At 69.3% G+C, this 56944-nt stretch carries 49 protein-coding genes and 2 pseudogenes (2 of these 51 only partly in view); 32 read left to right on the top strand and 19 right to left on the bottom strand.

The genetic code is table 11. The features are described 5' to 3' along the window. From ACZ6ZQ_RS15705 to ACZ6ZQ_RS15695, 3 genes are all read right to left on the bottom strand, one after another. Positions 1–539 carry the 5' portion of a SpoIIE family protein phosphatase gene (locus ACZ6ZQ_RS15705; RefSeq protein WP_469769086.1) on the bottom strand. Its footprint begins 1357 nt before the window's first position, so only the first 539 of its 1896 coding nucleotides appear in the window; its start codon is at positions 537–539; the stop codon falls past the left edge of the window. A gap of 596 nt (positions 540–1135) precedes the next feature. Further along, positions 1136–1801 carry a cytidylyl-2-hydroxypropylphosphonate hydrolase gene (gene fomD / locus ACZ6ZQ_RS15700; protein ID WP_469769085.1) on the bottom strand — a complete coding sequence of 222 codons (666 nt, stop codon included), beginning with the start codon at positions 1799–1801 and terminating at the stop codon, positions 1136–1138. A 120-nt stretch (positions 1802–1921) separates the two neighbouring features. Then, a complete protein-coding gene (locus ACZ6ZQ_RS15695) occupies positions 1922–3328 on the bottom strand; it encodes a class II fumarate hydratase (RefSeq protein WP_469769084.1) in 1407 nt (468 codons plus the stop codon). A 103-nt stretch (positions 3329–3431) separates the two neighbouring features. Here ACZ6ZQ_RS15695 and ACZ6ZQ_RS15690 point away from each other — a divergent pair, with 103 nt between their 5' ends. Further along, positions 3432–4979 carry a ricin-type beta-trefoil lectin domain protein gene (locus tag ACZ6ZQ_RS15690; protein ID WP_469769083.1) on the top strand — a complete coding sequence of 516 codons (1548 nt, stop codon included), beginning with the start codon at positions 3432–3434 and terminating at the stop codon, positions 4977–4979. 143 nt (positions 4980–5122) lie between these two features. On the opposite strand, the gene ACZ6ZQ_RS15685 is transcribed toward ACZ6ZQ_RS15690, so the two are convergent. After that, on the bottom strand, positions 5123–6838 hold the full coding sequence (locus ACZ6ZQ_RS15685; protein WP_469769082.1) for a fumarate hydratase: 1716 nt from the start codon (positions 6836–6838) through the stop codon (positions 5123–5125). A gap of 228 nt (positions 6839–7066) precedes the next feature. Here ACZ6ZQ_RS15685 and ACZ6ZQ_RS15680 point away from each other — a divergent pair, with 228 nt between their 5' ends. Next, positions 7067–7777 (top strand): DUF1707 SHOCT-like domain-containing protein, encoded by a 711-nt coding sequence (locus ACZ6ZQ_RS15680; protein ID WP_469769081.1) that lies wholly within the window; start codon positions 7067–7069, stop codon positions 7775–7777. Between the two features lie 138 nt (positions 7778–7915). Further along, entirely contained in the window at positions 7916–8269 is a 354-nt protein-coding gene (locus tag ACZ6ZQ_RS15675; RefSeq protein WP_469769080.1) for a WhiB family transcriptional regulator, read from the top strand. Positions 8270–8414: 145 nt separating this feature from the next. On the opposite strand, the gene glpX is transcribed toward ACZ6ZQ_RS15675, so the two are convergent. Beyond that, entirely contained in the window at positions 8415–9446 is a 1032-nt protein-coding gene (gene glpX, locus ACZ6ZQ_RS15670; protein ID WP_469769079.1) for a class II fructose-bisphosphatase, read from the bottom strand. 133 nt (positions 9447–9579) lie between these two features. On the opposite strand from glpX, the gene ACZ6ZQ_RS15665 reads away from it, so the two are divergent. Beyond that, a complete protein-coding gene (locus ACZ6ZQ_RS15665; RefSeq protein ID WP_469769222.1) occupies positions 9580–10128 on the top strand; it encodes a DUF4245 domain-containing protein in 549 nt (182 codons plus the stop codon). 175 nt (positions 10129–10303) lie between these two features. On the opposite strand, the gene ACZ6ZQ_RS15660 is transcribed toward ACZ6ZQ_RS15665, so the two are convergent. The 3 genes from ACZ6ZQ_RS15660 to xseA form a co-directional block, all read right to left on the bottom strand. Further along, on the bottom strand, positions 10304–10894 hold the full coding sequence (locus ACZ6ZQ_RS15660) for a malonic semialdehyde reductase (RefSeq protein ID WP_469769078.1): 591 nt from the start codon (positions 10892–10894) through the stop codon (positions 10304–10306). Positions 10895–11068: 174 nt separating this feature from the next. Beyond that, positions 11069–11353 (bottom strand): exodeoxyribonuclease VII small subunit, encoded by a 285-nt coding sequence (locus ACZ6ZQ_RS15655; protein ID WP_469769077.1) that lies wholly within the window; start codon positions 11351–11353, stop codon positions 11069–11071. 56 nt (positions 11354–11409) lie between these two features. Beyond that, positions 11410–12681, bottom strand: coding sequence for an exodeoxyribonuclease VII large subunit (gene xseA / locus ACZ6ZQ_RS15650; RefSeq protein WP_469769076.1), 1272 nt, complete (start codon positions 12679–12681; stop codon positions 11410–11412). 156 nt (positions 12682–12837) lie between these two features. Between xseA and ACZ6ZQ_RS15645 the strand changes: the two genes are divergently transcribed. Both ACZ6ZQ_RS15645 and ppgK read left to right on the top strand, forming a co-directional pair. Beyond that, the gene (locus ACZ6ZQ_RS15645) at positions 12838–13818 is read left to right on the top strand and encodes a 4-hydroxy-3-methylbut-2-enyl diphosphate reductase (RefSeq protein ID WP_469769075.1); all 981 of its coding nucleotides are present in this window, start codon (positions 12838–12840) and stop codon (positions 13816–13818) included. A 62-nt stretch (positions 13819–13880) separates the two neighbouring features. Continuing rightward, positions 13881–14618, top strand: a complete 738-nt coding sequence (gene ppgK, locus ACZ6ZQ_RS15640) for a polyphosphate--glucose phosphotransferase (RefSeq protein ID WP_469769074.1) — start codon at positions 13881–13883, stop codon at positions 14616–14618. Positions 14619–14794: 176 nt separating this feature from the next. Here ppgK and ACZ6ZQ_RS15635 read toward each other — a convergent pair whose 3' ends face one another. After that, complete coding sequence (locus tag ACZ6ZQ_RS15635; protein ID WP_469769073.1) at positions 14795–15415, bottom strand: DUF6542 domain-containing protein; 621 nt, start codon at positions 15413–15415, stop codon at positions 14795–14797. A 225-nt stretch (positions 15416–15640) separates the two neighbouring features. Here ACZ6ZQ_RS15635 and ychF point away from each other — a divergent pair, with 225 nt between their 5' ends. Together ychF and ACZ6ZQ_RS15625 are read left to right on the top strand one after the other, a co-directional pair. Beyond that, entirely contained in the window at positions 15641–16729 is a 1089-nt protein-coding gene (gene ychF, locus ACZ6ZQ_RS15630; RefSeq protein WP_469769072.1) for a redox-regulated ATPase YchF, read from the top strand. A gap of 434 nt (positions 16730–17163) precedes the next feature. After that, on the top strand, positions 17164–17505 hold the full coding sequence (locus ACZ6ZQ_RS15625; RefSeq protein ID WP_469769071.1) for a hypothetical protein: 342 nt from the start codon (positions 17164–17166) through the stop codon (positions 17503–17505). A 12-nt stretch (positions 17506–17517) separates the two neighbouring features. Here ACZ6ZQ_RS15625 and ACZ6ZQ_RS15620 read toward each other — a convergent pair whose 3' ends face one another. Next, positions 17518–17949, bottom strand: coding sequence for a hypothetical protein (locus tag ACZ6ZQ_RS15620; RefSeq protein WP_469769070.1), 432 nt, complete (start codon positions 17947–17949; stop codon positions 17518–17520). Positions 17950–18144: 195 nt separating this feature from the next. Here ACZ6ZQ_RS15620 and ACZ6ZQ_RS15615 point away from each other — a divergent pair. The 3 genes and pseudogenes from ACZ6ZQ_RS15615 to ACZ6ZQ_RS15605 all read left to right on the top strand — a co-directional run. Continuing rightward, positions 18145–18577: pseudogene (locus ACZ6ZQ_RS15615) on the top strand (sugar nucleotide-binding protein); the annotation flags it as partial. Positions 18578–18634: 57 nt separating this feature from the next. Further along, positions 18635–20053 carry an ATP-binding protein gene (locus tag ACZ6ZQ_RS15610; RefSeq protein WP_469769069.1) on the top strand — a complete coding sequence of 473 codons (1419 nt, stop codon included), beginning with the start codon at positions 18635–18637 and terminating at the stop codon, positions 20051–20053. A gap of 166 nt (positions 20054–20219) precedes the next feature. Then, a complete protein-coding gene (locus ACZ6ZQ_RS15605) occupies positions 20220–20840 on the top strand; it encodes a hypothetical protein (RefSeq protein ID WP_469769068.1) in 621 nt (206 codons plus the stop codon). Between the two features lie 63 nt (positions 20841–20903). Here the strand turns inward: ACZ6ZQ_RS15605 and ACZ6ZQ_RS15600 are convergent, their stop codons facing one another. Further along, positions 20904–22019, bottom strand: a complete 1116-nt coding sequence (locus ACZ6ZQ_RS15600; RefSeq protein WP_469769067.1) for a threonine synthase — start codon at positions 22017–22019, stop codon at positions 20904–20906. Between the two features lie 204 nt (positions 22020–22223). Here ACZ6ZQ_RS15600 and ACZ6ZQ_RS15595 point away from each other — a divergent pair, with 204 nt between their 5' ends. Then, positions 22224–23798: a S8 family peptidase gene (locus ACZ6ZQ_RS15595; protein WP_469769066.1), complete on the top strand. Its 1575-nt coding sequence runs from the start codon at positions 22224–22226 to the stop codon at positions 23796–23798. A gap of 153 nt (positions 23799–23951) precedes the next feature. Here ACZ6ZQ_RS15595 and ACZ6ZQ_RS15590 read toward each other — a convergent pair whose 3' ends face one another. Then, complete coding sequence (locus ACZ6ZQ_RS15590) at positions 23952–25160, bottom strand: serpin family protein (RefSeq protein ID WP_469769065.1); 1209 nt, start codon at positions 25158–25160, stop codon at positions 23952–23954. Between the two features lie 435 nt (positions 25161–25595). On the opposite strand from ACZ6ZQ_RS15590, the gene ACZ6ZQ_RS15585 reads away from it, so the two are divergent. The 6 genes from ACZ6ZQ_RS15585 (at position 25596) to ACZ6ZQ_RS15560 (ending at position 31096) form a co-directional block, all read left to right on the top strand. Then, a complete protein-coding gene (locus ACZ6ZQ_RS15585) occupies positions 25596–26348 on the top strand; it encodes a GntR family transcriptional regulator (RefSeq protein WP_469769064.1) in 753 nt (250 codons plus the stop codon). Between the two features lie 425 nt (positions 26349–26773). Beyond that, complete coding sequence (locus ACZ6ZQ_RS15580) at positions 26774–26950, top strand: hypothetical protein (protein ID WP_469769063.1); 177 nt, start codon at positions 26774–26776, stop codon at positions 26948–26950. A 197-nt stretch (positions 26951–27147) separates the two neighbouring features. Further along, the gene (locus ACZ6ZQ_RS15575; RefSeq protein ID WP_453664120.1) at positions 27148–27330 is read left to right on the top strand and encodes an SPOR domain-containing protein; all 183 of its coding nucleotides are present in this window, start codon (positions 27148–27150) and stop codon (positions 27328–27330) included. A 50-nt stretch (positions 27331–27380) separates the two neighbouring features. Next, positions 27381–27827 carry a (deoxy)nucleoside triphosphate pyrophosphohydrolase gene (locus tag ACZ6ZQ_RS15570; protein WP_469769062.1) on the top strand — a complete coding sequence of 149 codons (447 nt, stop codon included), beginning with the start codon at positions 27381–27383 and terminating at the stop codon, positions 27825–27827. A gap of 116 nt (positions 27828–27943) precedes the next feature. Then, positions 27944–28372 (top strand): ATP-binding protein, encoded by a 429-nt coding sequence (locus ACZ6ZQ_RS15565; protein ID WP_469769221.1) that lies wholly within the window; start codon positions 27944–27946, stop codon positions 28370–28372. A 147-nt stretch (positions 28373–28519) separates the two neighbouring features. Further along, the gene (locus tag ACZ6ZQ_RS15560) at positions 28520–31096 is read left to right on the top strand and encodes a SpoIIE family protein phosphatase (protein ID WP_469769061.1); all 2577 of its coding nucleotides are present in this window, start codon (positions 28520–28522) and stop codon (positions 31094–31096) included. A 215-nt stretch (positions 31097–31311) separates the two neighbouring features. Here ACZ6ZQ_RS15560 and ACZ6ZQ_RS15555 read toward each other — a convergent pair. Further along, positions 31312–31740, bottom strand: a pseudogene (locus ACZ6ZQ_RS15555) (PspA/IM30 family protein); the annotation flags it as partial. Between the two features lie 6 nt (positions 31741–31746). Between ACZ6ZQ_RS15555 and ACZ6ZQ_RS15550 the strand changes: the two are divergent. Both ACZ6ZQ_RS15550 and ACZ6ZQ_RS15545 read left to right on the top strand, forming a co-directional pair. Then, complete coding sequence (locus ACZ6ZQ_RS15550) at positions 31747–32418, top strand: SMI1/KNR4 family protein (protein WP_469769231.1); 672 nt, start codon at positions 31747–31749, stop codon at positions 32416–32418. Positions 32419–32466: 48 nt separating this feature from the next. Next, positions 32467–33597, top strand: coding sequence for a glycoside hydrolase family 18 protein (locus ACZ6ZQ_RS15545; protein WP_469769060.1), 1131 nt, complete (start codon positions 32467–32469; stop codon positions 33595–33597). Between the two features lie 146 nt (positions 33598–33743). Here the strand turns inward: ACZ6ZQ_RS15545 and ACZ6ZQ_RS15540 are convergent, their stop codons facing one another. From ACZ6ZQ_RS15540 to ACZ6ZQ_RS15525, 4 genes are read right to left on the bottom strand one after another with little or no spacing between them, the layout of a single operon-like run. Beyond that, the gene (locus tag ACZ6ZQ_RS15540) at positions 33744–34520 is read right to left on the bottom strand and encodes a succinate dehydrogenase/fumarate reductase iron-sulfur subunit (protein WP_469769059.1); all 777 of its coding nucleotides are present in this window, start codon (positions 34518–34520) and stop codon (positions 33744–33746) included. Continuing rightward, positions 34517–36469, bottom strand: a complete 1953-nt coding sequence (locus ACZ6ZQ_RS15535; RefSeq protein ID WP_469769058.1) for a fumarate reductase/succinate dehydrogenase flavoprotein subunit — start codon at positions 36467–36469, stop codon at positions 34517–34519. The genes ACZ6ZQ_RS15540 and ACZ6ZQ_RS15535 overlap by 4 nt, the downstream gene beginning before the upstream one ends. 15 nt (positions 36470–36484) lie before the next feature. Continuing rightward, on the bottom strand, positions 36485–37303 hold the full coding sequence (locus ACZ6ZQ_RS15530; protein ID WP_469769057.1) for a hypothetical protein: 819 nt from the start codon (positions 37301–37303) through the stop codon (positions 36485–36487). Between the two features lie 8 nt (positions 37304–37311). Continuing rightward, the gene (locus tag ACZ6ZQ_RS15525) at positions 37312–37542 is read right to left on the bottom strand and encodes a hypothetical protein (RefSeq protein ID WP_469769056.1); all 231 of its coding nucleotides are present in this window, start codon (positions 37540–37542) and stop codon (positions 37312–37314) included. A 301-nt stretch (positions 37543–37843) separates the two neighbouring features. Here ACZ6ZQ_RS15525 and ACZ6ZQ_RS15520 point away from each other — a divergent pair, with 301 nt between their 5' ends. From ACZ6ZQ_RS15520 to ACZ6ZQ_RS15465, 12 genes are all read left to right on the top strand, one after another. Then, the gene (locus tag ACZ6ZQ_RS15520) at positions 37844–40480 is read left to right on the top strand and encodes an ABC transporter family substrate-binding protein (RefSeq protein ID WP_469769055.1); all 2637 of its coding nucleotides are present in this window, start codon (positions 37844–37846) and stop codon (positions 40478–40480) included. A gap of 267 nt (positions 40481–40747) precedes the next feature. Then, complete coding sequence (gene typA, locus ACZ6ZQ_RS15515; protein ID WP_469769054.1) at positions 40748–42655, top strand: translational GTPase TypA; 1908 nt, start codon at positions 40748–40750, stop codon at positions 42653–42655. A gap of 886 nt (positions 42656–43541) precedes the next feature. Further along, complete coding sequence (locus tag ACZ6ZQ_RS15510) at positions 43542–44579, top strand: ABC transporter permease (protein WP_469769053.1); 1038 nt, start codon at positions 43542–43544, stop codon at positions 44577–44579. A gap of 98 nt (positions 44580–44677) precedes the next feature. After that, complete coding sequence (locus ACZ6ZQ_RS15505; protein ID WP_469769052.1) at positions 44678–46474, top strand: ABC transporter substrate-binding protein; 1797 nt, start codon at positions 44678–44680, stop codon at positions 46472–46474. A gap of 105 nt (positions 46475–46579) precedes the next feature. Further along, positions 46580–47557 carry an ABC transporter permease gene (locus tag ACZ6ZQ_RS15500; protein WP_469769051.1) on the top strand — a complete coding sequence of 326 codons (978 nt, stop codon included), beginning with the start codon at positions 46580–46582 and terminating at the stop codon, positions 47555–47557. 10 nt (positions 47558–47567) lie between these two features. Continuing rightward, positions 47568–48629: an ABC transporter ATP-binding protein gene (locus ACZ6ZQ_RS15495; protein ID WP_469769050.1), complete on the top strand. Its 1062-nt coding sequence runs from the start codon at positions 47568–47570 to the stop codon at positions 48627–48629. Between the two features lie 14 nt (positions 48630–48643). Further along, entirely contained in the window at positions 48644–49759 is a 1116-nt protein-coding gene (locus ACZ6ZQ_RS15490) for an ABC transporter ATP-binding protein (RefSeq protein ID WP_469769049.1), read from the top strand. A gap of 276 nt (positions 49760–50035) precedes the next feature. After that, complete coding sequence (locus tag ACZ6ZQ_RS15485) at positions 50036–51658, top strand: peptide ABC transporter substrate-binding protein (protein ID WP_469769048.1); 1623 nt, start codon at positions 50036–50038, stop codon at positions 51656–51658. A gap of 37 nt (positions 51659–51695) precedes the next feature. Continuing rightward, the gene (locus ACZ6ZQ_RS15480; protein WP_469769047.1) at positions 51696–52619 is read left to right on the top strand and encodes an ABC transporter permease; all 924 of its coding nucleotides are present in this window, start codon (positions 51696–51698) and stop codon (positions 52617–52619) included. Then, positions 52612–53601 carry an ABC transporter permease gene (locus tag ACZ6ZQ_RS15475; RefSeq protein WP_469769046.1) on the top strand — a complete coding sequence of 330 codons (990 nt, stop codon included), beginning with the start codon at positions 52612–52614 and terminating at the stop codon, positions 53599–53601. Before ACZ6ZQ_RS15480 ends, ACZ6ZQ_RS15475 begins: the two co-directional genes overlap by 8 nt. Positions 53602–53613: 12 nt before the next feature. Then, complete coding sequence (locus ACZ6ZQ_RS15470; protein ID WP_469769045.1) at positions 53614–54612, top strand: ABC transporter ATP-binding protein; 999 nt, start codon at positions 53614–53616, stop codon at positions 54610–54612. Next, positions 54605–55645 (top strand): ABC transporter ATP-binding protein, encoded by a 1041-nt coding sequence (locus tag ACZ6ZQ_RS15465; RefSeq protein WP_469769044.1) that lies wholly within the window; start codon positions 54605–54607, stop codon positions 55643–55645. The genes ACZ6ZQ_RS15470 and ACZ6ZQ_RS15465 overlap by 8 nt, the downstream gene beginning before the upstream one ends. 90 nt (positions 55646–55735) lie before the next feature. Here the strand turns inward: ACZ6ZQ_RS15465 and ACZ6ZQ_RS15460 are convergent, their stop codons facing one another. Both ACZ6ZQ_RS15460 and ACZ6ZQ_RS15455 read right to left on the bottom strand, forming a co-directional pair. Then, on the bottom strand, positions 55736–56371 hold the full coding sequence (locus tag ACZ6ZQ_RS15460) for a GNAT family N-acetyltransferase (RefSeq protein WP_469769043.1): 636 nt from the start codon (positions 56369–56371) through the stop codon (positions 55736–55738). Beyond that, positions 56361–56944, bottom strand: the 3' portion of a protein-coding gene (locus ACZ6ZQ_RS15455) for a penicillin acylase family protein (protein ID WP_469769042.1). The gene runs 1483 nt beyond the window's last position; the window shows 584 of its 2067 coding nt (coding positions 1484–2067); the start codon falls outside the window, past its right edge; it ends in the stop codon at positions 56361–56363. The genes ACZ6ZQ_RS15460 and ACZ6ZQ_RS15455 overlap by 11 nt, the downstream gene beginning before the upstream one ends.

Raw genomic sequence — 56944 nt, 5'->3', positions numbered from 1 at the left:
ACGCCACGGAGCACCTCGGCGAGCGCGCCGCCGGCCACGACCTCGCACAGCTCGGTCGCGGGCGTCAGATCGGCCGGGGTGGTGAGCACCGGCACCTGGGCGGCGCCGCCCAGGAGCGAGCCCTCCGTGTCCTCGTCGGTTAAACGCAGCCGGTCGGTGCGGCGCAGCCGCAGCACGAACGGAGCGACCGGCCGCTCGTCGCCGACCGGCAGCGGATCGCGCAGATAGACGAGGATCGCGTCGGAGAACGTCGGCACGGTTGCCCGGCACAGCCCGAGCACGATCTCGTCCAGGTCTATGCCGCGGGCGATCCTGCGGGTCGCGGCCCCGACGAAGCGCAGCCGGTCACCCTCGCGTCGCGCGACCCCGACGGGGTCCTGCGGCGGTGGGCCCGCGGGCGGGGGCGGCTGCGCCGGGACAGCGCCGGCCGTGGCCGGCACAGGGGCATGGGCGGCGGCCTCCTGTCGCGGCCGCGTGCGCTCCTGCGGCCGGGCAGCGACAGGCTGCCGGCCTTCGTGGGAGGTGGGATGCTCCGTCACGCGTGGGATTCCGTCCGTCCGGGCCGGTGGTGCGAGGCTGGGGCCTGTCTTCCGGATCTTGCCTGGCTCGTGCGCCCTGGCACGCGCTTCTCCAGAACTTCTCCCCCAGAGCTTCGCCTGGAGAGTCCCCCAGCGGGGGCCTCCAGCTGCGTTGTCGTCAGTCGCCATGGCCCCGCCACGACTCCCTCCTCCGCCTCGCGATCGCACGCACCGGACCCTGCTCGCCCCGCGGCGGTAGCCGCTGATGTCACTGCCGGCCTGATCCGGAAGACAGGCCCTGGCGCCTCGGGTGCCGCTGTGCGCGTCCGGGGGCGGTGACGATCGCGGTCGCACCGCGGATCCCCGGGCCGCCGGGCGGACCCGCCCGGTGTCCGGGGCGGCAACGCCCCTGGGTGGTCGATATAGCCCATACCCATTCCGAGCGAGGCGTTGACAGGATGAGGGAGATCCGGGCACACATCCGGCACGGTTCCGTCCCCCTCGTGATGACTTACGGTCAGTTCCTGTGCTGTGCTCAATCGTTGATGCGACGCAGCCTTGCGGAGGACGATCCTACGTTTGAACCCCGGGGGCGCATCAAGGGTCTCACGGCGTCGTCATGCGGACGTGCGCGCCGGGGTGCGATTCCAGTCAGCGGGCAGCTCCGGGACCGACCAGCGGGGATCGGGCCGCCAGTCCTCCCAGCCGTCCGAGTACGGAGGCCCCCACGCCTTGATCGACTCGACCGCGTCACGCCCGGCGGCCCGCACCTGCCGCGCCTGCCCGGCGCCCATCAGCCCGGCCGCCTGGGCCTGGGCGAACTCGTCCTCGTCCAGCCAGCGCCAGCTGCGGTCGGGCCGGACCGCGATGTCCAGAAAGTGATCCTCGGAATCGACGCCGCCCGCCCAACGGAGGTGCGGCTCCTCCAGGTTGACGTACCAGTTCCTGAACTGCCAGCCCTGCTCCCAGAACAGCCACACCGACCATGCCTCCCCGGGCCGCGCCAGCTTCAGCACCCCCGTTCCGGACCACCGCGAACGCACGGTGGTCCGCGGCGCGGTGTAGCGGGTCGCGAGCGGCTCATGGTGGACGGGCGTCCCGTCGGCGAGCACCGGCTTCACACACTCGGTCCCCGGCGCCATCCACACGGCCAGCAGCTCGGCGCTGTCCCGCACAACGGTCACAGGCCGGCAGATGTGCACCTCGCCGGACCCGTTGCCGCGATACCGCCAGAGAATGTGCTCCCCCGGCGCCCAGCGCTGAACCCCTGTCGATCCCGTCATGCACAGATCTTAGAGTCGCCGCCCACAGCTCGCTGCGGCGCAGGTCACGGGGCCGGCGGGTCGGCCGGGCGGGTCGGGTCGGCTGGGGCACCGGCCCCGTGACGCGGGGGAGCGGGAACCTCAGGGCCGCGTCATCCGCAGGACGTCCAGCGCCTCGTCGAGCTGCTCCAGGGTCAGCTCGCCCCGCTCCACGTACCCGCCTTCCAGCACCACCTCACGGATCGTCTTGCGCTCCGCCAGCGATCGCTTCGCCACCTTCGCCGCCTCCTCGTACCCGATGTACTTGTTGAGCGGCGTGACGACCGACGGCGACGACTCGGCGTACTCACGGGCACGTTCCGCATTGGCCGTGATGCCGTCGACCGTCCGGTCCGCGAGCAGCCGCACGGCGTTCGTGAGGAGCCGCACCGACTCCAGCAGGTTCTTGGCGATCACCGGCAGCATGACGTTCAGCTCGAAGTTCCCGGCGGCGCCCGCGACGGCGACCGTCGTGTCGTTGCCGGTCACCTGCGCGGCGACCATCAGCACCGCCTCCGGGATCACCGGATTGACCTTGCCCGGCATGATCGACGATCCGGGCTGCAGGTCCGGGAGGCTGATCTCGGCGAGACCCGTGCGCGGGCCGCTCGCCATCCAGCGCAGATCGTTGGAGATCTTGGTGAGCGAGACGGCGATGGTACGGAGCTGACCGCTGGTCTCCACCAGCGCGTCCCGCGCGCCCTGCGCCTCGAAGTGGTTGCGGGCCTCGGTCAGGGGCAGCCCGGTCACCCGCGCGACCTCCGCGATGACCGCCGCGGAGAAGCCCGGCGGAGTGTTGATCCCGGTGCCCACCGCCGTGCCGCCGAGCGGGAGTTCGGCGAGTCTCGGGAGGGAGGCGTTCAGCCGCTCGATCCCGTACCGGATCTGCGCCGCGTAACCCCCGAACTCCTGGCCGAGAGTGACCGGTGTCGCATCCATCAGATGTGTACGACCCGACTTGACGATGCCCGCGAACTCCCGCGCCTTCCGCTCCAGCGACGCCGCCAGGTGCTCCAGCGCCGGGATCAGATCCCCCGTCACGGCCGCGGTCGCCGCGATGTGGATCGACGACGGGAAGACGTCGTTGGACGACTGCGAGGCATTGACGTGGTCGTTGGGGTGGACCGCACGGCCGAGCCGCTCTCCGGCCAGGGTCGCCAGGACCTCGTTCGTATTCATGTTGGACGACGTCCCGGAACCCGTCTGGAAGACATCGACCGGAAAGTGCTCGTCCCAGCGGCCGTCGGCGACCTCCTCCGCCGCGTCCTGGATGGCCTGCGCGATGTCCTTGTCGACCACCCCGAGCTCGGCGTTGACCTTGGCGGCGGCGGCCTTGATCCGGGCCAGGGCCTCGATATGGGCGCGTTCCAGCCGTTGTCCGGAAACCGGGAAATTCTCCACGGCCCGCTGGGTCTGGGCCCGCCACTTGGCGTGCGCGGGGACCCGCACCTCACCCATTGAGTCGTGTTCGACCCGGTACTCGCCTGCGTTGTCACTCGTGTCCGACATCTCCAAACCTCCCGAAAAGTTGAGCACTTGTCTTGTTCCGTCTATTCCCAAGTGCGCTACCGGCCAGTAAAAACCGGCGGTAACACCTAACCGGGGAGGCGCAATGAGGCGCTCTGGGTACAGACGCTCCAGGCACGGACTTCGCTCTGCGGTCGCAGCCGCCGCGGCCCTCGCGGCGGCTCTCGGCACCATGGCAGCCACGACCCCCGCGCGGGCGCACGACACGGCCCGCCCGACGGCATACGCATCGTCGGTACCCCTTCCGCCGGAGCTGGAGAAGATCCGGGCCGCCGAGGCGATCGCCCTCTACGGCGACCCCGCCGAACGCCCGCTCGGCGAGCGCAGGACCGGCTTGATCTCGCTGGGTGACAGCGAGATCTCGGGCGAGGGTGTCGGCACGTACGAACCCGGCACCGACGGCCCGGACAACTGGTGTCACCGCTCACCCGACGCCGCCGTCCACCGCACGGGCATCGCCGCCGACGTCACGTACAACGTCTCCTGCTCGGGCGGTTACAGCGGCAACATCGTCATCGGCGGCTCGAAGCAGTACGCCGACGAGCTGGTCCAGAGCGACAGTCTCGCCATCAAGGCCCGCAACACCCGGATCAAGATGGTGCTGCTGGTCGCCGGCGCCAACGACGATCTGCAGTTCGGGCCCGTGATGACCGACTGCGTCGTCCGCTGGTTCACCTTCCAGGGTCCCTGCGAGTCCACGTACGCGGCGGGCTGGCAGGCCCGGGTCGACGGACTGGTCCCCAAGGTCGAGCGGACCGTACGCGATCTGCGGACGGTGATGCGTGACGCCGGGTACGCAGACGGGGACTACAAGCTGGTCGTGATGGGCTACCCGAGCCCGATCGGGCCCGACTTCCACGACAACCCGAACTTTCCCGGCAAGCTGATCTGCGGCGGTACGGGCTACGACTCCGACACCGTCTGGGGCCGCAACACCGCCGTCCCCGCCTTCGAACGCGGCATGCGGCAGGTCGCCCGCTCCACCGGCGCGGTGTACCTCGACAACTCACGGCTCTTCCACGGCCATGAGGTCTGCATGGAGGACACCTGGGCACGCGGGCTGTACGTCGAGCTGTCCAACCCGTTCCCGCCCGACTCCAATTCGGTCCGCCAGTCCTTCCACCCGAACGCCCGGGGACACGCGGCCTTCGCCTCCTGTCTGACCCAGCTGTACGACTCCGGGCTGAACGAGGCCAGTTGCGCCGACCCGGCGTCCACGGGCAAGCCGGTGCTGTACCCGTTCGCCTGGGACGACGTCTACAAGCCGCTGAGGAACGAGGCCACGGGCAGCTGCGTCGATGCCGAGGCGGGCGTGTCGCGCAACGGCACCGGGGTGCTGGGCTGGGACTGCCACGGCGGCCGCAACCAGGGCTGGTGGTACGACAGCGCCCGTAGGTCCGTCCACAGCCAGCTCAGCCAGGACCGCTGCCTCGACGTCCCCCGAGCGGAGTACAAGGCGGGCGCGGCGCTCGTCCTGTGGAACTGCCACGGTGGTGCGAACCAGCAGTTCGTCCGCCAGGACGGGACGGTGCGGCCGGCGGCCGCGTCGAACCTGTGCCTGACGCTGGCCGCGGCGAAGGACCCGGTGCGGCTCCAGCCGTGCGACGGGTCGGCGAAGCAGCGCTTCGCGTAGCGGGGCTCCGTACCGGACCCCGCGCTCTCGGTAGCCGGACGGGCTGGAAACCCAGCCGTCCGGCGATCGAGGACGCCCGAGGGCAGGCGCCGGGCAGCGCCTGCCGGACCCGCCGGGGCAGACCGGCCTTCGAAGACGCGGCCTCAGGCCAGACCGGGGCCTCGCACCGGGATGCTGGTGAACGTCGGCGCGGGCGCCGGGTTCTGGAAGAAGTCGTTGCCCTTGTCGTCCACGACGATGAACGCCGGGAAGTCCTCGACCTCGATCTTCCAGACCGCTTCCATGCCGAGCTCCTCGTACTCGACGACCTCGACCTTCTTGATGCAGTCCTGCGCGAGCCGCGCCGCCGGGCCGCCGATCGAGCCGAGGTAGAAGCCGCCGTGCGCGTCGCACGCGTCCGTGACCTGCTTGCTCCGGTTGCCCTTGGCCAGCATGACCTTGGAGCCGCCCGCCGCCTGGAACTGCTCGACGTACGAGTCCATGCGGCCGGCCGTGGTCGGGCCGAAGGACCCGGAGGCGTAACCCTCCGGGGTCTTCGCCGGGCCGGCGTAGTAGACCGGGTGGTCCTTCAGGTACTGCGGCATCTCCTCGCCCGCGTCCAGCCGCTCCTTGATCTTGGCGTGCGCGATGTCGCGCGCCACGACCAGCGGGCCGGTGAGCGAGAGCCGGGTCTTGACCGGGTACTTGGTCAGCTCGGCGAGGATCTCGTCCATCGGCTGGTTGAGGTCGATCCTGACGACACTGGGCCGATCAGCGGCTTCGCCGCGGGCCTCCGGCTCCAGGTGCTCGTCGGTGGTCTCCGGCAGGAAGCGCGCCGGGTCCGTCTCCAGCTGCTCCAGGAAGACACCCTCGGCCGTGATCTTCGCGACGGCCTGGCGGTCGGCCGAGCAGGACACGGCGATCGCGACGGGCAGCGAGGCGCCGTGCCGCGGCAGGCGCACCACGCGCACGTCGTGGCAGAAGTACTTGCCGCCGAACTGCGCGCCGATGCCGATCTTCTGCGTCAGCTCGAAGACCTTCTTCTCCAGCTCCTCGTCACGGAAGCCGTGCCCCAGCTCCGAGCCCTCGGACGGCAGCTCGTCCAGGTAGTGCGCGGAGGCGTACTTCGCGGTCTTCAGCGCGAACTCGGCCGACGTACCGCCGACGACGATCGCGAGGTGGTACGGCGGGCACGCCGCCGTGCCCAGCGAGCGGATCTTCTCCTCCAGGAACTTCATCATGGAGGCCTCGTTCAGGACCGCCTTGGTCTCCTGGTAGAGGAAGGACTTGTTGGCGGAGCCGCCGCCCTTCGCCATGAAGAGGAACTTGTACGCGCCGCCGTCGGTCGCGTACAGCTCGATCTGCGCGGGCAGGTTCGAGCCGGTGTTCTTCTCGTCCCACATGGTCAGCGGGGCCATCTGCGAGTAGCGCAGGTTCAGCCGGGTGTACGCGTCGAAGATGCCGCGTGAGAGGGCTTCCTCGTCGCCGCCCTCGGTGAGCACGTTCTGCCCGCGCTTGCCCATGACGATCGCCGTGCCGGTGTCCTGGCACATCGGCAGCACGCCCGCGGCCGCGATGTTCGCGTTCTTCAGCAGGTCCAGGGCGACGAACTTGTCGTTCGCCGACGCCTCGGGATCGTCGATGATCTTGCGCAGCTGGGCGAGGTGCGCCGGGCGGAGGTAGTGCTGGATGTCGTGGATCGCCTCTTCGGCGAGCTTGCGCAGCGCCTCCGGCTCGACCTTGAGGAACGTACGGCCGTCGGCCTCGAAGGTGGAGACACCCTCGGCGGTCACCAGGCGGTAGGGCGTGGTGTCCTCTCCCAGCGGGAGCAGATCGGAGTACGCGAACCCTGGGCTGGACGGGCGGGAGACAGGGGGCATTACGGCCATTCCTCACTCGGCAGACTGCGGCGCGGCCTCCATTGGCAGCGCGTCCACAAGCGTAGGGCGCCCCCAGCCGTACGGGCTTGTGAGGTAAGGCTCAGTTGCCGGGCCGTGTTGTCCGCACCGGCACAACCGGCCGGCCTCACGGCGCCGTCATGGCTACCACGACCTGACCCGCCGGACAGGCCCTAGTCGCGATCTATCGCGTTTCGCTACGCTGAGCACGTGGACCTCGACAAGCATGATTCAGCGGCCTCCGGCCGCGGAAACCTTCAGAAGCCGGTCGCTCACGCCGGGCCCGCGGACCGTGCCGCCGACCCGTCCGGCTCCATCCGTGCCTCCGACGCCGACCGGGACCGGATCGCGGACATCCTCCGGGAGGCCCTGGCCGAGGGCCGGATCGACGCCGAGGAGCACTCCGACCGGATCGACTCGGTCTACCGCGCCAAGACGGTCGGCGAACTGGAGCCGCTGGTACGGGACCTGCCCACCTCCCGCCCCCGCCCGCAGCCCGCGTCCTACACCTACGGACCCGAGGACACGTCCGCGCCCACCGACAACCTCGTCGCGGTGTTCTCCAGCTCCACCCGCAAGGGCCGCTGGCGCGTGGGACCCAGGACCAATGCCTTCTCCCTCTTCGGCAGCATCGAGATCGATCTGACCGAGGCGATGTTCGGGCAGCGGCTCACCGTCATCAACGCGACGTCGATCTTCGGCAACGTCGAGGTCCGCGTTCCTGAGAACATCTCACTGCGCGGCAGCGGCACCGGGGTCTTCGGCAACTTCGAGGTGCTCACACTGGAGGCCGCCGACCCCGAGGCTCCGGTCGTCGTGGTCAACGGCTATTCCGTTTTCGGCAACGTGGAGGCCAGGCCGAAGCGGGGCAAGCGCGTCGCCGACCTCCACGACCGCATGCGCAAGCACCTGGGTCACTGATCCCGCGCGGTTCCTGGCGCCCGCCGTCCGTGGTTCCGCCTCTCGGAACTCAGTGCCACTCAGTGCATAGGCGCGCGCACAGCGGGTAGGGCTTGCTGCATCGTCTCTCGCTCGCGAAGCCGTCGTCAGGAGTAGATCGTGCTGCAACTGCCGCATCAGCCCCTGCAGGTAGCCGCCGTTCCGACCCAGCGAACCACCGCTCGGGAAGATCAGGACGGGCCCTGGCACACGGAGGCAGTATGCCGCCGGGATGAGGCCGGACTGTTCTTCGCACCATCCAAGGAACCGACCGCCGCACGGCTCTCCCGCGAAGATGCGGCCAAGCGCGTCTGCGCCCGCTGTCCGGTCATGGTGGAGTGCCGGGAGCACGCCCTGCTCCAGCCCGAGCCGTACGGCGTGTGGGGCGGCCTCACGGCGGCGGAGCGCCGCGTCGTGCTGGCCCGTCGCAGGCGGCGTGAGATGGAGCTCAAGAAGTCGGCATCGGCGGCCTGACGCACCCGTTGACGTACGCGGTTCCCCGCGTACGTACGGGAAGGGGCGCTCCCACCGACATGGGGGCGCCCCTTTCTGTGTTCCTGGAGGCTCGGTTCGCCTGCGTTCTCGGAGGCGTGGCTCGCCTGCGGCGAGTGCGGCCGGCCTACTTCGCGCGGTCGAAGTCGATGGCGCTGTAGGCGCGCAGCTTCGACAGGCGGTGGGTCGAGTCGATCTGGCGGATCGTGCCCGACTTGGAACGCATCACCAGCGACTGCGTGGTCGCCGTCTCGGCGCGGTACCGCACGCCGCGCAGCAGCTCGCCGTCCGTGATGCCGGTCGCGACGAAGAACACGTTGTCGCCGCTGACCAGGTCGTCCATGAACAGCACCCGGTCCAGGTCGTGGCCCGCGTCGAGTGCGCGCTGCCGCTCCGCGTCGTCCTTCGGCCAGAGCTTGCCCTGGATCGTGCCGCCGAGGCACTTGATCGCGCACGCGGTGATGATGCCCTCCGGCGTACCGCCGATGCCCATCAGCATGTCGACGCCGGTGCCCTCGCGCACGGCCATGATCGCGCCCGCGACATCGCCGTCCGAGATGAACTTGATGCGCGCGCCGGTCTCGCGGATCTCCTTGACGATTCCCTCGTGGCGGGGCCGGTCCAGGATGACGACGGTGACGTCCTCGGGCGAGGAGTTCTTCGCCTTGGCAACCCGGCGGATGTTCACCGAGACCGGGGCGTTGATGTCGACGAAGTCGGCGGCCTCGGGTCCGGTGACCAGCTTGTCCATGTAGAAGACCGCGGACGGGTCGAACATGGTGCCGCGGTCGGCGGCCGCGAGGACCGCGATCGCGTTGGGCATGCCCTTGGCGGTGAGCGTCGTGCCGTCGATCGGGTCCACGGCGATGTCGCACTCCGCGCCGGTCCCGTCGCCGATGCGCTCCCCGTTGAAGAGCATGGGGGCTTCGTCCTTCTCGCCTTCGCCGATCACGACGACACCGTTCATCGACACGGTGCTGACGAGGGTCCGCATGGCCTTGACCGCGGCACCGTCCGCGCCGTTCTTGTCGCCGCGTCCGACCCACCGGCCGGCGGCCATGGCGGCGGCCTCGGTGACCCGGACGAGCTCCAGGGCGAGGTTGCGGTCGGGGGCCTCGGGCGAGACCTCGAGCTGGGACGGCAAGTTGTGCTCGGTCATCGGAGCGCACCTTCCTGTACGACGACGGCCGGAAAAAGAGGGTGCTGTGACTCTATCGGTACGTCGACAAATTGAGCAGAGGGGCCCACGTTTGAGCAAACAACCTTGATGCGACCATAGTGCGGTGGCAGGTATGCGAGGCAAGCAGACAGTGCGCGGAATGATCCAGTCGATGGCGGTCATCTGCGTCTTCGCAGGTGTGATCTACATCTTCGTTCCGCACGACGACTCGATGGACCCGAACCGGGCCGTCGACTACCGCGTCGAGCTGGTGACGGCACGCCGGGCGGCACCCTATCCGGTGGCCGCCCCGACGGGACTCCCCGCGGGCTGGAAGCCTACGTCGGTCACCTTCAAGGGCCAGGAGGACCACGCCTGGCACCTGGGCTTCCTCGACCCGGACGGCCAGTACGTCGCGGTCGAGCAGTCGACGGCTCCGGCCGGAAAGTACATCCCGAAGGTCACCCAGCAGGCCACCAGGACCGACCGCACGCAGAAGGTGGGCGGCGAGACCTGGGAGCGCTGGGAGGGCCCGAAGTACGACGCGCTGGTGCGCACGGACGAGGGCTCGACGACCGTGGTGACCGGCACGGCGTCGTACGAGCGGCTCGCGCAGATGGCGGCGGCGCTGGAGTCGAAGTCGGAGTCCACCGCCCCGACGCCGGGCCCGGCCGCGTCCTGATGCCTCCCGGCTCGTCCTGATGTCTCTCGGCTCGTCCTGACCGGCACGACAAGGCCGCCGCACCCGTTCGGGGTGCGGCGGCCTTTGTGCTGCCGGGTGTGCGGTCGGGGGCGACCCCGGGCCCCCGGCGGGGGGCTCGTCGAGGTCAGACGGTAATGACGTCGTCGCAAGCCGGTCAGACGGTGGTGATGACCTCGTCGTACGCCAGACGCGGCGAACGCGGGAACCACGCGTCCTCGCCCGGCTTGCCGATGTTGACGACCATCAGCGGTGTGTGGTCGTCGTCCAGGAACTCCTTCTGCACGCCGACGAAGTCGAGACCGGTCATCGGGCCCGCGGCCAGACCGGCGGCACGGACACCCACGATGAAGTACGCGGCCTGCAGCGCGGCGTTCAGCGCGGCGGACTGCTCACGGGCCGGGCGCTCGGCGAAGAACATGTCCTTGGCCTGCGGGAAGTGCGGGAACAGCGTCGGGAGCTCCTCGTGGAACTCGTTGTCGGCGGCGAGGATCGCGACCAGCGGCGCGGTGGCGGTCTTGGGCTGGTTGCCCTCGGCCATGTGCTTCACCAGGCGCTCGCGGGCCTCGGCCGAGCGGACGAGGACGACGCGCAGCGGCGACTGGTTGAAGGCGGTCGGGCCGTACTTGACCAGGTCGTAGATGGCCTGCACCTGCTCATCGGTCACCGGCTCGTCGGTGAAGGTGTTGGCGGTACGGGCCTCACGGAAAAGGAGGTCCTGGGCTGCGGGGTCAAGAACGAGGGACATGCTGCGTACCTTCCGGATGAGCAAAGAGGTTCAAGCTGCGGCTTCACCGTACGACCGGAGTAGATGAAGGTTCAACTAAATCCGGTGCCTCGTGAGCTAAGTCACGCAACTTTCAAATACTCAAGCTTCAACTAAATGGCGTTCCCGTTTATGCCGCCGCCCCGCCAAGGCGCCTCACCGGGCCGAGTCGTCCCCGTTCCCGTTCCCGTCCTCGTCCTCCTCGGCGCCGCGGGGGCCCGCGCCCTCACCCGCGTCCCGCTCCGCCAGCGCCTCGTCCAGCCTGGCGCGCGCGCCGTCCAGCCAGCGGCGGCACACCTTTGCCAGCGCCTCGCCGCGCTCCCACAGCGCGAGGGACTCCTCCAGCGTCGTGCCGCCCGCCTCCAGGCGGCGTACGACCTCGATCAGCTCGTCCCGTGCCTGCTCATAGCCGAGCGCGCCATCGTCCGTCTTCGCTGTCATGTGATCCACCCTATGTGCGCCTACTGTCAGTGATGCCGGCCGTCAGTGATGCCGGGTCAATCGCCTGCGCCGTCGGCGTCTCCGAGCTCGGTGTCTGCGCCGTTGTCGCCCGCAATGCCGTCGCCCGCTACCCGGACCGTGAACTCGCCTTCCGCGACCCTCGCCCGCAACTCCTCGTCCGCCCCGACCTCGCCGGGCGACCGCACCACCGCGCCGTCCGCGCGCTGCAGCACCGCGTACCCCCGCTCCAGCGTCGCCGCGGGCGACAGGGCGACGACCCGTGCGCGGGTGTGGGACAGCTCGGAGTCCGCGCGGTCCAGCAGATGCCCCAGGACCCGCCGGCTCCGGGCGACCAGGGCGTCCGTCTCGTGTTCGCGCTCCTCCACCATCCGCTGCGGATGCTCCATGACCCGCCGGTGCAGGGCGTGCGCAAGCCCCCGCTCCTCGCGGTCGAGCAGCCCCCGTACGGTCCGCAGCGACCGGTCGCGCAGCGCCTGCACCCGGTCCAGCTCCTCACCGACGTCCGGGACGACCTTCTTCGCCGCGTCGGTCGGGGTCGAGGCGCGCAGATCGGCGACCAGGTCGAGCAGCGGCGAGTCCGGCTCGTGTCCGATCGCGGACACCACGGGCGTACGGCAGTCGGCGACGGCGCGCACCAGCTGCTCGTCCGAGAACGGCAGCAGGTCCTCCACACTGCCACCGCCGCGCGCGACGATGATCACGTCCACGTCCGGATGCTCGTCCAGCTCCTTGACCGCCTGAACGACCTGCGACACGGCGCGGACGCCCTGCACGGCCACATTGCGCACGTCGAAGCGGACGGCCGGCCACCGGCGCCGCGCGTTCTCCAGCACATCCCGCTCGGCCGCCGAGGCCCGGCCGCAGACCAGGCCGATCAGCTGCGGAAGGAACGGCAGTGGCTTCTTGCGGTCGAGGGCGAAGAGCCCCTCGGCGCCCAGGGTCCGCTTCAGCTGCTCCAGCCGTGCGAGCAGCTCACCGATGCCGACCGGCCTTATCTCGGCGGCGCGCAGCGAGAGCTGGCCGCGCGGGGCGTACCACTCGGGCTTGGCGTGGACGACGACCCGGGCGCCCTCGGACACGACGTCGGCGACCGCGTCGAACACCTGGCGGTAGCAGGTGACGCTCACCGAGATGTCGTACGACGGATCGCGCAGCGTCAGGAACACCACGCCCGCGCCCGGCCTGCGCGACAGCTGGGTGATCTGTCCCTCCACCCACACCGCGCCGAGCCGGTCGATCCATCCCCCGATGAGCCGCGACACCTCGCCGACGGGCAGGGGAGCTTCGGCAGATGTAGTGAGACCCATGCCCGCGAGCGTATCGGCACCCTCCGACACGACCAGGTGCGCAGGACCAGGTCCACCTGGCCAGGCCCACAGGACCAGGTGTGCGAGATCAGGTCCACCTGGGCAGAGCCCCGTGGGCGATCGTTGGCCTGTTCGGCGCGCCCTTACGATGGGGGCATGACTGCAACGAACGCCCGCCGCGTCCTGCTCGCCGCTCCCCGTGGCTACTGCGCGGGCGTGGACCGTGCCGTGATCGCCGTGGAGAAGGCCCTCGAGCAGTACGGCGCCCCGATCTACGTGCGCCACGAGATCGTCCACAACAAGTACGTCGTACAGACCCTGGAGAAGAAGGGCGCGATCTTCGTCGAGACGACGGCGGAGGTCCCCGAGGGGTCCATCGTCATGTTCTCCGCGCACGGCGTCGCGCCGGTCGTCCACGACGAGGCCGCCGAGCGGAAGCTGGCGACCATCGACGCGACCTGCCCCCTGGTGACCAAGGTCCACAAGGAGGCCGTCCGGTACGCGAACGAGGACTTCGACATCCTCCTCATCGGCCACGAGGGCCACGAGGAGGTCATCGGCACCACCGGCGAGGCCCCGGACCACATCACGCTGGTCGACGGCCCGGGCGATGTGGACGAGGTCGAGGTCCGCGACCCGTCGAAGGTCGTCTGGCTCTCCCAGACCACGCTCTCCGTCGACGAGACGATGGAGACCGTCGACCGGCTCAAGACCAAGTTCCCGCTCCTGGTCTCCCCGCCGAGCGACGACATCTGCTACGCCACGCAGAACCGCCAGATCGCGGTCAAGCAGATGGGCGCCGAGGCGGACCTGGTCATCGTCGTCGGTTCGCAGAACTCCTCGAACTCCAAGCGGCTGGTCGAGGTCGCGCTGGGCGCCGGAGCCCGTGCCTCGTACCTGGTGGACTTCGCCGGCGAGATCGACGAGGCCTGGCTCGAGGGTGTGACGACGGTCGGCGTGACGTCGGGCGCTTCCGTCCCCGAGGTGCTCGTCGAGGAAGTCCTGGAGTGGCTGTCGCAGCGCGGCTTCGAGGATGTGGAGATCGTCAAGGCGGCCGAGGAGTCGATCACGTTCTCGCTGCCCAAGGAGCTCCGCCGGGACCTGCGCGGCGAGGCGGCGGCACTCGTCGAAGACTGAATGGCGGGGCTTTGAGGCCGCTCAGGGAGTAACCGTCAGCGGTTCCTCGTAACGTTGTGTCCATGAACGTCTTCGGAGTGGACATCGGCGGGTCCGGGATCAAGGGCGCTCCCGTGGACCTGGACCGCGGCGACCTCGCAGAGCCCCGCCACAAAGTACTGACACCGCACCCGGCCATGCCCGACGGCGTGGCCGACGGCGTTGCCGAGGTGGTCGGGCATTTCGGTTGGTCGGGCCCGGTCGGGATCACCTTCCCCGGCGTGGTCACAGGATCGGTGATCCGTACGGCCGCGAATGTCGACAAGAGCTGGATCGACACCGACGGCGGCAAGCTGCTGGGCGACCGGCTGGGCATGCCGGTCACCGTGCTGAACGACGCGGACGCGGCGGGCGTGGCCGAGATGACCTTCGGTGCCGGCCGCGGGCGCAAGGGCACGGTGATGCTGCTGACCTTCGGTACGGGCATCGGCAGCGCGCTCTTCGTCGACGGCCGCCTCGTGCCGAACACGGAGCTGGGCCATCTGGAGCTGCACGGCCACGAAGCGGAGAAGCACGCGTCGACCAAGGTCAAGGACGACGAGGAGCTGAGCTGGGAGCGCTGGGCGCACCGGGTCCAGAAGTATCTCGAGCATGTCGAGATGCTGTTCTCGCCGGAGCTCTTCATCATCGGGGGCGGGGTGAGCCGCAAGGCGGACAAGTTCATTCCGCTGATCAAGCACATCCGCGCGGAGATCGTCCCCGCGGAGCTCCAGAACAACGCGGGGATCGTCGGCGCGGCGATGGCGGCGGCGAACCACTGAGCGCGCCGCCCGGTGCCGCCGCGCGAGGCCGTCAGGCGTGGCGGGGCGGTGTCTGGGCGTGGCAGGGCGGTGCCTGGGCGTGGCGGGGCGGTGTCTGGGCGTGGCGGGGCGGTGTCTGGGCATGGAGCGGCGGTGTCTGGGCCTGGGGAGGCCCCGCAGGCCGGCGCGGCGGGGCGTCAGGCGCGGCGCGGCGGCGTGGAGGGCCGGCGTGGGCGGCGGCGGGTCATCAGCCGGATCTTCCGCACGATCGTGATGACGCCCGCGATGAGCGTGCCGCCGTACAGCCAGCCCGCGTTCACGGCCAGCGCGGTGATCACCGCCATCACCTGGCCGCCGACGCCACCGGTCCCGCCGGAGATCGGCACGATCCCGACGGCGAACGCGATGGGCACGCCGATCGGCGCGGTGACCAGGTCGGCGCCCCGCACCCACAGCGCCGTCAGGGCGCTGACCGGCAGGAACAGCACGCAGTACACGACGGCGGAGCCGCCGATCAGCAGCGAGTCGAGCGAGCCGATCAGCAGCATCACGGCTGCTGCGAAGAGCCCGCTGCCGAGTCCCGTCAGTCGCGGATTCGGCAGTCTGCGCAGGGCGAGCACCACCGGCGGCACCGGGCGGATCGGCCGCAGTGCGGGCCGTTTGCCCGGCTGCGCGGGTGCGCCAGGGGCCCCGGGGCGCCCTGGCCGGGCCGTGACCCGGTACACCGCGGCACCCTCGATGAGCGCGCCTTGCCCGGACAGAGGGGCCTGCGGCCGCGGCCGCTGCCTCGACGGCGTACCAGTCTTTTGTTGCTCCACCTGTCCAACGTAGGTCGCAAAGTGCGATCAGTACGTCACAGGACACGCCCTTTGGGTGACCTTGATGTCGAGTTCGACGTATCGGACGCGTGACGTGCCCCGGCGGCGCGCCCGTAAACTGGGGGATCGGCCCACCCTCCGGGCCCGCGGGCCAAGGCCATCAGCCAGTCAGTCGCTGGCTCGCAGTCCTCGCCTCAGCAGTCCTCACTCCAGGAAGTCGCCAACGTGTCGCTCACGATCGGAATCGTCGGTCTGCCGAATGTCGGCAAGTCGACCCTGTTCAACGCCCTGACCAAGAACGACGTGCTGGCGGCCAACTACCCGTTCGCCACCATCGAGCCCAACGTCGGCGTCGTCGGCGTCCCCGACGCCCGGCTCACCAAGCTCGCCGAGATCTTCGGCTCCCAGCGGATCCTGCCCGCGACGGTCGACTTCGTCGACATCGCCGGCATCGTCCGCGGCGCGAGCGAGGGCGAGGGCCTCGGTAACAAGTTCCTGGCGAACATTCGCGAGTCCGACGCGATCTGCCAGGTCATCCGTGCGTTCAAGGACGAGAACGTCGTCCACGTCGACGGCAAGGTCTCGCCGAAGAACGACATCGAGACGATCAACACCGAGCTGATCCTCGCGGACCTCCAGACCATCGAGAAGGTCCTGCCGCGCCTGGCCAAGGAAGCCCGCATCAAGAAGGACACGGCCCCCAAGGTCGCGGCCGTCGAGGCCGCCCAGGCCATCCTGGAGGAGGGCAACACCCTCTTCGCCGCGGGCATCGTCCAGGGCAGCGAGAAGGCCGAGCTCCTCCACGACCTCCACCTGCTCACCACCAAGCCCTTCCTCTACGTCTTCAACGTCGACGAGGACGAGCTGATCGACGAGGACTTCAAGAACGAGCAGCGCGCCCTGGTCGCCCCGGCCGAGGCGATCTTCCTCAACGCCAAGCTCGAGGCCGACCTCGCCGAGCTCGACGAGGAGGACGCCATGGAACTCCTCCAGTCCGTCGGTGCCGACGAGCCGGGCCTGGCCACCCTCGCCCGCGTCGGCTTCGACACGCTCGGCCTGCAGACCTACCTCACGGCGGGCCCGAAGGAGTCCCGCGCCTGGACGATCAAGAAGGGCGCGACGGCCCCCGAGGCGGCCGGTGTGATCCACACCGACTTCCAGAAGGGCTTCATCAAGGCCGAGGTCATCCACTTCGCCGACCTGGTCGCAACGGGCTCGGTCGCGGACGCGCGCTCGGCGGGCAAGGCGCGTATGGAGGGCAAGGACTATGTGATGCAGGACGGGGACGTCGTCGAGTTCCGCTTCAACGTGTAGCCGCTGACGTATCACCACGTCGCTGATCTGGCAAACATGCAGGTCAGGGAGGGTCCGACTCTTCGGAGTCGGGCCCTTTGTTTTCCCGTGCTGGGATCGTGCTGGGATGCTATGGGGACGCCGGTGCTGGGTCGCGCACTGTCCAGTGCCTGGCAGCAGGGAGTGCACGGACCAGCACCCTTCCCTTGGCGATGCTTGGCGGAGGACGCGATCAGCCTGTCACCCGGGAGGGCTGGAACAGGTTGTAGTTCAACTCCAGGACGCACTCGGCGAGAGCACCCAAGCCGCCGGGTCCGGTCTCTGACCCTGCCGCAGGCGTCGGAGTTTGCGCGCCACAGCTTTCGCAGCGGCGGCGCGCCTCGACCGGTGCCCCAGTGGACGTACCGCAACGGGCATGTGGGCAACCGCGATTGCTGTCCCTGGCCTTTGTTACGGTGCCTTGTGATCGACGATCACAGGGGGGCGGATGGGGGCGGTCAATCGGTCGAAGGCTGAGCTTCGTCGCCCAGCAGACCGCCGCCGGACGCACGAAGAAGGAGATCATCCGCCTGCTCAAGCGGGCGATCGCCCGGGAGATCTTCCGCTACCTCACCGCTCCGGTCACCGTCCCGGACGTCTTCGACCTCCGGCCCGCGCGCCAGGCCAAGAACATCACCCTCACCACTGTCGCCGAGCACTTCGGCGTCTGGCCGGCGGTGATCTCCTGCATCGAACGCGGCACACGCCGCGACGACGACCTCGCCAGCGCCTACCGGAACTGGCTCAGTGCCGCTTGACCATGCACGAGGTCATGGAACGTTTGGCACGGCAGGCCACGGATGGCCATCAGGGGAAGCGTCCGACGGCCGGCCGGCGCGAACGAAGTCGCCGTACTCATCCTGGACAACGTTCTCGTTGACCCACCGACCCCGCACGGCCCCAGTGCCCTGCTCGGCAATGATCAGCGCGGTCAGCGGGTCCACGGCCATGCCCAGGTGCCGGCCAAACTCGCCAGCCTCGTCATCGGGATCGAACGGCGGGAACTCGCCCAAGTCCAGGAAGCTCTCACTGCCGACGTCCTCGACCGTGTGGAGATAGACGTCAAAGGACGTCTTCGTCGGACGAACCTCGACATAGCGCGCCCCTGGGCGCTCTGCCGAGCCGCACGGCCCAAGGAACTGCGCGACCGAACGGCCCCGCTTCAAGGCCCCGAGGATGAACGACTCTGCCAAGTACCGCACCCGGCCACAATACGGCGCTCATCCCGCAGACCTGCCTTGACGGTCAATAGGAGCATCAATCCCGGCTGGGCGTACGGGTGGCCCGCCATCTCCCGCACGATGCTCGTGCCGCCTTGCGTAGGGCCGAACCGCCCGTCTTTACACCGGACTCTCCACCCTCCAGGCCGGGGCAGCGTGCCTTGACGTGTTGCGGGCATGACGGTGCTGATCATCGGTGGCAGCGGGTTCTTGGGGACGGAGCTGCTGCGCGAGTCGCGCGCGAAGGACTGGGACACGGCTGCGACGTTCCACTCCCGCCCTGACGACCCCGCAGCCGCCGTGGACATCCGCGATCCCGTACGCGTAGAGGCGGTGCTGACCGTGGTGGCACGCATGCGGTGATCAACGTGACCAGCGGCGGGGCGGACTGGAAGGTCACCGCGGACGGCTCCATCCACATCGCCATGGCCACCGCGAAGCTCGGGATCCGTCTGGTGCACGTCTCCAGCGACGCCGTCTTCTCCGGCAGCCGGGTCCACTACGACGAGACCTGCGCCCAGACCCGATCACGCCGTACGGGGCCGCGAAGGCCGCCGTCGAGACGGCCGTGCGGCTCCTGTGTCCGGATGCGGTCTTGATGAAGGGCTCGCACTAACGTCAATGTTGCTAACATCGGCGTTAGTATCACGGGTGGAGGTCGGTGGGCATGGTGGACTTTGTAGGCCGTCGGCAGGAACTGGCGACGTTGGAGCGAGAGCTGCGGAAGGTCGCGGCAGGGGTTGGCGGGGAGCGGCCCGGCCGGTGCGTGATGTTGCGCGGGCGGCGCCGAGTGGGCAAGTCGCGACTGGTCGAGCGGTTTGCGGAGCACTCCGGAGCCCCGTTCTTGTTCTACGCGGCGACTGGTGCCTCCCCCAGGGATGATCTGGCGCGGCTGGCTCGGGACGCCCAAGCATCGACGCTGCCGTTGGCGGGGCTGGTGGCCGCCGCGCGGCCGGAGAGTTGGGACGCCGCGTTCGACGTGCTGGCTGCGGCGCTGCCCGCTGACCGGGCGAGCGTGCTGGTCATCGATGAGGTGCCGTACCTGATGGATACCGATGGCGCCTTTGAGGGGATGCTGCAGCGGGCCTGGGATCGGGTGCTGGAAACCAAGCCAGTGCTGCTGGTCCTCATCGGCTCCGATCTGTCGATGATGGAGGCACTGAATAGCTACGGGCGACCCTTCCATCAGCGCGGCCGGGAGATGGTGCTGGGACCACTCAACCCCGCCGAGGTGGGACAGATGCTTGGGCTGGATCCGGCGGAAGCTTTCGACGCTGCGCTGGTTACTGGCGGGCTGCCGCTGATCTGCGCTGAGTGGCCGCGCGGCGCAGGGTTGTGGGACTTCCTCGGCGAGGCGTTGAGTGATCCGGTCTCGGCCCTGCTTGTGTCGGCCGAGCGCTCGCTGGCTGCCGAATTCCCCCCGCAGGCCCAGGCGCGTACGGTGCTGGCGGCTATCGGTAGTGGCGAGCGGACCTTCACCAACATCGCCCGTGCAGCCGGCGGGATCGGGGCCACGCCGCTGCAGCGAGCTCTTGAGCTGCTTACGGACAAACGGATCGTCGCTGGGGAGCTGCCTGTATCGCTGCGTCCGTCGAAGGATCGCCGCTACCGGGTGACAGATCCCTACCTGCGGTTTTGGCTGCACTTGCTCGGCCCGTCCATGGAAGAGATCGAGCGGGGGCGGGGCGATCTGACCTTGGCGCGCATCCGGGAGAACTGGACCAGCTGGCGCGGCCGGGCGATCGAGCCGCTCATCCGCGAGGCGCTTGCCCGGATACTGCCCGACGGCCACCTGCCCGCAGCCCCCGCGGTGGGCGGCTACTGGACCCGCACCAACGACGTCGAAATCGACATCGTCGGGGCGGACCGCGCCCCCATTGCCAAGGAGCTGCTCTTCGTAGGCTCCATCAAGTGGCTAGAGCAGTCGCCCTTCGACCGGCACGACCTGGCCGCCCTCCATCGACACCGGGCCGCCCTCACCGACGAACCTGTTCCCGTCGTGGCGGTCTCGCGCAGCGGAGTCGACTGTCCGGGGCTCGACGCCGCCTACGGCCCCGGCCACTTGCTGACAGCCTGGCCGCTGTGAGTGGCGAGTGGCAGGCGAGGCAAGGGATTTGGGGCGCGATCAGGCTGAAAGGGCGTCGCGGAGAAGTCCTTCGAACCTCGATCTCTTGCTAACGCTCTTGTGTAGTGTTGGCGGTCCCGAGCCTTCTCGTACTTTGTCGCGAATCCCGTGCTGGGGTGGTGCTGGGATGACTAATCGGCGCATGGACGTCGTCGGGATACTCGAAAGCGCCTCGCTCCTGGTGCCCGAGGACGCCGCTACCGAGAACGACATCACTGTCGGGGATGTCTGGGACCACCTCGCGCACGACGAGTGGGAGGTGGCGATCGACCTGCTGCAGGAGCTCGGGGAGGTACGTACGCTGCCGCCGGGTTTCTGGGACGAGCTGGAGCGTGCCGCCGGGCAGCTGGGGCTGGAGCGGAGCCGGGCGTGGTGCCGGTGGCGCGGCTACGAGACGCGCGTGGGGGTCATCCGTGCCGATCTGGCGCTCCTGCCGTTCGGCGAGACCTTCCGGCGCACGCCGATCCCCGGCGCCGGGGTGTTGCGTCCGATGTGGAACATCGGCAACGTCGGGGACAGCGGAGAACCCGCGTTGAACATTGCCGCCCTGTGGGTCGAGTTCGCCCCCGAACTCCCACCGGGCGGCCGCGTTTCGGTGCGCCTCCTGCCCCTGATTCCCGCGCAGTGGCGGCACCTTGCCCCTGGCGACCGCATCACCATGCACGAATGCGCCGAGGTCGACGGCATCGCGACGATCCTGGAGGCGCACCGTCCGGCGGCGCAGGGAGAGGTCACTGTCCCGCACTGATTCCGTGTGCTCATCGAGCATGGGCAGCCGCACGGCCGGCCGCGGCGAACGTGGGCCTGCGGTCTACGGCGGAGCGGTTGCCGGCCCCGTCTTGAGTCCCGCCCCGCACAGCGGCAGAACGGCGGTCCGTCCCTCCAGCCCGTACGCCCCGACCGCCGCCCAGCACGCCACCCCCGTGGACTCGACGTACAGTCCGCGCCCGGCGAGATCGAGCTGTGCGGCCCGCATCTGATCCTCCGTCACCGTCAGGAACGTGCCGCCGGTGGCACGCACCGCGGTCAGGATCTGCCGCGCGCGCGGCGGATGCGGGATGGCGATGCCCTCCGCGAGGGTGGGGGTCGTGAACGTCGGTGCCAGCACATCGTCGGCGCCCGCCCGGAACGCGAAGGCGAGCGGCGCGACCGCCGCAGCCTGCACCGCGATCAGCGCCGGACGTTCGTCGATGAGCCCGTGCCCGTACAGCTCGTCGATCGCGAGCGCCGCTCCGAGCAGCAGAGTTCCGTTACCGACGGGGACGACGAGCGTCTGGGGCAGCCGGCCGCCGAGGTCCTCCCAGATCTCGTACACGTACGTCTTCGTGCCGTGCAGGAAGTACGGGTTGAAGACGTGCGAGGCGTAGAAGACCCCGTCCTCGTCGGCGGCAGCGCGGGCGGCCCGCGCCGTGGCCTCGCGGTCGCCGGGCACGAGCTCGAGGTGGGCGCCGTGCGCCCCGATCTGCTCCACCTTCTTCGGGGAGGTCGCGGCGGGAACGTATACGGTGCAGTCCAGCCCGGCGCGGGCGCAGTACGCCGCGATCGCCGTGCCCGCGTTCCCGCTGCTGTCGGCGATCACACGCCGCGGCTTCAGCTGCCGCGCCAGCGCGGCGAGCATCACCGCGCCGCGGTCCTTGAACGACAGGGTCGGCATCAGGAAGTCCAGCTTGGCGGTGACGGTGTCCGTCAGCGGGACGAGCGGTGTGCGGCCCTCGCCGAGGGACACCGCGGCGCGGGCGTCCGATGCGGGCAGCGGCAGGGCCTCCTCGTAACGCCAGAGCGAATTGACGCGTTCGGGAAGGGAGTTGCGTGGCACCGCAGCCGTGGTGAAGTCCAGATCCCAGGGGCCCTGGCACTGCGGACAGTGCCAGGTGAGCTCCTCAACGGCCTCACGAACGTCACACATCGGACAGTGATATTCCGTCATGTGATCCAGGATGGCAGTTGTGTGGCACACGTGTTACGCGGCCTTCAAGACTCTTGTGGGATTCCTATGGATCCGTCAATCTTTCGGACGGCAGCAGCACGGCAACTTCGCAGACATCCCGGCGGACACCGGGAGCAAAGGGATTGTCATGCCCCTGTCGATCACCCCCACAGCAACGCACCACCAATGAGGAGGATCCCTCACATGTCCGTGATGCGTAATTCGCGGCGAAGACTGTCCGCGGCCAGCGCCATAGCCGTCGCCGCCCTCGCGCTCGGCGCCGCGTCAGCCCTTCCGGCCACCGCGGCGGAGACCGCGCCGGAAGGCGTCATCCAGAACGCGGGCGCGCCCGGCGTCATCGCCGGCAGCTACATCGTCACTCTCGACGAGTCGGCCGCCGACGCCGGCTCCAAGGCGGGCAAGGAACTCGCCGCGGAGTACGGAGCGAAGATCAAGAAGACGTACAACGCCGCGCTCAACGGATACTCCGTCGAGCTCTCCGAGGCGCAGGCCAAGAAGTTCGCGGCGGACCCGGCCGTCGAGTCCGTCGTGCAGAACCGTGTCTTCACGATCTCCGGCACCCAGCCGTCCCCGCCGTCCTGGGGCCTGGACCGCATCGACCAGAAGGCGCTGCCGCTCAACCAGAGCTACACCTACCCCGACTCGGCGGGTACGGGTGTCACCGCGTACATCATCGACACCGGTGTGCGGATCACCCACAGTGACTTCGGTGGCCGGGCCTCGTACGGCTACGACGCCATCGACAACGACAACACGGCGCAGGACGGCCACGGCCACGGCACCCACGTCGCGGCCACCGTCGCCGGATCCTCCTACGGTGTCGCCAAGAAGGCCAAGGTCGTCGGCGTCCGCGTGCTCGACAACTCCGGCTCCGGGACCACCGACCAGGTCGTCGCCGGCATCGACTGGGTGACGCAGAACGCCGTCAAGCCGGCCGTCGCCAACATGAGCCTCGGCGGCGGCGTCGACACCGTCCTCGACACCGCCGTACGCAACTCCATCGCGTCCGGCGTCACTTACGCCATCGCGGCGGGCAACGACGGCGCCAACGCGTCCAACACGTCCCCCGCCCGGGTGACCGAGGCCATCACCGTCGGCTCGACCACCAGCACCGACGCCCGCTCCAGCTTCTCCAACTACGGCAGCGTCCTGGACATCTTCGCGCTGGGCTCCTCCATCACCTCCGCCTGGAACACCAGCGACAGCGCCACCAACACCATCTCCGGCACCTCGATGGCCACCCCGCACGTCGCCGGTGCCGCCGCGCTCTACCTCGCGGACAACCGCACCGCCACCCCGGCGCAGGTCGCCTCCGCCCTGACCACCGCGGCGACCCCGAACGTGGTCGGCAACCCCGGCACCGGATCGCCGAACCGTCTGCTGTACGTCGGCGGCGGCTCCACCCAGCCGCCCGGTTCGAGGTTCGAGAACACCGCGGACTACGCGATCAACGACAACTCCACCGTGGAGTCGCCCGTCACCGTGAGCGGTGTCCCGGGCAACGCCCCGGCCGCCCTCCAGGTGCCGGTCAACATCGTGCACACCTACATCGGTGACCTCCAGGTCCAGCTCATCGCCCCGGACGGCACCGCGTACACGCTGAAGGGCTACGGCACCGGCGGCAGCTCCGACAACATCAACACCACGTACACGGTGAACGCCTCCTCGGAGGTCGCGAACGGCACGTGGAAGCTGCGCGTCAGCGACAACGCGTGGTGGGACACCGGGAAGATCGACTCCTGGGCGCTGCAGTTCTGACGCTCACTGAGCCTGAGCACTGAGGGGGCGGCCGCGCACTGCGGCCGCCCCTTCCTCTGCTCCGTCAGGCGTCGAGCAGCGTACGGCAGGGTCCTCGGCGTCCGTGAAACGGTCCGGAGGCGGGATCGACCGCGAGCCCCTTCAGTGCGGTGGTCATGCGCTTTCCTCGTACGTCTCCTCGTACTCCGGGTAGGGCGTCGGCTCGGCGACCCAGCCCGCCGTCAGGACGAGGCGCGAGGTGCGGTGGACGGTCAGGAAGCCGAAGGGACGGTCGAATTCGGCATCGATGCGCTTGGCCAGGTAGCGCGACGCGGGCATCCCGCCGGCCACGGCCGCGACGGCGGTCACGGACGCCGCCTCGAACCCTTCCGCGTCGAAGACGGCCAGCGCCGACTGCCGGGCCGATCCGACCGCCAGGGGCTCGGCGCTGATCCCGGGAAAGTGTCCGTGCCGGTCGTCCATGGCCGTCGACAGTCCGAAGGGCGCCGGCCGGCGCAGCAGGTCGTGGTCCGCGGTCAGGCGGAAAGGGCTCGTGCGTACGGACAGCGTCGGCTCGGGCGCGCTGCTCCGCACCGTCCTCACCTCCAGGCCGGGCCCGGGCTCCCCCGACGGAAGGAGATCACCCGGGACGGTCCGGTAGGTGCCGGCGAGGACGGCGAGCCCGGCCTGGAGCACTTCACCGGGTGCCATCTCCGGTTCGCCCAGCAGCAGATGGACGTCGACCCCGGTGTCGCCGAGCACCTTGAGCACGGTCAGCGGGCCGGCGGCCGTGTGCGCCACCCCGACGCGGTCCAGCAGCGAGGTCCTCCGTACGAGGGCGAGCAGCTCGCGCCCCTGCCAGGGGCCGCTCTCGGGAAGCATCTCCCCTTCCCAGAAGGGCTGAAGCCACCTGAGCCGCAGGGCCTGGGCGGCCGCCAGCACCAGAAGGACGCCGTCGTCGAGGGCTGTCGGCATCGAACCGATCAGCCCGTCCGTACGGTCCGACGCCCACGTGTCGAGCGCCTTCCGGTCGGCCTCCGCGTCCCCGCTGAACACGCTCAGGGTGTGCGCGGGCAGTCCTGCCACCCAGCTCTCACGGAGCGGCAGGGCCGGCTTCGCCCAGAGCCCGACGGCCGAACGCGAGCCCCGTACGGACGCCAGCGCGGCCATGAGGTCCCGCGCGGCCCGCGCGGCGCCGTCGCCGCGCATGCCCACGGCATCCTCCAGTTCGGTCCGGGCGGGCCCGTCCGCCGCGTCCGCGAGGAAGGCGAGCAGCGGCCAGACGCCGGTGGCCGAGAAGACCGTGTCTCCGGTTCCGGCGGTCGCCGCCCACCGTGCGGTGAGCCGGTTCACCGCACGCACGGATTCAGCTGCCGGCTGCATGACATCCCCCCGTACGATCCGCGCACGTGCTCGCGTGATCTCTGCGAGGAGCACCGTATCCGTGATTCCGTCCTCGTCGCAGGGGGTCCTGGTCGCAGGGATCCAGAGGGGGTGCAGGGCCGGTCGCCGGCTTGTGGGCGGGCGCGCCGCGCCGCAGCCAGTCGCGGGCGGTCTGGTCGACGCCGAAGTCGCCGCGTTCCGGAGGGATTCCGGAGCGGAGAGTGCTGCCGTGCGTGCCACCACAGGGAAGGTGTTGGTCTGGACCCTTGCGGCCAAGGGTTCGGTGCACACCCGAGCGAGGCTCATCCCCATACCTGCGGTAACCGCCTGCGTAAAGAGCGGTCATCACTTCGGGTGAAACTTTGGCCCACGCTTGCGGGACGCAACCGTCGGTTGCCACGCTGTTGCTGTCTGTCAAGCTGTTGGGAGTGGCCAGTGACATTCGGTGAGCAGCCCGCCTATCTGCGCGTTGCGAGCGATCTCCGACAGAAGATCGTCAACGGCTCGCTGCCGCCGCATACCCGCCTTCCCTCGCAGGCCAGGATCCGCGAGGAGTACGGAGTGTCGGACACCGTCGCGCTGGAGGCGCGCAAGGTGCTGATGGCCGAAGGCCTGGTCGAGGGCCGCTCCGGCTCGGGGACGTATGTGCGCGAGCGCCCGGTGCCCCGCCGTATCGCCCGCTCCGGCTACCGGCCGCCGGCCGGCGCCAATCCGTTCCGGCAGGAGCAGGCGGCGGAAGGCGCCCGCGGCACCTGGGAGTCCAGCAGTCAGCAGGAGCCGGCGAGCGCGGCGGTCGCCGCGCGGCTGGGGGTCGGGACGGGGGAGCGGGTGATGCGTACGCGGTACGTCTTCCGGGACGCCGGTGAGGCGATGATGCTCTCCACCTCCTGGGAGCCGCTCGCGGTCACGGGGCGCACGCCCGTGATGCTGCCCGAGGAAGGGCCGCTCGGCGGTTGCGGCGTCGTCGAGCGGATGGGTGCGATCGATGTCGTTGTGGACAACGTGGTGGAGGAGGTCGGCGCGCGGCCGGGGCTGGCGGATGAGCTCCTGACGCTCGGCGGCGTGCCCGGACATGTGGTCATGGTCATCCAGCGGACGTACTACGCGTCAGGGCGGGCGGTGGAGACGGCGGACGTGGTGGTGCCGGCCGATCGCTACCGGATCGCCTACCACCTTCCGGTGCGGTGACCCGTGGGAGCCCGGCATGCCTGGGCCGCTCGGCGCAGTGCACTTGGGACTGCTGGGCCTCCTGCGGCGGGTGCCGCGGCGTCAGACTCCTGACGTGCCCGTCCGCCCCCGCGATCCGGCCGGACGGCGGGACGCCTCAGGACGGATACCGTCACCCGTGACGCGCAGACGCCCACCGCCCCGGCGCAGTTGCGCCGGACTCGCCGCCGACAAGGGCCGCGAGGACCATTCGCTCCGCTGTGCCCGCGTGCCTTCTCCACCTTCGTCGCGGCCGGACTCGCCATGGTGCTCTGCCCGTTGATCGCCCGGGCTGTGAAAGGCGCGTACCACCGGGCCCGGCCGGACCCGGTGTGGGGGTACCCCCAGGGCGAAGGCTCTGGGGGAGGTCCCGATGCCGAGGTCGGCGACGTCACGGCCACTCGCACATGCGGGTCTGCGAGCCGGCGTACGGACTCCCGGACATCGCCGACCGCCCGGTCCGGTTGAGCTCGATGCGCTCGCTGTGCTGCTCGCTCGACTCCGACCGCGGCGATGCCTGCCGCGAGGAGCCGTCCGCCGCCGGTCCGGTGGTGATGCCGATGCCGGCGGTCCGCACGGACTGAGGCGGCCGAGCTCGGGCGAAGGGGGCGCACTCCGCCGCGTGCGCCCCCTTTCGACTGCTGTGCTCCTGGCCGGAACCGTATCTCTTTGTGAAAACACGTATCCGCTGTGTAAAGGTCAGGCGTAGGCTCAGGCATATGCAGAGTGGGGTTTCCTGGGGATCGTTAGAGATGTGCAGGCCGGTGGCGGGAGGGGTGCGATGAGCGACGGTGGCGCGATGCTTCCCTGGCTGGTGATCCGTCAGGACGACAACGGCAATCGCTACCGCGTCGGCAGGTACGCCACGCAGGACGAGGCCCAGCAGGTCGCCGACCGTCTCGACGGCCGCGGTCACAAGCAGCTCTACTGGGTGGAGCACATCGGGCAGACGGCGCCCTCCTGAGCCCGCCCGCCCGAGCAGAGATCGCTGCGGCGCGGGTTACGCTCCGGCGCATGACAGATCGTGTGACCGCTCGCGTCGTGGTGGCCGGCGCCGTGTACGACCAGGGGCGACTGCTCGCCGCTCGCCGCAGTGCCCCGCCCGAGCTGGCCGGTCGCTGGGAGCTGCCCGGCGGCAAGCTGGAACCCGGCGAGACTCCCGAGCAGGCCCTCGTGCGCGAGCTGCGAGAGGAGCTCGGCGTCGAGACCGAGCCGGTCGAACGGGTGCCCGGCGAGTGGCCGCTGGGGCCCGGCTATGTGCTCCAGGTCTGGACGGTGCGGCTGCTCTCCGGTGAGCCGCGCCCGCTGGAGGACCATGACGAGCTGCGCTGGGTGCCCGCCGATGACCTGGACGCTGTGGACTGGCTGCCGCAGGACCGCCCCGCCGTCGAAGAGGCTGTGCGCCGGCGCCCTTCAGGCTCCTCCGGCTTCCAGGGCCCTTCGGATGGTGCGCGTGGCTGACGGTGTACGCCGTTCGTGCCACCGTGCGCCCCTCCCGGCGATAGCCTGCCTCAAATATCGGGTATGAGCTGATTAACCCTCCGAAAGCGGACATGGTTCAGCGGCTGGTCTGGGAAGTGGTCGGGTTGATCGACACCGAAGGCGAATGCGCCGAGTGGACCTTCCCTGCCGAGGCCGATGCGGTACGCACTGCTCGCCATGTCGTCCGCGACACCCTGCGCGCCTGGGGTCTGGACACCGGGATCTGCGATGTGACGGTGCTCCTGGTCAGCGAGCTCGTGACCAATTCTCTTCGGTACACCTCGGGTCCCATCGGTGTCCGTCTGGTTCGGCCGAGCGCCGACGGGATGGGCCCGCCGCCCCGCCCCGCGCTCCGGGTGGAGGTCTCCGATCCCCTTCCGGATCCGCCCCTGGAGCGCCCCGCCGGACCTGATGACGAGGGCGGACGCGGGCTCCAGCTGGTGGCCTGTACGGCCCGGCGGTGGGGGACGCGGCGCGGCAGAACGGGCAAGACCGTGTGGTTCGAGCTGCCCTTGCCGGGTTAGAAGTGTGAGGGGACAACGATCATTGCGTGCTCGGCTCAAAACGAACGAGACCGTGCTGTGATCGTGAACGCCGTGCCGCCAGGGGCCGTAGTGCTGAATACTGCGGGCATGGCCGGTCCGGTGCGGTGAGCTGGAGGGGACGGTCGCGTGAGCGAGATACCTGAGACGGCGAGCGGCGTGGTGTGGCAGAGCAGTCCGCCCGGCTCGATTTACGACTACATCAAAGTCGCGTCTTTCTCGATCGGCCCGGACGGCCTGGTCGACCAGTGGAGTCGGCGCGCGGCCGAGCAGTTCGGCATCCGGCCCGACGAAGTCAGGGGCAAGGACCCGGTCGATGTGTTCATGCCGTCCGAACTTCGCTCGCGGGGACACCGCAAGGTCGCCGAGATCCTGGACGGCAAGGAGTGGACGGGCCTCGTCCCTTTCCGGTTGCCGGGTGAGGGCGGCGCGCACGGGCTCGCTGAGGTGTATGTCATGCCGAGCGAGACGGAGGACGGCGAGCGGGCCGCTCTCTGTATCGTCGTCGACGTCCGCGCCCTGCGTCGGATAGAGACTGATCTCGCCGCTTCGCAGGCCATTTTCGGTCAATCTCCTTTTGGCTTCCTTCTGTTCGGCACGGACCTCACCGTGCTGCGTGCCAATCAGCGCTTCGCGACCGTCTTCGGAGGCGCTGCGGAGGACCACCGCGGCCGCACCGTGTACGACTATCTCTCCCGGCCCGAGGCCGAGCGGATGACTGCCGCACTCCAACGCGTCCTGGAGACAGGCGAGTCGGTGACCGATCTGCAGATCGTCGGCAGCGCTCCCGGAAGCACCGAGCGCCGCCACTGGTCCATCAACCTCTATCGCGTGCACAGCGGGTCCGGCCGTCCCATCGGGGTCGCCGGACTCGGCACCGACGTGACCCGGCGTCACATCGCCGCCCGCGAGGCCGCCAGCGCCCGTCGCAATCTCGCCCTCCTCAACGAGGCCAGCGCTCGTATCGGCAACTCCCTGGATCTGGAGACCACCGCCCGGGAACTTCTCGACGTCGCCGTCCCCGGCTTCTGCGACCTCGCCTCCGTCGACCTCTACCAGGGACTGCTCACCGGTGACGAAGCCCCTCCCGGGCAATGGGGCTCCGCCCAGCCCGATGGGTACAGCGGCAGTGCCGAACTGCGCCGGGTTGCCTTCGCCAGCACCGTGTCCGAAGCCCTGCTCGCCGGCTCCGGCGCCGCGACGCCGGCCGCACCCCAGGTCGGTGCCGTCCACCGCTACCCGTTCAGCTCGGCCTGCGCCGGCGCCCTGCGCACCGCCCGCGTCCGGGCCATCCCGGGCGAGGAGGGCAGCCTCGTCCAGTCCACCCTCGCCGTGCCGATGGTCGCGCACGACACGGTCGTCGGACTCGTCCAGTTCTCCCGTGCGAAGGGCAGCGAGCCCTTCGGGGAACGGGACCGGGCACTCGCCGTCGAGCTGGCCGCACGCGCGGCGGTCTGTATCGACAACGCCCGCCTCTACCGCCGCGAGCACGAGCGGGCCCTGATCCTCCAGCGCAGCCTCCTGCCGCCCGGAGACCCGGAGGCCGCCGGTCTCGACATCGCCTGCCGCTATCTGCCGGGCAACACCGCCACCGAGGTGGGTGGCGACTGGTTCGACGTCATCGAACTGCCCGGACATCGCACCGCCCTTGTCGTCGGTGACGTCATGGGGCGCGGGCTGCGGGCCGCCGTCGCCATGGGCGAACTGCGCACCGCGGTACGCACCTTGGCACTGCTCGACCTGGAGCCCGCCGAGGTGCTCTCCGCACTCGACGAGATCGCCCGCGGACTCGGCACCCCGAGCGGCGCCCAGCAAGCCTCCCGGGTCGCCCACAAGTCCCGCGGCCCCGAGCTCTCCGAGGTCTATCTGGCGACCTGCGTGTACGCCGTGTACGACCCGGTGACCAGACGCTGCACCTTCGCCAACGCGGGCCATCTGCCGCCCGTACTCGTCGAGCCCGGGGAGGAGGCGCTGCTGCTCGACGTGCCGCCTGGGATGCCGCTCGGAGTGGGCGGCGAACCCTTCGAGGAGGTCCAGGTCGAGCTGCCGGAGGGCGCCCTGCTCGCGCTGTACACGGACGGCCTCGTCGAATCCCGGGACCATCCGCTCGACGAGGGCCTCAGCGCCTTCCGCAGGGCGCTCACCGATCCTGCCCCCGCCGTCGCCGGCGGGACCTCCGCCCGGTCGCTGGAGGACGTCTGCGACCACGTCCTCAGCACCCTCGACACCCGCCACGGCGAGGACGACATCGCCCTGCTGATGGCCCGCATCCAGGGGATGCCCAGCGAGGCGGTGGGCGACTGGCGGCTGCCGCGTGAACCGCGCTCGGTGGGTCGGGCCCGTGAGCTGGCCCGGGCCCAGCTGGTCGCCTGGGACCTCGAACCGCTCGTGGACACGGTCGAACTGCTCGTCAGCGAACTCGTCACCAACGCGCTGCGCTACGGCGAGGGCGAGATCCGGCTGCGGCTGCTGCGCGACCGTACCCTCGTCTGCGAGGTGTGGGACGCCGGTCTCGTACAGCCCCGGCGCCGGCGCGCCCGGGACACCGACGAGGGCGGCCGCGGACTCCAACTCGTCGGCCTGCTGAGCGCGGCCTGGGGCTCGCGCCGAACCCACCGGGGAAAGACCGTGTGGTTCGAACTCGCCCTGCCGGACGGGGACTCGGCGGCCGAGCCGAGCGTGGAACAGCTCCTCAGCATGTTCTGACCGGAGCACCTGCCACGGCGGCCGGGGCCGGGGCACTTGCCATGGCTCATCGATCCGGGACTTCTGCCACGGTGGCCGGGGCCGGGACTCCTGCCATGGCTCATCGATCCGGGACTCCCGCCACTGCCGTCGGGTACGGGACTCCGGCCCCTGCACAGGGGCCCGTGGCGGAGCGCCGCGCGGCAGCATGCCGTGCTTCCGCCCGCCACGGGCCGCTACGCGGCCTTCAGGGCGGCCAGCCGTGCCTCGATCTCGGCGCTGTCGCCCAGGGCGTCCAACTGCTCGAACTGGGCGTCCAGCGACGAGGCGGCGAGCTCCTGCTTGCCCATCGCCTTCGCCTCCTCCCGGCGCACCTTGTCCTCGAAGCGGTTGAGCTCGCTCGTCGGGTCCAGCACATCGATGTTCTTGACCGGGTCCATCATCTGGTTCTGCGCGTGGGCCGACTTGGCCCGGGCCACCAGCTCGTCCTGCCTGGCCTGGAGCTCGCCGAGCTTCGCCTTCATCTGGTCGAGGCCCGCCTTGAGCTTGTCCACGACCTCCGTCTGCGTGGCGATCGTCGGCTCGGCGGTCTTCGCCTCCCTCTCGGACTGCAACTGCCGCTGCAGCGCCACCTTCGCGAGGTTGTCGAACGTGTCGGCGTCCGCACGGGCATGGGTGAGGGGACGCAGAACATATGGACCGGGGTGCGCGAGCGGGTGACCGCGCTGCGCAGGCACGGCAGGGCACGCGAGGTCTTCGGCGCCCGGGGGCACGGCTTCGAGCTCCGGCCGCCGATGAGTGAGCAGGACGTGCGCTCGCTCGAGGCAGCGCTGGGCTCGGAACTTCCGGCCGAGTACCGCAGCTTTCTGCTGACGGTGGGCGCCGGCGGCGCCGGGCCGGACTACGGCCTGACCACACCGCAGTACAAGGACGGCCGCTGGGCCTGGCGCGGTGTCGGCCTGGCCTTCCCCGGAACGGAAACGGCCGTCTCCGACGCGGGCCGGCCCTTCGCGTCGGAGGAAGTGCAGCGGCAACTCGACGCGTATGACGACGAGGAGCCGGAGCGGGACGCCTACCCGGACGAGGAGGAGTTCCGGCGGGCCCACCGGGCCTGGGACGACCGGTACGAGGAGCTCTACGACGCCCAGACCGCCGGTTCCGTCTCCGTCGGCGAGCAGGGCTGCGGCTACGAGTCGCTGCTGGTCATGACGGGGGAGCAGCGCGGCACGGTCTGGGACGACGTGCGGGCCTGTGACGGCGGGATCGTGCCGCAGGGCCGTGGATTCGCTGCTTGGTACCTGGACTGGCTGGCTCGCGTCGAGCGTGATGTGCACGGTGCGTGACCGTCACTGTCAGTGGCGGCGTCTAGGGTTGGAGATCATTCGGCACTGATGACGGGGGATACGGTGAACGTAGAACCACGCGCCATTCTGCGGCGCGCCCGCGCCCGGCTCGGGAGCCTGCGCTCCGGGGGCCTGCGCTCCGGGAATCCATGGCGCGGGAGCCCGCGGTCCGGGAGTTCGTGGCTGAGGTGGCCCAGACGGATCGCCGTCGTGCTCGTCCTGCTGCTGGTCGTGCCCGCCCTCACCGGAGCCGCCGCGCTGCGGTGGAACTATGCGGGGGAGTACGAGAAGGGCACGAAGACCCGCGGCAAGGACGCCGTCTGGCTGGGCCACGCCTGGGTGGACGGCCGGAAGAAGGACGCCGATCTGGACGCCTTCGCCGCGCGGATCCGGGGGACCGGGATACGGGACCTGTACGTGCACGCCGGACCGCTGGAGCACGACGGCACGCTGCCCGCCGCGCGGTATCCGCGTGCGAGGTGGCTGATCGACGGTGTGCACCGGAAGCTGCCCGGCGTGCGGGTGCAGGCCTGGCTCGGCGACAAGCTGGCCACCGAGTCACCGGACGGGCTGCGCCTGCCCGACGAGGCCACCCGTGACGCGGTCGTACGCTCCACGGCCCAGATCCTGGACGCGGGCTTCGACGGGGTCCACTTCGACCTGGAGCCACTGCACTCCGGCGACCGTGACTATCTGTCACTCCTCGACGATCTGCGCGCCCTCACCAAGAAGCGCAGGGCCCCGCTGTCCGTCGCCGCGCACCAGATAGACCCCCTGCCGGCCGTGCACTCGGCTGCGGGCCGGGTCACCGGCAGCCCCAAGTGGTGGTCGCAGGAGTTCTTCGGCGAAGTGGCCCGCCGGGTCGACCAGATAGCCGTCATGTCGTACGACACATGGATGCCGCTGGAGAGCCTGTACGGCGGTTACGTCGCCCAGCAGACGGCTCTCGCGCTCGAAGTCACGCCGCAGGGCACTGACTTGCTGATGGGGCTGCCGTTCTTCCACGAGGACGACCTCGGCCACTGGGAGAACGCGGAGACGGTGGCCGCGGCGATCCGGGGCACGCGCCTCGGGCTCGGGCGGACGGACCGCGACCGGGAGCGGTTCGGGGTGGCGCTGTATGTCGACTTCGCGGCGGAGGAGCAGGACTGGGCGGCGTACCGGGAAGGCTGGCACTGACCGGACGCGGGGCCGGGATCAGCCCGCGGTCCGGAGCGCCCGCCGGTGCCGCCCGGGCGCGGCCGGCAGCCGCCGACCGCGCCCGGACCCTGCCTCATGGCCTGTGCCCAGGCCATGAGTGGACCGCTCCAGGCGTCCGCCCTAGGCTAGGCGTCCGCGTCCCGTCGGCGGATCTTGTTCCCCAGCCACACCAGCGGGTCGTACTTCCTGTCCACCGCCCGCTCCTTCAGCGGGATCAGCGCATTGTCCGTGATCTTGATCTGCTCCGGGCAGACCTCGGTGCAGCACTTGGTGATGTTGCAGTAGCCCAGACCGTGCTCGTCCTGAGCCGTGCGCTTGCGGTCCAGGCCGGTCTCGGCGGCCGCGTCCAGGGGGTGCATGTCCAGTTCGGCGACGCGCATCAGGAAGCGCGGACCGGCGAAGGCCGTCTTGTTCTCCTCGTGGTCGCGCACCACGTGGCAGGTGTCCTGGCACAGGAAGCACTCGATGCACTTGCGGAACTCCTGCGAGCGGTCCACGTCGGCCTGCTGCATGCGGTAGTCGCCCGCGGCTACCCCCGGAGGTGGGACGAAGGAAGGGACCTCGCGGGCCTTGGCGTAGTTGAAGGAGACATCCGTGACCAGATCCCGCATCACCGGGAAGGCCCGCAGTGGCGTGACTGTGATCGTCTCCTCACGAGTGAAGACCGACATACGGGTCATGCACATCAGCCGCGGCCGACCGTTGATCTCCGCGCTGCACGAGCCGCATTTGCCCGCCTTGCAGTTCCAGCGCACGGCGAGGTCGGGCGCCTGGGTGGCCTGCAGCCGGTGGATGATGTCGAGGACGACCTCGCCGTCATGGACCTCGACCGTGAAGTCGGTGAGGTCACCACCCCCCTGATCGCCTCGCCAGACCCTGAACCGAGCGTCGTACGTGCTCATTCGTACAGCTCCTCTTCGGCGAGGTACTTGACCAGCTCTTCCTTCTCGAAGAGGGCGAGCAGATCGGGGCGGATGGGCTCGGTCGTCTTCCGTACGAGGTCGATCTGGCCGCGCGCCGGGCCGACCGGCGGACCGCCGGAGTCGTCCGAGTCGAGGGCCAAGGCCCCCTCGGCGAGGCGGCACATCAGATTGACCCGGCGCCACTCGCGCTCCATCGAGGGGTAGTCCTCGCGGGTGTGGCCGCCGCGGCTCTCGGTGCGCTCCAGGGCGGACCGGGCGATGCACTCGCTGACCAGCAGCATGTTCCGCAGATCCAGGGAGAGATGCCAGCCCGGGTTGAACTGGCGGTGGCCCTCGACACCGGCCCGCCTGGCGCGGACCCGGAGATCGGCCAGCTTCTTCAGCGCCTGCGCCATCTCGCCCTCGCGCCGGATGATGCCGACCAGGTCGTTCATGGCCTGCTGGAGTTCCTGGTGGAGGGTGTACGGATTCTCCGAGGCCGCGCCGGGCTCCGAGCCGTCCGCGCTGAACGGACGCAGGGCCTCCGCCGCGGCCGTGTCGATCTGCTCCTCGTCGACGGAAGGCCGCCCACCGGCGAGCGCCGACGCGTACTCCGCGGCGTGCAGTCCGGCGCGCCGCCCGAAGACCAGCAGATCGGAGAGGGAGTTGCCGCCGAGCCGGTTCGAGCCGTGCATACCGCCGGCGACCTCCCCGGCCGCGTACAGACCGGGGACGCCGACCGCGGCGGCCGTGTCCGATTCGACCGCGATGCCGCCCATCACGTAGTGGCAGGTCGGCCCGACCTCCATGGCCTCGGCGGTGATGTCCACATCCGCCAGCTCCTTGAACTGGTGGTACATGGACGGCAGTCGCCGCTTGATCACCTCGGCCGGCATCCGGGTCGACACATCGAGGAACACGCCGCCGTGCGGGGATCCCCGGCCCGCCTTCACCTCGGCGTTGATCGCCCGGGCGACCTCGTCACGGGGGAGCAGCTCGGGCGGTCGCCGGTTGTTGTCCGGATCGTCGTACCAGCGGTCGCCCTCCGCCTCCGACTCGGCGTACTTCTCCTTGAAGACGTCCGGGATGTAGTCGAACATGAACCGCTTGCCCTCTGAATTGCGCAGCACCCCTCCGTCGCCACGCACCGACTCGGTGACGAGGATCCCCTTCACCGAGGGCGGCCAGACCATCCCGGTCGGATGGAACTGCACGAACTCCATGTTGAGCAGCGGGGCGCCGGCGAGCAGCGCCAGCGCATGCCCGTCGCCCGTGTACTCCCACGAGTTGGACGTCACCTTGAAGGACTTGCCGATGCCGCCGGTGGCGAGCACCACCGCGGGAGCCTCGAGCACGAAGAAGCGCCCGGACTCGCGCTCGTAGCAGAACGTTCCCGATACGCGCTCGCCGTCCTTCAGCACACGCGTGACCGTGCACTCCTGGAAGACCTTCAGCCGCGCCTCGTAGTCGCCGAACTCGCGCTTGTCCTTCTGCTGCAGGGAGACGATCTTCTGCTGCAGGGTCCGGATCAGCTCCAGGCCGGTCCGGTCGCCGACGTGTGCGAGCCGTGGGTACTCATGGCCGCCGAAGTTGCGCTGGGAGATCTTCCCGTCCTTCGTACGGTCGAAGAGCGCGCCCCAGGTCTCCAGCTCCCAGACCCGCTCGGGGGCCTCCTGGGCGTGCAGCTCGGCCATCCGCCACTGGTTGAGGAACTTTCCGCCGCGCATGGTGTCGCGGAAGTGGACCTGCCAGTTGTCCTGTGCGTTCACATTCGCCATGGAGGCGGCGATTCCGCCCTCGGCCATCACGGTGTGGGCCTTGCCGAAGAGGGACTTGCAGATCACGGCGGTACGGGCGCCCCGCTCGCGTGCCTCGATGGCGGCCCGCAGACCCGCGCCGCCCGCACCCACGACGACGACGTCCCACTGCTGCCGTTCGAGCTGAGTCATCAGTTGGCACCTTCCTTAGAAGAAACGCGGATCGTCGAAGGCGCCGGTGGCGAGCAGATAGACGTAGAAGTCCGCGAGCGCGACGCTGATCAGCGACGTCCAGGCAAGCTGCATGTGGCGCTCGTTCAACTTGCCGACCCAGCCCCAGAGCCGGTAGCGCACAGGGTGCTTGGAGAAGTGCCGCAGACGGCCGCCGATGATGTGCCGGCACGAGTGGCAGGAGAGGGTGTACGCCCAGATCAGCACGATGTTGACGAGGAGGACCAGGGTGCCGAGACCCATGTGTCCCCAGGCGTAGTTCTCGTCGCGGAACGCCAGCACGGTGTCGTACGTGAGGATGCCCGCGACCGGCAGCGCCGCGTAGAAGAAGTAGCGGTGGATGTTCTGGAGGATCAGCGGGAAGCGGGTCTCACCGGTGTACTTCTTGTGCGGCTCGGCGACCGCGCAGGCCGGGGGCGACGCCCAGAAGCCCCGGTAGTAGGCCTTGCGGTAGTAGTAGCAGGTCAGCCGGAAGCCCAGCGGGAAGATCAGGATCAGCAGCGCGGGGGACAGGCCCCACCAACTGCCGAAGATCTCCCAGTTCGGGCCGGCCTTCATCGGCGCGCAGTTCTCCGCGAGACAGGGCGAGTAGAACGGCGAGACGTACGGCGCCGCGTAGTAGTCGCTGTTCGCGAAGGCCCGCCAGGTCGAGTAGACGATGAAGGCGAGCAGCCCGCCGGCGGTTGCGGCGGGCGCCAGCCACCAGCGGTCCGTCCTGAGGTGGCGGGGGGCGATTGCGGCGCGCGAGGCGCCGTGCACGCCTGTGTCGGGGTGGGGTTCGGTGCCTGTGGCCAACGAAGCTCCTAGGGCGCGTGCCGGTCGCGCGCACCCAGGCCTTCGTCATCCGAATCCGTCCACAGTGAGCTGTCGTACGGAGTGTCGGGGATGGTGACCAGGTCTTCGGGGCGGCCGGCCGGCTGGGTCCGGGATGCGTCCTCTCGCGTTTGCGTGAGGCTCCGCTCCAGCCGTTCGACCGTACGGGCCAGGTCGTCGAGACGGCGCTTGACGTCCGTCAATTCGTCCTGCAGGGACATGAACTGCCCTCACTTCCGCGGTCGCGGTGGCATGCGGGTGTCTGGGGTCGCCCCCAGAGGGCTCTGTGTGCGCCTGCGAGTGTTGCGCGTCACATCCCTTGTTGTGAAGGCGTGTGCACCGATTCCCGGCGAGCGCCACCCGTAAGGGGCTCCCCATTGGGCCGCACGGGTGGGGTTTACGAGCCGCACCGCCGTGTCGGCATCACACCCCGCCCTTCGTCGATTTCAGTGTATGCGCAATAGGTGTGATCATCGCCAAAATTCAGGAACCGCCAGGTTGTAGGACGAAGGGGTACAAGTCATGTCCAACGTCAGCGCCCCACGCGGGAGGACATGCTCCCGGACGCCTCGCTCTCGTACGCCTCGTACCCGCACCCTGCGCTCGGTCGCGCTTCTCACCAGCGGCGTCCTCACCCTGCCCGCGCTGGCCGGCTGCAGCACGGAGGAGACCGGTTCCGAGGCCGCGGCGGCCCCGATGGACATCGCCCCGGCCGCGCGCGAGCTGGTCGAGCAGGGCGGCACCCTGCGCTGGGCCGTCGATGCCGTGCCCGCGACGCTCAACACCTTCCAGGCGGACGCCGACGCCACCACGTCACGGATCGCCGGCGCCGTGCTCCCCTCCCTCTTCACCCTCGACGAGCGCGGCCGCCCGCAGCGCAACCCCGACTATCTGGAATCGGCCAAGATCGCCGAGCGCGAGCCCAAGCAGGTCGTCCTCTACAAGCTCAGCCAGAAGGCCGTCTGGAGCGACGGCCGGGAGATCGGGGCGGCCGACTTCGTCGCCCAGTGGCGCGCGCTCAGCGGCAAGGACTCGGCGTACTGGACCGCGCGCAACGCCGGATACGACCGGATCGAGAAGATCGAACGGGGCGCGAACGACCTGGAGGTCCGGGTCACCTTCGCCAAGCCGTACGCCGACTGGCAGTCGCTCTTCACCCCGCTCTACCCGAAGGAGGCGATGGGGACGCCGGCCTCGTTCAACGACGGCATCCGGTCGAAGCTGGCGCTGACGGCCGGCCCCTTCATCGTGCAGAAGGTCGACCGCAAGGCCGGCAACACCACCCTCGTACGCAATCCGCGCTGGTGGGGGACGCCCGCCAAGCTCGATTCGCTGGTCCTGCGCGCCGTGCCGCGCGACCGCCGCGCCGCCGCGCTGGCCACCGGCACCGTGGATCTGGCCGAGATCGACCGGAGCGTCGCGGACCGCATCGCCCTGGCGGTACGGAGCGGGGGCGAGGGGTCGGACAGCGGCGGTCAGGGCCCGGGCGCCGCGCCGTCGGCCGCGCCCTCCGCCTTGCCGTCCGGCGTCCCCTCCGCCTTGCCGACAGCCGTCCCCTCCGCCTTGCCGTCCGGTGTCCCCTCCGCCTTGCGCTCCGTCCTCCGGTCCGCCCCGCCGAAGCCCCAGTCGCCGGCGCAATCCTCCGACGACCAGAAGGGGAAGGCCGCCCGGATCGCCCGGGAGCTGCTCGCCCGCGAGAAGCTCGCCCGGGAGAGGCTCGCCTTCGACAAGAACAAGGCCGTCATCGCGCAGTACGCCGCCGAGCAGACCGCGCTGCGCGGTTTCGTGGTCCGCAAGAGCCTGGAGCCCGCTTACACCCAGCTCGCGCTGAACGGCGAATCGGGGCCGCTCGCGGACGAGCGGGTACGGCGCGCCGTGGCCCGTGCGCTGGACCGCAAGGCGCTCGCGGAGGTCGTGCTGAAGCCGCTGGGCCTGCCCGCCCGGCCGGTCGGCAGCCATCTCGCGCTCGCGGGGCAGTCGGCGTACGCCGACAGCAGCGGTGCACTCGGTGACCAGGACACCGAGGAGGCCCAGGCCCTGCTGGCCGACGCGGGCTGGACCCGGGAGGGTGCCCGCACCACGGAGCCCGGCACCAAGGCGGGCCCCGAGAAGAGCCCGGCGGTGAGCAGCCCGGCGGTGAGCAGCCCGGCGGTGAACAGTCCCGCGGTGAGCAGCCCGGCAGTGAACAGTCCCGCGGTGAGCAGCCCGCCAGTGAACAGTCCCGCCGCCAAGGCCCCTGCCGCCCGCGCCGCGGCGGACCGCGCCTCCGACGAGGGCCTCTACGTCGTCGGGGACAACAAGCCGGGCCACAGCGGCACCGCCCCGGAGGATGGCTGGAACGTCCTCGCGCCCGGCCGGTACGCCGCCCTCCAGAGCGTGGCCCTGCGCCGCCAGGCCGACGCCCTCGACGACTCCTCCAGCGGTGACCGGGACAAGGCCATGCCGAAGGCTCAGGACAGGCAGGGCCCTGTCGCGGGCGCCTACGCCCCCCTGGGGACGAGGGCCCCTGCGGAGCGGAGCCCGGTCGCGGGCCCGCTCGGCAAGGACGGCAAGCAGCTCGTCCTGCGCTTCGTCCTCCCGTCGGGGCCGGACTCCGAGGCGCTGCGTACCGTCGGTGACCGGATCGCCCGGATGCTGGACAAGATCGGCATCCGTACGGAGATCACCAAGGTCGCCGACGACAGCTACTTCAAGGACCACATCGCCTCCGGCGACTACGACCTCGCCCTGTACTCCTGGCCTGCCTCCGCCTACCCGGCGACCGATGCCCGTCCGATCTTCGCCAAGCCGGAGCCGGCCGCCGACGGCTCGCTGCTGGTGGAGCAGAACTACACCAGGGTCGGCACGGACCACATCGACCAGCTCTTCGACCGGGCCGTCGCCGAGCTGGACGAGGGGCAGGCCCTGGAGCTGATGAAGCAGGCCGACGCCCGGATCTGGGCCGCCGCCGGCTCCATCCCCCTCTACCAGCGGCCCCAGCTGGTGGCGGTCAAGCGTGATCTCGTGAACGTGGGCGCCTTCGGATTCGCCGCACCGCGGTACCAGGACATCGGCTTCAAGAAGGCCGGGACCTCGGCGAACGGCAAGAACGACCAGAACAGCCCGAACAGCCAGAACAGCCAGAACGACCAGAACAGCCAGGCCGACCTGATCGACTAGCGCGCCAGCGAACCCCAAGAATTGGGACATATCCCACAAAAGGTCGGCCGGGCTCCTCGCGACGGCTCACGGACCTCAGAAGCAGCTCAAGTCCCTTGCCCGCCGGGGCCACCGGCGGGCAGGGTCGTCCCATGGCCTCGGATCGGGCGGGGAAGTCCATCACGCGACGGCCCCGTACCATAGGACACAGCCGTGGCGCGTCCGCCCGGCGGGCGTACGAGCAAACAGACGCCGCATCCCACGATCCGAGAGAAGCAGCTAGCCAGCATGCCCACGCGCCACGACATCCGTAACGTCGCCATCGTCGCCCACGTCGACCACGGCAAGACCACCATCGTCGACGCCATGCTCAAGCAGGCGGGTGCCTTCGCCGCTCACCAGCTCGACTCCGTCGACGACCGCGTCATGGACTCGAACGACCTGGAGCGTGAGAAGGGCATCACGATCCTCGCCAAGAACACGGCGGTGAAGTATCACCCCAAGGACGGCGGGGCCCCGATCACGATCAACATCATCGACACCCCCGGCCACGCCGACTTCGGCGGCGAGGTCGAGCGCGGTCTGTCGATGGTCGACGGTGTCGTGCTTCTGGTGGACGCCTCCGAGGGTCCGCTTCCGCAGACCCGTTTCGTGCTCCGCAAGGCCCTCCAGCGGCGGATGCCCGTCATCCTCTGCATCAACAAGACGGACCGTCCGGACTCCCGGATCGACGAGGTCGTGAACGAGACCTACGACCTCTTCCTCGACCTGGACGCCGACGAGGACCAGATCGAGTTCCCGATCGTCTACGCCTGCGGCCGTGACGGCGTCGCCTCGCTGACCAAGCCGGAGGACGGTACCGTCCCCGCCGACAGCGAGAACCTGGAGCCCTTCTTCTCCACGATCCTGGAGCACATCCCGGCACCGGTCTACGACGACGAGGCCCCCCTCCAGGCCCACGTCACCAACCTGGACGCCGACAACTTCCTCGGCCGTATCGCGCTGCTCCGCGTCGAGCAGGGCGAGCTGCGCAAGGGCCAGACCGTCGCCTGGATCAAGCGGGACGGCTCGATCGCCAACGTCCGCATCTCCGAGCTGATGATGACCGAGGCGCTCACCCGCAAGCCGGCCGAGATGGCGGGCCCCGGTGACATCTGCGCCGTCGCCGGTATCCCCGACATCATGATCGGCGAGACGCTGGCCGACCCGGAGAACCCGGTCGCGCTGCCACTGATCACGGTCGACGAGCCGGCCATCTCCATGACCATCGGTACGAACACCTCGCCGCTGGTCGGCCGCGGCGGCACCGGCAAGGGCGCCGACAACAAGGCGGCCGTCAAGGACCGCAAGGTCACCGCCCGCCAGGTCAAGGACCGCCTCGACCGCGAGCTGATCGGTAACGTCTCGCTGCGCGTCCTGGACACCGAGCGTCCGGACGCCTGGGAGGTGCAGGGCCGCGGCGAGCTGGCCCTGGCCATCCTGGTCGAGCAGATGCGCCGTGAGGGCTTCGAGCTGACCATCGGCAAGCCGCAGGTCGTCACCAAGGAGGTCGACGGCAAGGTCCACGAGCCGGTCGAGCGCATGACGGTCGACGTGCCCGAGGAGCACATGGGCGCGGTCACGCAGCTCATGGGTGTCCGCAAGGGCCGGATGGACAACATGTCGAACCACGGCTCCGGCTGGGTCCGCATGGAGTTCGTCGTCCCGTCCCGTGGCCTCATCGGCTTCCGCACGGAGTTCCTGACGAACACCCGTGGTACGGGCATCGCCCACTCCATCCACGAGGGCCACGAGCCCTGGTTCGGCACCCTGACGACCCGTAACAACGGCTCGCTGGTCGCCGACCGCTCCGGCGCGGTCACGGGCTTCGCGATGACGAACCTGCAGGAGCGCGGCGTCCTCTTCGTGGAGCCGGGCACCGAGGTCTACGAGGGCATGATCGTCGGTGAGAACTCCCGCTCCGACGACATGGACGTGAACATCACCAAGGAGAAGAAGCTCACCAACATGCGCTCCTCCACGGCCGATGTCGCGGAGTCCATCGTTCCGCCGCGCAAGCTCTCGCTGGAGCAGTCGCTGGAGTTCTGCCGCGACGACGAGTGCGTCGAGGTCACGCCCGAGGCGGTCCGTATCCGCAAGGTGAACCTGGACGCCCGCGAGCGCGCCCGCGCCGCGTCCCGCGCCAAGCACGGCTGAGCCAAGCACGGCTGAGCCGGGTGCGGCTGAAAACCGACCACGGCTGAACCCCCTGGACCGGCGAACGGCCCGGACAGTCCCGCTCCGCGGGAGTGTCCGGGCCGTTCGCGTGGTGCCGTGGCGCTGTTTGCGTAGTGCTGTGGCCTGGAAGAAGACTGCGGTGACGGCTCCCTCGCGACGCCTGCGGCAGTTGTCCGTCAACAGGATTTCCTACCCCGAAGGTTCGACTATCGGACGTAGCGCACCGGAAACCTGTATTAACAGTCCGTTTCGGGGGTGTCTGTCTGCGATCCCTTTGTCCGAATTTTGGGCCTCTGGGGCGGGGTGATGTTGCCAAAACGAGATGCTTTAAGTGTGGTTTACAGCCCGAACTTACCCAATAGTTGGCTTCACTGAGCTCGGGTCAACGGGTCACGCGCTGTGGGGAGCGCCGACTCACGAGCACACGGGACACGGATCTTCGCCGTCAGGGGTGTCGGCGTTGCGATGTGTCCAGCCTTGCAGTGAATACGTGGACTCATGAGGAGGAACCCATGCGCGGTGCCACGAGCGCCAGTGGGGTCGGGTCGTCACAGATGGCTCGTGCGGCCATTTTTCAGCGCACATCATCCGGTCTGGTCGCCGGCAGCGGCCGGCACTTCTGAGACCCGGTCAACCGCTCGGCTCGCGTTCCTTGGGGGGAATCCTCCCCAACTGACGTTCTTCCCAGTCGTACCGCCTACGGGGTGATCCCGTCAGGCGTGCGGTTGCGCTGCCGTACCCGTCTCGGGGCGACGGTGGGCACCGGGGGTCGTCATGCAGCCATGGCGGAACGGGCGTAAACCGTCCGGACCGTCGCAGCGTGCAGGGATCGCGGGTCACCAGACACCCGTGAATGGACACCATCATGACCAGTCCAATTGAGATCGAGGGCGAGAAGGCCTCTGTCGCCTTGGACAAAGAGACCGCGACCCAGAACGACGGCGCGGAAACCAAGTCGCTCACAGGGCGCTCGCCCAGTCAGCTGATGTGGGCGCGCTTCAAGCGTGATCGCACAGGTGTGATCTCCGCCTGTGTGGTGCTCGTCTACTTCCTCGTCGCCGCACTGGCTCCGGTCATCTCGGCGGTGTACGGGAAGAATCCCTACACGCTGTACGCGCAGGAGCCGGACTACCCCTTCCTGCTGGACGACTTCGCGATGCCCACCGGTTCCTTCGGTGGCATTTCCGGGGAGTTCTGGTTCGGGGTCGAGCCCAACCTGGGCCGCGATGTGTTCACCATGCTGATCTACGGCATCAGAACCTCGCTGTTCATGGCGCTGGTCCTGACCGTCCTCAGCCTGGGGACCGGCGTGATCATCGGCATGGTGGGCGGCTACTTCGGCGGGAAGGTCGACTACTGGCTGGGCCGGGTGACCGACTTCTTCCTGGCGTTCCCGAACCAGCTGTTCTTCATCGCCTTCATGCCGATCGTGACCGCGCTGTTCGTCTCCCCGACGGACGAGACCCCGACGTACCTGCGGGCCGTCGCGATCATCCTGGTGTCGTGGTTCCTCGGCTGGATGGGTATGGCCCGTCTGGTGCGCAGCTCTGTACTGTCCCTGCGGGAACGCGAGTTCGTCGAGGCGGCGAAGGTCTCGGGTGCCTCGCGCTGGCGAATCGTCCGCAAGGAGGTTCTGCCGAACATCGTGACGCCGATCCTGGTGCAGGGCACCTACATGCTGCCCAGCGCCATCCTGAACATCGCCTTCCTCTCCTTCGTGGGTGTCGGCTTCGTCGAGCCCACTCCGGACTGGGGCCGCATGTTCGCCATCGGCGCCAACATCTACGAGCAGGACCCGGCGTTCATGTTCTTCCCGGGTGTCGCTCTCGTCGTCTTCGTCCTGGCCTTCAACCTTCTGGGTGACTCGGTCCGCGACGCATTCGACCCCAAGACCGGACGGTGACGTCCATGGGCGAGGGCAGCTGCCGCCCTCGCACCGGGCAACCGGACGGTCAGGCAGCTCTTCTGGATAACAACCGACAGGTAGGTGCAACGAGCATCATGAAGCTCATTCGATCGCGCTCCGCACGCGCCATAGTCGTCGCCGCGGCGGCCGGCTCCCTGGCGCTCACCGGCTGCTCCAACGACAGCGGCAAGGGCGGCAAGGACGAGTCCAAGTCGCAGAAGGACGCCGCGGCGCAGTCCAAGCCGGTTGCCTACGGTGACGCTGCCGCCTCGAACGGTCCGGCCGTCGAGGTTCCGGGCGCCAAGCCCGGTGGCACCATCAACGTCTACATGCAGTCCGACCTGTCCCACATGGACCCGGGTCAGATCTACGTCAGCGACGCGGGCCAGTTCGCCAACCTGATCCACCGCGGTCTGACGAACTTCCAGGAGGACGACAAGGGCAACCTGACCGTCGTCGGCGACGTCGCCACCGACTCCGGCAAGTCCACCAACGGTGGCAAGACCTGGACGTTCACCCTCAAGGACGGCATCAAGGACGAGGATGGCAACGCCATCACCTCCGCCGACGTCCGCCACTCCATCGAGCGCCTGTACTCGAAGGTGATCTTCGACGGTCCGACCTACGTCCAGAGCTGGCTCTCCGGCGACGACTACCGCAAGGCGCTGCCGGACGGTCCGTACAAGGGCAAGCACCTTCCGGACAGCGTCCTCGCGACCCCGGACGCGAAGACGGTCGTCTTCAACTTCAAGACGCCGCAGCCCGACCTGCCGCAGGCCCTGGCCATGGCCGGTTACGCCATCGTGCCGCAGAAGGCGGACACGAAGGAGAAGTACGACAAGGCCCCGAAGTCCCTCGGCCCGTACAAGATCTCCGACTACAAGGCCGGCAAGTCCCTCACCCTGGTGAAGAACACCAACTGGGACCCGAAGACGGACTCCGTGCGCCACCAGTACGTCGACGGCTACAACTTCCTCACCACCATCGACCAGGTCAGCCAGACCAAGCGTCTGATCGCCGACCAGGGCGAGGCCAAGAACGCGATCCAGTTCACCGACTCGGTCGACCCGGCCCAGATTCAGTCCGTGATCAACAACAAGGCCGTCAACAAGCGCACGGTCAAGGGCTACCAGCCCTACGTCTGGCAGCTCTCCTTCAACCTGGACCGGATGAAGGACAAGAAGATCCGCGACGCGATCACGTACGCGATCCCGAACCAGTCGATGATCCAGGCCGACGGTGGCAAGTACGGCGGTGAGCTCGCCGGTGGTCTGCTCGCCCCGACCCTGCCGGGCTTCGACCCGAAGTACGACCCGTTCGGCAAGCTGAAGAAGCCCAACGGTGACCCGGAGAAGGCCAAGGCGCTGCTGAAGGAGGCGGGCGTCAAGGAGGGCACCAAGCTGAGCTACGCCTACTCCAACACCCCGCGTGGCCAGAAGCAGATGGTCATCATCAAGGACGCGCTGAACAAGATCGGCTTCAACGTCCAGGCCAAGGAGATCGACCGGAAGAGCTTCTACGAGCAGATCGGTAAGCTCGACAACCCGTTCGACATCTACATGACCGGCTGGGGCCAGGACTGGCCGTCGCCGTCCACGGTCATCACCCCGGTCTACGACGGTGACCTGGTCGCCGACGGTGCGTCGAACTACTCGCACATCAAGGACCCCGAGGTCACCCAGGGCATCAACGAGGCGGTCACGCTGGAGCCCCAGGCCGCGGCCAAGAAGTGGGAGTCGATCCACCACCGCATCGTCGAGGGTGTCAACCCGGCTGCCCCGGTCTACTACTCGAAGCAGATCCAGCTGTCCGGCTCGAACGTCGGTGGCGTCAAGTACAGCACCGAGTCGAGCTACATCGACATCAACGACCTGTACCTGATCAAGCCGTAACACCACATCACGGCTGATCCGTGGGGGTGCGCGCCAGGCGGAGCGCACCCCCGCGGACCCACCCCTCACAACTCCCGCCGACTCCGAAGAGAGCAGCCTCCCGCGATGCTTCAGTTCCTCATCCGCAGGTTGACCGGCGCCGTCGTCATCATGTTCCTGATCGGCGCGTTCACGTTCTTCCTGTTCTACACAATCCCCCAGGACTTCGCCCAACTCTCCTGCGGCAAGAACTGCACGCCACAGAACATCGCGGTGATTCGCGAGAATCTCGGCCTGGACAAGCCCATCACCGCACAGTTCTGGGACTTCATGTCCGGCATCGTGGCCGGCCGTGACTTCAACGTCGGACACTGTGACGCACCGTGCCTGGGCATCTCCTTCGAGTCCGGCGACATGGTCTGGGACTCCATCCTCGACCGCTTCCCGCTGACGCTGTCGCTGACCGTCGGCGGTCTCATCATCTTCCTCGTCTTCGGTCTCGGCACGGGTCTGCTCGCCGCGTGGAAGCGCGGCACCGTGGTGGACAAGATCGTCAGTGGCGCCTCAATGGTGCTCAGCTCGTTCCAGATCTACTTCCTCGGCCCGATCGTGCTCGGTCTCTTCGTCTACAGCACGGGCTGGATGGAGAACCCCAAGTACGTCCCGTTCACGGACGATCCGGTCGGCTGGGTCATCGGTCTGCTGATCCCGTGGGCCGTCATGGCGACGATCTTCACCGCCCAGTACACGCGTATGGCGCGTTCGACCATGATCGAGCAGCTGCAGGAGGAGCATGTCCGCACCGCGCGGGCGAAGGGCATGCGCCAGCGGTACGTCTTCTTCCGCTACGCCTGGCGCGGCTCGCTCATCCCCATCGTCACCATCATCGGCATGGACCTCAGCGGGCTTCTCGCGGGTGCCGTGGTCACCGAGTTCACCTTCGACCTGGCGGGCATCGGCCGCCTGGCGGTGGAGTCCTCGCTGAACAAGGACCTGCCGCTGACGATGGGCGTGATGCTGTTCGGAGCCTTCTTCATCCTGATCCTGAACATCATCGTGGACCTCGCCTACGCCTACATCGACCCGCGCGTGCGCCTCGCCTAGGAGAACGACCGTGACCACACTGACCAAGACCGAAGACACACCGGCCCCGACCGGGCCGGAGGCCTTCCTCTCGGTCCGCGACCTGCGCGTGCGCTTCTCCACCGAGGACGGCATCGTCAAGGCGGTCGACGGGCTCTCCTTCGATGTCGAGCGCGGCAAGACGCTGGGCATCGTGGGCGAGTCGGGCTCCGGCAAGTCCGTGACCAACCTGACCGTTCTCGGTCTGCACAACCGCAAGACCACCGCGATCGACGGCGAGATCATCCTGGACGGCCAGGAGCTGACCGGCGCGCCGGAGAAGGAGCTGGAGAAGCTCCGCGGCAACAAGGTCGCGATGATCTTCCAGGACCCGCTGACCGCGCTCTCGCCGTACTACACGGTGGGCCGGCAGCTGTCCGAGCCGTACATGAAGCACATGGGCGCCTCCAAGAAGGAGGCGAAGGCCCGGGCCATCGAGATGCTGGACAAGGTCGGCATCCCGCAGCCCGCGATGCGCTTCAACGACTACCCGCACCAGTTCTCCGGCGGTATGCGCCAGCGCGCGATGATCGCCATGGCGCTGATGTGCGACCCCGACCTGCTGATCGCCGACGAGCCGACCACCGCGCTCGACGTGACCGTGCAGGCGCAGATCCTCGACCTGCTCAAGGACCTCCAGCAGGAGTTCGGGTCGGCGATCATCTTCATCACGCACGACCTCGGCGTCATCGCCAACATGGCCGACGATCTGCTCGTCATGTACGCGGGACGGGCGGTGGAGCGCGGCAGCGTCCGCGAGGTGCTCCGGTCGCCCCAGCACCCCTACACCTGGGGTCTGCTGAGCTCGATGCCCCGTCTCGGCGGCGACACGAGCGAGGCGCTCACGCCGATCCCCGGCACGCCGCCCAGCCTGCTGAACCCGCCGTCCGGCTGCCCGTTCCACCCGCGCTGCGCCTTCGTCGACGAGGTCAGCGGTTCGCGGTGCTCCGGTGAGCGGCCGCCGCTCGGCGCCGGGCGCGCTGCCGCGTGCCACCTCACGGGGGACCAGAAGCAGACCATCTTCATCGACCAGATCAAGCCCCGGCTGGGCTAGGGAGACGCAGAGACATGAGCAAGAACGTCACTCTGCCTGAGCAGCAGGGTTCAACGGACGGGGCGGGGCGCAAGCCTCTGCTCACCGTCGAGGGCCTGACGAAACACTTCCCGATCTACGGCGGCTTCCCGTTCAAGCGCCAGGTCGGTGCGGTCAGGGCGGTCGACGGGGTCGACCTCACCGTGTACGAGGGCGAGAGCCTCGGCGTCGTCGGTGAGTCCGGCTGTGGCAAGTCCACGACCGGCCGGCTGGTCACGCGGCTGCTGGAGCCGACCGGCGGAAAGATCACCTACGCCGGTCAGGACATCACCCACGCGGGCCGCAAGCAGCTGGCGCCGATCCGGTCCGAGATCCAGATGATCTTCCAGGACCCGTACTCGTCGCTGAACCCGCGGCAGACCGTCGGCACCATCATCAAGAGCCCGATGGAGGTCAACGGCATCAACCCGCCCGGCGGCCGTGAGAAGCGGGTGCGGGAGCTGCTCGAGACCGTGGGTCTCAACCCCGAGCACTACAACCGCTTCCCGCACGAGTTCTCCGGCGGTCAGCGTCAGCGCATCGGTGTGGCGCGGGCCCTCGCGCTCGAGCCGAAGCTGATCGTCGCCGACGAGCCGGTCTCCGCGCTGGACGTGTCGATCCAGGCCCAGGTCGTCAACCTGCTCCAGAAGGTGCAGGACGAGCTGGGTATCGCCTTCATGTTCATCGCCCACGACCTCGCGGTCGTGCGGCACTTCTCGCAGCGTGTGGCCGTGATGTACCTGGGCAAGGTGGTGGAGGTCGCCGACCGCGACTCGCTCTACAACCGGCCCCGTCACCCGTACACCCACGCCCTGCTCTCGGCCGTGCCGGAGCCGGACGCCGACGCGGGGCAGAAGGAGCGGATCCGTCTCTCCGGCGACGTCCCCTCCCCGATCATGCCGCCGTCCGGCTGCCGCTTCCGCACCCGCTGCTGGAAGGCACAGGACAAGTGCGCGACCGAAGAGCCGCCGCTGGTGCAGATCTCCGGAAACCGTGAGGGCCACCTGACGGCCTGCCACTTCCCGGAGGACCCGACGACCGAGCGTGCCGAGGACGTCGTCCTGGACCCGGCGCTCGCAGCGCTCGAAGGGGAGCACGGCTCCGACGACTGACGTCCGAGCGTGAGAAACGCCCCGGCCGCCGTTCTGGCGACCGGGGCGTTCTCCGTGCCGGTCGTACTGTCCCGAGGCGGGTCCCTGAGGCGGGTCCCACGGTCCGGTCGTACTGTCCCGAGGCGGTTCCTGAGGCGGTTCCTGAGGCGGGTCCCGCGGTGCGGCCGGCCTGCCCGCGGACGTCGCCCGCCGTCCGGTCGTGTGTTGCAAATGTGTGTTATGCCTCTTATGTGGTGGTATTGGGGCCAAGTGAAACCGGACCCCGGGAGGCACTCCATGCGCGGAGCCACTCACGCCAAGTGGGCCGCATGCGCGGCCGCCGTCGCGCTCGTGGCCACGGCGTGCGGCGGCGGGGGCGGTGCGGCGGGCGGTGTCGACGGCATCGTGAGCTCCTCCTGGGGGGACCCGCAGAATCCGCTGGAACCGGCGAACACCAACGAGGTCCAGGGCGGCAAGGTCCTCGACATGATCTTCCGCGGTCTCAAGCACTACGACCCGAAGACCGGCGAGGCCGAGAACATGCTCGCCGAGAAGATCGACACCACCGACTCCACCAACTTCACCGTCACGGTCAAGGACGGCTGGACCTTCTCCAACGGCGAGCCGGTCACCGCGAAGTCGTTCGTCGACGCGTGGAACTACGGCGCCCATCTCAAGAACAACCAGCGCAACGCCTACTTCTTCGGCTACATCGAGGGGTACGACCAGGTCCACCCGGAGTCCGGCCGGCCCACCGCCGAGACCATGTCCGGCCTCAAGGTCACGGGCGACCGCACGTTCACGGTCAAGCTCACCCAGAAGTTCTCCACCTGGCCGGAGACCCTCGGCTACGCCGCTTTCGCCCCCCTGCCCAAGGCGTTCTTCACCGACCACGCCGCCTGGCTGGCCAAGCCCGTCGGCAACGGCCCGTACGCCGTCGACTCGTACGTCAGAGGCGCCCAGATGTCCCTGCGTCGCTGGGACCGGTACCCCGGCCAGGACAAGGCCAGGAACGGCGGCATCGACCTCAAGGTCTACACCGACAACAACACGGCCTACACCGACCTGATGGCCGGGAACCTCGACCTCGTCGACGACATCCCGGCCGCCCAGCTCAAGAACGTCAAGGCCGACCTCGGCAGCCGCTACATCAACACCCCGGCCGGCAGCATCCAGGCCATCGACTTCCCCTTCTACGACCCGGACTGGAACAAGCCGGGCCAGGAGAAGCTCCGCAAGGGCCTGTCCATGGCGATCAACCGGCAGCAGATCACCGACACGATCTTCCAGAAGACCCGTACCCCCGCCAAGGACTGGACGTCCCCGGTCCTCGGTGAGGACGGCGGCTACGACCCCTCGCTCTGCGGCGACGCCTGCACGTACAACGCCGCCGAGGCCAGGAAGCTGATCGCGGAGGGCGGCGGCATCCCCGGCGGCGGGCTGAAGATCACGTACAACGCCGACAGCTCCCACAAGGTCTGGGTCGACGCCGTCTGCAACTCCATCAACAACGTGCTCGGCAACGACCGGGCCTGCGTCGGAAACCCCGTCGGCACCTTCGCCGACTACCGCAACCAGGTCACCCAGTCCAAGCTGACCGGCCCGTTCCGGGCCGGCTGGCAGATGGACTACCCGCTCATCCAGAACTTCCTCCAGCCCCTCTACTACACCAACGCCTCCTCCAACGACAGCAAGTGGAGCAACCCCGAGTTCGACCGGCTCGTCGACGAGGCCAACGCCCAGAGCGACACGGCCACGGCGGTCGACACGTTCCAGCAGGCCGAGAGGGTTCTGCGGGACCAGATGGCCTCGATCCCGCTCTGGTACCAGAACGGCAGCGCCGGCTATTCGGAACGGCTCTCCAACGTCTCGCTGAACCAGTTCAGCGTGCCCGTCTACGAAGAGATCACGGTCAGCTGACGCTCCGGACCCAGTCCTCGCCCCCAGGGAGCCCTTCATGGGACGCTATGTGATCCGGCGTCTGCTGCAGATGATCCCGGTCTTCATCGGCGCCACGCTGCTGATCTTCCTGATGGTGAACGTGATGGGCGACCCCATCGCGGGACTCTGCGGCGAGCGGGCGTGCGACCCCGCGACCGCCGCCCAGCTGCGGAAGGAGTTCGGCCTCGACAAGCCGGTCTGGCAGCAATACCTGACGTACATGGGCAACGTCTTCACCGGCGACTTCGGTACGGCCTTCAACGGCCAGCCGGTCACCGAGCTGATGGCCACGGCCTTCCCGGTCACCATCCGGCTGACCATCGTCGCGATCGTCTTCGAGATCGTCATCGGCATCAGCCTCGGCGTGCTCACGGGCCTGCGCCGCGGCCGCCCCGTCGACAGCGGCGTACTGATCGTCACGCTGGTGGTCATCGCCGTCCCCACCTTCGTGACCGGCCTGCTCCTCCAGCTTCTGCTGGGCGTGGAGTGGGGCTGGATCAGACCGTCCGTGTCCGCCGAGGCGCCGCTCGGCGAACTGATCGTGCCGGGACTCGTCCTCGCGTCCGTCTCGCTCGCCTATGTCACCCGGCTGACCAGGACGTCCATCGCCGAGAACCGGCGCGCCGACTACGTCCGCACCGCGATCGCCAAGGGACTGCCCTGGCGTCGCGTCGTCACCCGCCATCTGCTGCGCAACTCGCTGATCCCGGTGGTCACCTTCATCGGCGCCGACATCGGCGCGCTGATGGGCGGCGCCATCGTCACCGAGCGGATCTTCAACATCCATGGCGTCGGCTACCAGCTCTACCAGGGCATCCTCCGCCAGAACACCCAGACCGTCGTGGGCTTCGTGACCGTCCTGGTGCTGGTGTTTCTCGTGGTGAACCTGATCGTCGATCTCCTCTACGCCGTACTCGACCCGAGGATCCGCTATGCCTGAGCCGCGATACGACGACCGGCGAGCCGGGGCAGCGATCGCCCCGACCGGCGCGGGCGGCGCGATGGACCTCGCGACGAGCGAGGGCGAGACCCTGGAGAAGGTGCCGGGTGGGCCGCTCGGCACCGGACCGGCAGACAAACCGCGCAGCCTCTGGTCCGACGCCTGGCGCGATCTGCGCCGCAACCCCGTCTTCATCGTCTCGGGACTGTTCATCCTCTTCCTGGTGATCATCTCGATCTGGCCCTCGCTGATCGCCTCCGGAAATCCGCTCAACTGCGACCTCGCCAAGGCCCAGGAGGGCTCCCAGCCCGGCCACCCCTTCGGCTTCGACGGCCAGGGCTGCGACGTCTACACCCGGACCGTCCACGGCGCCCGCACCTCGGTGACCGTCGGTGTCTGCGCGACCCTCGGAGTGGCGCTGCTCGGCTCCCTCCTGGGCGCGCTCGCCGGATTCTTCGGCGGAACATCCGACTCCCTGCTGTCCCGCCTCACCGACGTCTTCTTCGCCATCCCGGTCGTCCTCGGCGGTCTGGTGCTGCTGTCCGTCGTCACCAGCAACACCGTCTGGCCGGTGATCGGATTCATGGTGCTGCTCGGCTGGCCGCAGGTCTCCCGGATCGCCCGCGGCTCGGTGATCACCGCCAAGCAGAACGACTACGTCCAGGCCGCGCGGGCCCTCGGTGCGTCGAGCTCACGGCTGCTGCTGCGGCACATCGCGCCCAACGCCGTGGCACCGGTCATCGTCGTCGCGACCATCGCCCTCGGCACGTACGTCGCACTGGAGGCGACCCTCTCCTACCTCGGTGTCGGGCTGCGGCCGCCCGCCGTGTCCTGGGGCATCGACATCTCGGCCGCCTCCCCGTACATCCGCAACGCCCCGCACATGCTGCTCTGGCCGGCCGGTGCGCTCGCCGTCACCGTGCTCGCCTTCATCATGCTCGGCGACGCGGTGCGCGACGCCCTCGACCCGAAGCTGCGCTGAGGAGCCGCGTCCATGAGTCCTGTCATGCATCCCGACCCGCTGCTCGAAGTACGCGATCTGCATGTGGAGTTCCGCACCCGCGACGGCGTCGCCAAGGCCGTCAACGGCGTCACCTGCTCCGTCGGCGCGGGCGAGACGCTCGCCGTGCTCGGCGAGTCCGGCTCCGGGAAGTCCGTCACCGCCCAGGCCGTCATGGGCATCCTCGACAGCCCACCGGGCCGGATCACCAGGGGCGAGATCATCTTCCAGGGCCAGGACCTGCTGACCCTGAAGGAGGACGAACGCCGGAAGATCCGCGGGGCCGGAATGGCCATGATCTTCCAGGACGCGCTGTCCTCGCTCAATCCGGTCCTGAGCGTCGGCGACCAGCTCGGCGAGATGTTCACCGTGCACCGCGGGATGTCACGCAAGGACGCCAGGGCGAAGGCCGTCGAGCTGATGGACCGGGTCCGTATCCCGGCGGCGAAGGAGCGCGTCGGCCAGTACCCGCACCAGTTCAGCGGCGGGATGCGCCAGCGCATCATGATCGCCATGGCGCTGGCGCTCGAACCGGACCTGATCATCGCGGACGAGCCGACCACGGCGCTCGACGTGACCGTGCAGGCACAGGTGATGGATCTGCTCGCCGAGCTCCGGCGCGAGCTCAACATGGGACTCGTCCTCATCACCCACGACCTCGGCGTCGTCGCCGACGTCGCCGACCGGATCGCCGTGATGTACGCGGGCCGGATCGTCGAGACCGCACCCGTCCACGACATCTACCGAGCCCCCGCCCATCCGTACACGCGCGGCCTGCTCGACTCGATCCCGCGCCTGGACCAGAAGGGCCAGGAGCTGTACGCGATCAAGGGTCTGCCACCGAACCTGATGCACATCCCGGCCGGTTGCGCCTTCAACCCCCGCTGCCCGATGGCCCAGGACGTGTGCACGACCGACGAGCCCGAACTGTTCCCTGTGAACCGGGACCGCGGCAGCGCCTGCTTCTTCTGGAGGGAGTGCCTCCATGGCTGAGCCGACCGAGCCGATCATCGAGGTGCGCGACCTGTACAAGCACTATCCGCTCACCCGGGGCATCCTCTTCAAGAAGCAGGTGGGGGCGGTCAAGGCGGTCGACGGGGTCGATCTCGACCTCTTCCCGGGAGAGACGCTGGGCATCGTCGGCGAGTCCGGCTGCGGCAAGTCCACCCTCGCCAGGATGCTGGTGAACCTGGAACGGCCCACGGCCGGGTCGATCCGCTACAAGGGCGAGGACATCACCAAGCTGTCCGGACGCGCGCTGAAGGCGGTGCGGCGCAACATCCAGATGGTGTTCCAGGACCCGTACACCTCCCTGAACCCGCGGATGACGGTCGGCGACATCATCGGGGAGCCGTACGAGATCCACCCCGAGGTGGCCCCGAAGGGCGACCGGCGCAGGAAGGTCCAGGAACTGCTGGACGTCGTCGGGCTCGACCCCGAGTACGTCAACCGCTATCCGCACCAGTTCTCCGGCGGTCAGCGCCAGCGCATCGGCATCGCGCGCGGGCTCGCGCTGCGCCCGGAGGTCATCGTGGCGGACGAGCCGGTCTCCGCTCTCGATGTCTCCATCCAGGCACAGGTCGTCAATCTGCTGGCGCAGCTGCAGAGCGAGTTCAGCCTCAGCTACGTGTTCATCGCTCACGACCTGTCGATCGTCCGTCACATCTCGGACCGGGTCGGCGTGATGTACCTGGGGCGGATCGTGGAGATCGGCAAGGACGCGGAGATCTACGACCATCCGACGCATCCCTACACCCAGGCGCTGCTGTCGGCCGTTCCGGTGCCCGACCCGCAGGCGCGCGAGCACCGGGAGCGGATCATCCTCACCGGAGAGGTGCCGTCGCCGACCAGCATCCCGTCCGGCTGCCGTTTCCGCACCCGCTGCTGGAAGGCGCGGGAACGCTGCACGCTGGAGGTGCCGGAACTGGCGGTGCCCGCGGAGTTCCGCCTCGCGGAAGGGCCCGCGAGGCATGACTCGGCGTGCCACTTCGCGGAGGAGAAGCGTGTGGTGCCGCGCGAGGACTGACCGCGGCGCTGCCCCCGGACCCGGCCGGACCCGGCCGGGCCCAGCCCCGTACCTGTCGTCGTGCGCCCGGAGGGTATTGCGGGACAGCCCTTAGCCCCGCGCCTCGGTCGTCTCCCGGTGGAGGAACGCCAGCCGCGCCCTCTTCTCCGGCAGGAACACCTCCGGGAGGTCGATCTCCGGCAGAACGATCTCCGGCCCGATCTCGAACCCCGTACGGGCCAGCCGCTCGACCGCCTTCTCGTTGCGGATGTCCGGCTCGGCGACGATCCTGCTCACCTTCGGGTCCGACAGCACGTAGTTGATGAGGACGGACAGCAGCGCTGAGGTGAAGCCGGGCCGCGGCGCGCCCTGCGGGGGACCGATCATCAGGTGGACGCCGATGTCGCCGGGCTCGACGTCGTAGCACTCGCTGACGCGGTCGGCTTCCGGCTCGTACGTCTGGAAGAGCATCGCCGGCCGGTCCCCGACGTGGATGAGGAAGGCGTGGTGCGTGGTGAGGGAGTCCAGGTGCTCGTAGATCTCCAGGACCTCGGCGCGGCTCGCCTCGCCCATGCCCCAGAAGCGGGCCCGCTCCTCGGTGACCCAGGAATGGATGACGTCGACGTCGCGCCGCGGGTCCAGGGCGAGGACCCGTACCGTGCCGATGCCGTCGACGGTCTCCTCGTGCAGGGTCTCGGCCGGGCCCTCGGCCGGAGTCTCAGGTCGGACGACGGGCTCAGTGGTCATGACTCTCCTCGGTGCGGTGCTCAAGAGTGAGCTGGTCGAAGTCGGTGACGACGGGGACGAATTCGCCGCGCAGCCACAGCGGCAGCTGGTCGCGGTGGTGGGCGTCGCCGGGGATGCCCCGAGCGCCCAGCGGCACCACCCAGAGGCTGTCCTCGCGCCGGGCGAGGTCCCATACGTAACGAGCGGCCGGTCCGCGGGCGCTGAGATCGGTGACGCCGGGAACGCTCGACGTGGCCAGCACACAGTCGTGGTCGCCGGGCAGACCCGGCCACTGCTCGTCCGTGCCGGGCAGCGCCTGCCAGGGCGCGAGCCGGTGCAGCTCGCCCCAGGTGGCGCTCGGTTCGCCGGCCGCGGCGACCTCGTCGAGAGCCGCGCGTACGACCCCGGCGCGGTCGATGCCGGGCAGCAGGCTGGTGGTCAGCAGCGTCTCCAGGGCGTACGCGATCTTCACCGGCAGATACAGCCAGGGCACGAACACCTCGGGGTACCCGAACGGTTCCGCGAGCGCGGCGAGTTCCGGGTGGGCCGCCAGCCGCACGACGACTGCGGACCGCACCGCCGCGTACAGGGCGG

The sequence above is a fragment of the Streptomyces sp. NPDC053673 genome, assembly GCF_055585225.1.
This window is presented reverse-complemented; position numbering and strand designations above follow the sequence as displayed.

What these genes read in the sequence shown, in the direction of transcription:
- fomD (WP_469769085.1), bottom strand. Translation starts at nt 1,801, where the DNA reads ATGACGGGATCGACAGGGGTTCAGCGCTGGGCGCCGGGGGAGCACATT.
- ACZ6ZQ_RS15695 (WP_469769084.1), bottom strand. Translation starts at nt 3,328, where the DNA reads ATGTCGGACACGAGTGACAACGCAGGCGAGTACCGGGTCGAACACGAC.
- ACZ6ZQ_RS15690 (WP_469769083.1), top strand. Translation starts at nt 3,432, where the DNA reads ATGAGGCGCTCTGGGTACAGACGCTCCAGGCACGGACTTCGCTCTGCG.
- ACZ6ZQ_RS15685 (WP_469769082.1), bottom strand. Translation starts at nt 6,838, where the DNA reads ATGCCCCCTGTCTCCCGCCCGTCCAGCCCAGGGTTCGCGTACTCCGAT.
- glpX (WP_469769079.1), bottom strand. Translation starts at nt 9,446, where the DNA reads ATGACCGAGCACAACTTGCCGTCCCAGCTCGAGGTCTCGCCCGAGGCC.
- ACZ6ZQ_RS15665 (WP_469769222.1), top strand. Translation starts at nt 9,580, where the DNA reads ATGCGAGGCAAGCAGACAGTGCGCGGAATGATCCAGTCGATGGCGGTC.
- ACZ6ZQ_RS15660 (WP_469769078.1), bottom strand. Translation starts at nt 10,894, where the DNA reads ATGTCCCTCGTTCTTGACCCCGCAGCCCAGGACCTCCTTTTCCGTGAG.
- ACZ6ZQ_RS15655 (WP_469769077.1), bottom strand. Translation starts at nt 11,353, where the DNA reads ATGACAGCGAAGACGGACGATGGCGCGCTCGGCTATGAGCAGGCACGG.
- xseA (WP_469769076.1), bottom strand. Translation starts at nt 12,681, where the DNA reads ATGGGTCTCACTACATCTGCCGAAGCTCCCCTGCCCGTCGGCGAGGTG.
- ACZ6ZQ_RS15645 (WP_469769075.1), top strand. Translation starts at nt 12,838, where the DNA reads ATGACTGCAACGAACGCCCGCCGCGTCCTGCTCGCCGCTCCCCGTGGC.
- ppgK (WP_469769074.1), top strand. Translation starts at nt 13,881, where the DNA reads ATGAACGTCTTCGGAGTGGACATCGGCGGGTCCGGGATCAAGGGCGCT.
- ACZ6ZQ_RS15610 (WP_469769069.1), top strand. Translation starts at nt 18,635, where the DNA reads ATGGTGGACTTTGTAGGCCGTCGGCAGGAACTGGCGACGTTGGAGCGA.
- ACZ6ZQ_RS15605 (WP_469769068.1), top strand. Translation starts at nt 20,220, where the DNA reads ATGACTAATCGGCGCATGGACGTCGTCGGGATACTCGAAAGCGCCTCG.
- ACZ6ZQ_RS15600 (WP_469769067.1), bottom strand. Translation starts at nt 22,019, where the DNA reads ATGACGGAATATCACTGTCCGATGTGTGACGTTCGTGAGGCCGTTGAG.
- ACZ6ZQ_RS15595 (WP_469769066.1), top strand. Translation starts at nt 22,224, where the DNA reads ATGTCCGTGATGCGTAATTCGCGGCGAAGACTGTCCGCGGCCAGCGCC.
- ACZ6ZQ_RS15590 (WP_469769065.1), bottom strand. Translation starts at nt 25,160, where the DNA reads ATGCAGCCGGCAGCTGAATCCGTGCGTGCGGTGAACCGGCTCACCGCA.
- ACZ6ZQ_RS15580 (WP_469769063.1), top strand. Translation starts at nt 26,774, where the DNA reads ATGCGGGTCTGCGAGCCGGCGTACGGACTCCCGGACATCGCCGACCGC.
- ACZ6ZQ_RS15575 (WP_453664120.1), top strand. Translation starts at nt 27,148, where the DNA reads ATGAGCGACGGTGGCGCGATGCTTCCCTGGCTGGTGATCCGTCAGGAC.
- ACZ6ZQ_RS15570 (WP_469769062.1), top strand. Translation starts at nt 27,381, where the DNA reads ATGACAGATCGTGTGACCGCTCGCGTCGTGGTGGCCGGCGCCGTGTAC.
- ACZ6ZQ_RS15550 (WP_469769231.1), top strand. Translation starts at nt 31,747, where the DNA reads ATGGGTGAGGGGACGCAGAACATATGGACCGGGGTGCGCGAGCGGGTG.
- ACZ6ZQ_RS15545 (WP_469769060.1), top strand. Translation starts at nt 32,467, where the DNA reads ATGACGGGGGATACGGTGAACGTAGAACCACGCGCCATTCTGCGGCGC.
- ACZ6ZQ_RS15540 (WP_469769059.1), bottom strand. Translation starts at nt 34,520, where the DNA reads ATGAGCACGTACGACGCTCGGTTCAGGGTCTGGCGAGGCGATCAGGGG.
- ACZ6ZQ_RS15535 (WP_469769058.1), bottom strand. Translation starts at nt 36,469, where the DNA reads ATGACTCAGCTCGAACGGCAGCAGTGGGACGTCGTCGTCGTGGGTGCG.
- ACZ6ZQ_RS15525 (WP_469769056.1), bottom strand. Translation starts at nt 37,542, where the DNA reads ATGTCCCTGCAGGACGAATTGACGGACGTCAAGCGCCGTCTCGACGAC.
- ACZ6ZQ_RS15520 (WP_469769055.1), top strand. Translation starts at nt 37,844, where the DNA reads ATGTCCAACGTCAGCGCCCCACGCGGGAGGACATGCTCCCGGACGCCT.
- typA (WP_469769054.1), top strand. Translation starts at nt 40,748, where the DNA reads ATGCCCACGCGCCACGACATCCGTAACGTCGCCATCGTCGCCCACGTC.
- ACZ6ZQ_RS15510 (WP_469769053.1), top strand. Translation starts at nt 43,542, where the DNA reads ATGACCAGTCCAATTGAGATCGAGGGCGAGAAGGCCTCTGTCGCCTTG.
- ACZ6ZQ_RS15505 (WP_469769052.1), top strand. Translation starts at nt 44,678, where the DNA reads ATGAAGCTCATTCGATCGCGCTCCGCACGCGCCATAGTCGTCGCCGCG.
- ACZ6ZQ_RS15500 (WP_469769051.1), top strand. Translation starts at nt 46,580, where the DNA reads ATGCTTCAGTTCCTCATCCGCAGGTTGACCGGCGCCGTCGTCATCATG.
- ACZ6ZQ_RS15490 (WP_469769049.1), top strand. Translation starts at nt 48,644, where the DNA reads ATGAGCAAGAACGTCACTCTGCCTGAGCAGCAGGGTTCAACGGACGGG.
- ACZ6ZQ_RS15485 (WP_469769048.1), top strand. Translation starts at nt 50,036, where the DNA reads ATGCGCGGAGCCACTCACGCCAAGTGGGCCGCATGCGCGGCCGCCGTC.
- ACZ6ZQ_RS15480 (WP_469769047.1), top strand. Translation starts at nt 51,696, where the DNA reads ATGGGACGCTATGTGATCCGGCGTCTGCTGCAGATGATCCCGGTCTTC.
- ACZ6ZQ_RS15475 (WP_469769046.1), top strand. Translation starts at nt 52,612, where the DNA reads ATGCCTGAGCCGCGATACGACGACCGGCGAGCCGGGGCAGCGATCGCC.
- ACZ6ZQ_RS15470 (WP_469769045.1), top strand. Translation starts at nt 53,614, where the DNA reads ATGAGTCCTGTCATGCATCCCGACCCGCTGCTCGAAGTACGCGATCTG.
- ACZ6ZQ_RS15465 (WP_469769044.1), top strand. Translation starts at nt 54,605, where the DNA reads ATGGCTGAGCCGACCGAGCCGATCATCGAGGTGCGCGACCTGTACAAG.
- ACZ6ZQ_RS15460 (WP_469769043.1), bottom strand. Translation starts at nt 56,371, where the DNA reads ATGACCACTGAGCCCGTCGTCCGACCTGAGACTCCGGCCGAGGGCCCG.